Genomic DNA, 57,671 nt, shown 5'->3' with positions numbered 1-57,671 from the left:
GCTTCCAATCAACCAGGGCTCTCACCTGGGAACTTGTGCTCCATGGGCGGTGAACCGTGCACGGGTGCACACGCCTCTGCGGCCACTTCTTCACATGCTGCGCGGCATCGATCCACACTGACCCTTGCCACTCCCGCGCGGAATCGGACAGTCCCGGCCCATCGGCGCGCGGGGGGGCGCGCGACTGTGCAGATCCCCGGTCCGCGGTGACCTCGGTGAGCATGGGCTGTGCAGATTCCCTGAACCCGGGATTCCGCCGCCGCTCGTCGACGGAACGTCGTCGACCGGTCACTTTCCGTGCCGCCCTGGATGCGGCTGTCCTCCTCGGCGGCGCTGTCCGCTCTCTCCGGTTCCCCCGGCCTCGGCGGTCCCGCCTGTGCCGGTCCTGCCCGTCCCGCCGTCCTTCCAGTAGAGGAAATGCCCTGGTTGTCTCCGCAATCGACACCTTTGGCGAAGTCAACTCCCGCAATTTGCAATGGCAGTTGAACGCCCCGGGTGACACACGCGTATCAACGGGCAAGCAGGCGCCCCCTAGTCAGCTGCCGGACGCGGCATCGACCCCGTCCCCAGGAGGTCAAGAGTTGAGTCACAAACGGATACCCAAGCGCAAGGCCGCCATCGCGGTTGGCGGCGTCGCGGCGCTCGGAGCAGCGGCTCTGCTGCTGCCCAACGCCAACGCGTCGCAGTCGAACGGGGATGCCGCCACTCCCAGAACCTTCGCGGCGAACGACGTCTCGGACGTCGCGTCCATGCTGGCCTCCCAACTGGGTGACACGTTCGCCGGCTCGTACTACGACGCGCAGCAGAAGCAGCTCGTCATCAATGTCGTCGGTAACAACAGCAACGTCGTCAACCAGATCGAGAAGGCCGGCGCGGTGGCCCACCAGGTGCAGAACAGCACCGCCGCGCTGCAGACCGCCGCCAAGACCCTCAAGGCCGACGCGACGATCCCGGGCACGGCGTGGTCCGTCGACCCGAAGACCAACGAGATCCGGGTGACCGCGGACTCCACCGTCACGGGCGACAAGTGGAACACGGTCGAGTCGACCGTCAAGGGCCTCGGTTCCGGCGTCGCGACCCTCTCGAAGTCCGCGGGAACCCTGAAGACCTTCGTCGACGGCGGTGACGCCATCTTCGGCGGCAACGCGCGCTGTTCGCTGGGCTTCAACGTCACCGCGGGCGACGGAACCCCCGCCTTCCTCACCGCGGGCCACTGCGGTGTCGCCGCCGCCGAGTGGTCGGACGCGGCGAACGGTGCGCCCATCGCCACCGTCGACCAGGCCACCTTCCCCGGAGACGGCGACTTCTCCCTCGTCAAGTACGACGACCCGGCCACGCAGGCGAACAGCGCCGTCAACGTCGGCAACGGGCAGAGCGTCCAGATCAGCCAGGCCGTCGAGGCCGCCGTGGGCCAGCAGGTCTTCCGGATGGGCAGCACCACGGGTCTGCACGACGGCAACGTGACCGGTCTCAACGCCACCGTGAACTACCCGGAGGGCACCGTCACGGGCCTCATCCAGACCGATGTGTGCGCCGAGCCGGGCGACAGCGGCGGTTCCCTGTTCACCCAGGACGGCGGCGCGGTCGGCCTGACCTCCGGCGGCAGCGGTGACTGCACGGCCGGCGGCGAGACCTTCTTCCAGCCCGTCACCACCGCCCTGGCGGCGACCGGCGCGACACTGGGCGCCGGTGACGCGGGTGCGGGTGCGGGCGACGCGGGTGCCGGTGACGCCGGTGCCGGCGCGGTGGACCCGAGCGCGAGCGCGGCGGATCCGGGTGCAGCTGACGCGGGCGCCGGCGGTGACGCCGTGGACCCGAGTGCGAGTGCGGTGGACCCGGGTGCAGCTGACGCGGGTGCCGGTGGCGCGGTGGACCCGAGCGCGAGCGCCAGTGACGCGGCGGGCGCGGGTACCGGCCAGAACGGGACGCACCACCGGTCCCGCAAGCACCACTAGTCCGGTACCGCCACCCCAGTAGTCGGCCGCCGGTGACGGATCGGGCCTCGTGTCCGCCCCCGAAGCCGGTGAGTCCGGCGATCAAGAACCACTGACCGGCCAACGGAACAGGGAATTCCGGTCGACAGTGGACAGGTCCGGCCCTCCGGCGGGAGGGTCGGACCGCTCCTCATACGGCGCCGTTCCCACCATGCGGCCGTACCCGCAGCAGAAGCAGGGCGACGTCGTCGGGCCGCTCCTGCGTGCTCTCCTCGCCCTGCTGGAGCAGAGTGTCGGCCAGCTCGTCCAGGGGCTGGTGCCCGCTCGCGGCGAGCCGTCGCGCGAGGTCGGCGAGCGCGTCCTCGATGTCGACACCGGGGGATTCGATCAGACCGTCGGTGTACAGGGCGAGCACCGATCCCGGGACGAGCGGCACCGCGGTCGTCGGATAGACGGCGTGGGGGTCGATCCCCAGCAGCGGCCCGCCGGCCAGGTCGAGCACCTTCACCTTGCCGTCCGGCCGGAGCAGCAGCGGCGGCGGATGCCCCGCCCTGGCCATCACGGCGACCCCGCGCGCCGGGTCCAGGCGCAGATACAGACAACTGGCGAACAGCTCGGCGCCCAGGTCGATGAGCAGCCGGTTGGTGCTCCCCATCACCTCCTCCGGCGCCTGGCCGACCGCCGTGTACGCGCGGACCGCGGTACGGATCTGCCCCATCAGCCCCGCCGCCGTCACGTTGTGCCCCTGCACGTCCCCGATCACCGCCGCCGCCCGGCCGTGCGAGGACACCAGGTCGTAGAAGTCCCCGCCGATGTCCATGCCCTGGGTCGCCGGCAGATAGCGTGCCGCCGCCTCGACCGAGGCCAGCGGCGGGAGCGAGGACGGCAGCAGCGCGGCCTGAAGGCCCTGTGCGAGCTGGAGTTTCGCGTCGTAGAGCAGGGCACGCTCCAGCGCTTGGGCGATGAGACCGCTCAGACTGGTCAGCACCGCCCGCTCGTCGGGCGCGAAGTGGTGGGACTGCGCGTACCCGAGGACGCAGGTGCCCACCGGCCGTCCGGAGGCCACCAGCGGCAGATACGCCCACGCGCCCATGCCGTCGGGCGTGGCGTTCCGCGACGGATACAGCCGCTCCAGCTGCTCGCGCGAGTCGAAGAACGCGGGCACACCGGTGTTCAGCGCCTGGGTGCCCGGGGTCTGCTCGCTCAGCGGCAGCCCGTTGAAGCGCTCCACGATGTGCGCGTCCGGATAACCGCGATGCCCGAGGACGTGCATGCGCCCCGCCCGGCTGGCGAGGACGACCAGGGACTGGCTGCCGACGGCCGGCGAGATCTCGTCCGCCACCAGCTGCACCACGTCCTGCACGCCCGCCGCCTCCGTCAGCGCGCTCGCCAGGCTCAGCACATGGGAGATCGTCACCAGGCGGGGGCTGCCGTCGCGCCGCTGCGGGCCCGCCCGCGTCATCTCGGACACCGGGCGGGCCCGCGAGATCCGCACGCTCAGCCCGCTCGTACTCGGATACAGGCGGAAGGAGAGCCAGTCGCCCGGCGGACGCAGGGCGACGAAGGAGGTCACGTGCTGGCTGATCAGCGCCGCCCGGTAGCGGTCCTCGTAGACGGGGTCGTTCAGCCAGGGCACGGCCGCCCACAGCTGGGTGCCCAGGAGACGGCTGACGGGCACCCCGAGCAGCTCGGCCGTCGCCGCGTTGGCGAAGCCGACCCGCCCGTGCAGATCCAGCGAGCACAGCCCGTACGGCAGCCGCCCCACCATCCGCGTGGCCTCCACCGAACCGAGCGTGCCGCCGGGCGCCTCCGCCGACGGCGTGAGCAGGTCCGGCTCGGGGTGCAGCGGCCGGTTCTCCGCGGCGGCACGCTCCAGACGCAGCGCGAGCCGGTGGCAGGCCGCGGTGAGGCGATCACGCTCCCGGTCGGAGAGGTCCGGCGGATGCGAGCCGGGCCAGGTCACGTAGACGGCGCCGTACACCGTGGCGGGCGTCGCCACCGGAAGCGCGACGAGAGCGAAGGGATACGGGAGCACCACCGCGATCCGGGGGTACCTGCGGGCCATCTCGTGCTCGCCGCCCACCCAGATCAGCCGCCGCTCCCGTACCGCCTCGGCGACCGGGATCGGCGCGTTCAGCCCCACGCGTTCCCACGGCGCGGCGAAGGCCCGTGGCAGCCCGGCGGACACCGCCATCTCCAGCACCGGCTCGTGGGAGGACAGTAGATAGAGGGCTCCCGAGTGGGCGTCCACGTCGTCCAGCATCGCGGCCAGCGTCAGCGACAGCAGCGGACGTCCCACCGGGGCCGGCCGGCCCGCCGGCGCCTGCGCGGCCTCCTGCCCGTCGGACACGGCGACCACCTCCTCGCGGGGCCGTCCACGACTCCGCACCTCCAGGGGACAAGGCTCCTCCCTGGAGGTCGATCCCGCACGGCGAGCCGGCCCGCCCCCGCGGCCCGGCGAGCCGCTGTCCCGCCCGGCCGGGACGCGAACCGTCACCTTCGTCATGAGAGCACGGTGCGAACGACATGAACCACGACGGATCCGCTTTCGTCGGATCGGCCGTCCCGTATGGGCTCCGCCGCAGGCCCGGCGCGTTCGGAACGGTCACAGGGGCTGCGCCCGAGCCCGGGAAGCGCTGTAATGACGGCGTGGTCAGTGAGGGTGCTGCGGAACGCGGAACGAGAAGGTCGCGTGCCGAACTTGCCCTGAAGACGCTCACCGCGGATCTCGACCCACGCGAACGGCTGCACCGCCTGCTGGAACAGGCACTCGTCTTCACCGGTGCGACCGTGGCCGCCGTGTACTCACCGAGTGTGAGCGGCGGTGAACTGCAGCTGGCCGAGTCCGCGGGGGTGCCCAGGACGCTGTACGGGCTCCGCGACAGCTACCCCCTGTCCGGCGGCTCCCCGGCCGCCGAGGCCCTGCGCTCGGGACTGCCGTGCTGGCTCGGACCCGAGGAGCTCGGGCGCTGCGCCGACGCCCGGCGACTGGCCTCCCAGGACTTCTCACTGGCCGTGCTGCCCCTGGGGGACAACGGCTGCCTGGTCGCCGCCAGTGAGAGCCCCGACGGCTTCGGCCCCGAGGACCGGGCCTGCCTCGGGCTGCTCGCCGATGCCGTGGTCTGCCCGCCCGCGCCGCCGCCGGACAACGCGGCGGACCTGCCCGCCAACGCGTTCAGCCTCGCCATGGACACCGGGCACGTCGAGGTCGACCGCGAGGTGCTCGACCTGTTCGGACTGTCCCCCACCACCTTCGACGGCAAGGTCGAGACCCTGCTGTCCATGGCCGTGCCGGAGGACCTCCCGGCCCTGATGTCCGCGGTCGAACCGGACCACATGTCGATCGGTGAACGCGAGCTGGAGTTCCGCATCCACCAGCCGTCCGGCGGACACAAGTGGCTGCGGCTGCGCGCCCGGCTGCTGCCCTCCGCCGAGGGCCGCCCCGCACGGCTCGTGGGCATCGTCTCCGACGCCTCCAAGCTGCGTTCCGGCCTGAGCGACGTGGGCCGCGTCCAGCGTCTCGCGGCCGCGCTGGCCACCGCCGGCACCGTCCGCGATGTCGGCCAGGCCGTCGTCGCCGCCCTGCGCAAACCCCTCCAGGCCGACCGGATCGCCGTTGCCGAGCTGGAGGGCGACCGTCTCGTCGTCACGCTTCTGGACCCGCCTCAGCCGGAGTTCTGGCCGGAGCTGTGGCGCAGTGAATGGCGCTCGGAGTGGCCCGACGCGCCCGTCCGGGCCATGCCCACGCTCGCGGCGGCCCTCAACGAGGGGCGGCCCGCCATCTGGCCCGCGGGCGCGGACCTGGAATCCGCGCTCGCCGAGGTCGGCCCCGGCGGCCTCGCCGTCCTGCCGCTGCCCGCGGGCGGCCGCATGGCGGGCGCCTGCCTGATCGGCTGGGACGCCCCGCACGAGTTCGGCCCCGAGGAGCGGGCCCTGCTCACCGCGTCCGCGGGTCTCGCCGGGCAGGCCCTGGTACGCGCCCACGCCTTCGACGCCGAGCACGAACTGATCGGCATGCTCCAGCGGACCCTGCTCCCACGACGGCTGCCCCGGCTGCCCGGCGCGGTCGCCGTCGCCCGCTATCTGCCGACCACCTCCGGCCTGGACGTCGGCGGCGACTGGTACGACGTCATCCCGCTGCCCGACAACCACGTCGCCCTCGTCATTGGCGACGTCCAGGGACACAACGCCTCGGCCGCGACCCTCATGGGCCAGATGCGCACCGCCCTGCGCGCCTACGCCGTCGAGGGCCACCCGCCGGACGTGGTGGTCTCGCACGCCAACCGGCTCCTGCTCGATCTGGAGACCGACCTCTTCGCCACCTGCTGCTATGTCGACGTCGACATGGAGGAGGGGTCCGCCTGGTATGTGCGCGCCGGACACATCCCGCCCGTGCTGCGTCACCCGGACGGCCGTACCGAGGTCCCCGACTCGGAGACGGGACCGCCGCTCGGCGTCATCCGCCAGACCGACTTCCCCATGAGCCCGCTGCGGCTCCGGCCCGGCACCATCGTCGCGCTGACCACCGACGGTCTGGTCGAGTCCGTCGAGGTCGACATCGAGGACGGCCTCAAACGTCTCGCCGAGGGGCTGGCCGGCTCCGACCCCGCCCACCTCGGTCTGGTCGCCGACGAACTGCTCACGGGCGCCAACCGCAGCGACGACGTGGCCCTCCTGCTGATGCGGTACGACGGCATGGAGGTACTGCCGCTCCGCGAGAGCTGGACCGTCTGGCGGGTCCCCGAGGCGGTCCGGCACGCCCGCCGCTACACCCGGCGCGCCCTGCGGAGCTGGGGCGTCGGCAAGTACACGGACACCGCCCTGCTGATCGTCTCGGAGCTCGTCACCAACGCCCTGGTGCACACCGACGGCAAGGTCAGGCTCGACCTCACCCTCATCAACCACCGCCTGCGCATCGCGGTCGCCGACAACTCGCCCCGTACGCCGATCAAGCCCACCAGCATCGGCTGGGAGGCCACCGGAGGCCGTGGCATCCTGCTCGTCGAGGCGACGTCGGCGGCCTGGGGCACGGTGCCGGTGAGCGGCGGGAAGCAGGTCTGGAGCGAGATCTCGCTCGACTGAGGAGGTGAGGCCGTGCGTCTGCTGCTCATGTCCGACACCCACCTTCCGAAGCGGGCCAGGGAACTCCCCGCCGCGCTGCTCGCCGAACTCCCGTCGGCCGACGTCGTGATCCACGCGGGCGACTGGGTGGACACCGCCACCCTCGACCTGCTGGAGGCCCGTTCCCGGCGGGTCATCGGCGTGTACGGCAACAACGACGGCCCCGGTCTGCGGGCCCGCCTCCCCGAGACCGTCCGCGCCGAGCTCGGCGGCCTGCGCTTCGGTGTCGTCCACGAGACCGGCTCCGCGCAACAGCGCGAACAGCGCTGCGCGCGGCGTTTCCCCGACCTCGACGTGCTGGTCTTCGGCCACAGCCACATTCCCTGGGACAGCACCGCGCCCACCGGCCTGCGCCTGCTCAACCCCGGCTCACCGACCGACCGCCGCCGCGAGCCGTACTGCACGTACATGACCGCGACGGTGACTGACGACGGCCGGCTCACCGAGGTGACCCTGCACCGGCTGCCTCCGCGCAGCGGCTGATCCCGTGGCCACGGGCCACGGGCCACGGGCCACGGGCCACGGGCCACGGGCCACGGGCCACGGGCCACGGGCCACGGGCCACGGGCCGCTGGACGCGGGTCGCCCGGCGCGGCTCACCGCGGATGGATCGCCCCGCCCCTGGCTGTCAGGGGCAGCCCGCTGCCGCCCCAGCGCAGCGCGATGATCTCCGCGGCGACGGACACGGCCACCTCCTCCGGTGTACGGGCTCCGAGGTCGAGGCCGACGGGGGAGCGCAGCCGGGACAGCTCGTGCTCCGGCACGCCGGCCGCGCGCAGCCGTTCCAGGCGGTCGTCGTGGGTGCGACGGCTGCCCATCGCCCCGATGTACGCGGCCGGGCGGCGCAGCGCCTCCTCCAGCAGGGGCACGTCGAACTTGGGGTCGTGGGTCAGGACGCAGATCACCGTGCGCGCGTCGGTCGTCGTGCCGCTCAGGTAGTGGTGCGGCCAGTCCACGACGACCTCCACACCCGCCGGGAAGCGCTCGGGCGTGGCGAACACCGGACGGGCGTCGCACGCCGTGACCCGGTAGCCGAGGAAGGCTCCGATGCGGGCCACGGCGGCTGCGTAGTCGATCGCGCCGAAGACCAGCATGCGCGGAGGCGGTGCGAAGGAGTGCAGAAAAACGGTGACGGCGTCCTCGCGCCGCTCACCGTGCGGCCCGTAGTGCCGACGCCCCGTCGCCCCCTGGGCCAGCTCCCCCCGCGCGTCGGCGGCGACGGCGACATCCAGCCCCCCGGACCCGAGCGACCCGACGGTCCCGGTGTCCGGGTCCGTCGGCCCGGGTGGGGCGGAGGCGGCGCCGTCCGGGCCCACCGAGCCGGGCGCGCCGTCCGGGCCGGTGGAGGTCGTTGAGCCGGGGGTCCCGCTCCCGGCCGGGGTCTCGTCAGGCCGGACGGCCAGCGTCGCCCCCCGTGGCGCCGGGCCGTCCAGCACCGTCGCCAGCGTCACCGGGCGGCCCGCCGCCACCGACTCGGCCACCGCCGCGAAGGCCGGATCGTCGGCGGCCGACACCCGCCGGACCAGCAGGGTGATCTCTCCGCCGCAGGTGAGCCCCACGGCGAAGGCGTCCTCGTCGCTGTAGCCGAACGTCTCCAGGCGGGCCTCGCCCGAGGCGATCACCTCCCGGGCCAGCTCGAAGACCGCGCCCTCGACACAGCCGCCGGACACACTGCCCACGATCTCGTCACCCGGGCCGACCGCCATGGCCGCGCCCGGATCGCGGGGCGCGCTGCGGTCGACCGCCACCACCGTGGCCAGCCCGAAGGGCGATCCGGCCGCGTACCACTCGTACAGCGCGGGGAGGATGTCACGCATCGTCCGCTCCTCTCGCCGCGGGGCCGGGCCCGCCCGGGGATCCGGTCACCTCGAAGGACCAGGATCCGGTCACCTCCAAGGATCCGCCCCGCGACGAGGTTTCGTTGAGCGTTAATGCGTTGCCGTCGCGGGTGGCCACCTGCTGCACTGACGGGAACGTGTTCACCGGGACCGATGAGGAGCAGCACATGCGCGCACCGTTCATGTCCACCCAGGAAGGAATCACTCTCATCTCAAAGGACATGACACCCGGTGCATATGCTCAACCTGGGAATCCTGGCGCACGTAGACGCCGGTAAGACGAGCCTGACCGAGCGGCTGCTGCACACGGTCGGGGTCATCGACGAGATCGGCAGCGTCGACGACGGGAGCACCCGGACCGACTTCCTCGCGCTGGAGCGGCAGCGCGGCATCACGATCAAATCCGCCGTCGTCTCCTTCGCGATCGACGACCTCACCGTCAATCTGATCGACACCCCCGGTCACCCGGACTTCATCGCCGAGGTGGAACGGGTGCTCGGCGTGCTCGACGGCGTCGTCCTCGTCGTCTCGGCCGTGGAGGGCGTACAGGCGCAGACACGCGTGCTGATGCGGACGCTCCAGCGGCTGCGCATTCCCACGCTGATCTTCGTGAACAAGATCGACCGCCGCGGGGCCCGGTACGAGGAGATCCTGGACAGGATCTCCGAACGCCTCACCCCGGCGATCGTCCCGATGGGCGAGCCCGGCGGACTCGGCACGCGGGCCGCGTACTTCGCCCCCCACCCCGCCGACCGGCTGCGGCCGCGTCTCCTCGACCCGCTGGCCGGGCACGACGAGGAACTGCTGGCCGCGTACGTCGAGGACGGCCTGTCGGACGAGCGTCTGCGCGGGGCACTGGTCCGGCAGACGGGGCAGGCCCTGGTGCACCCCGTGTTCTTCGGATCGGCCATGACGGGCGCGGGCGTCACCGAACTGATCGCCGGGATCCGGGAGCTGCTGCCCACGGCGAAGGCGGACGCGGACGGGCCGCTGTCGGGCACCGTCTTCAAGGTCGAGCGGGGAGCGGCCGGGGAGAAGATCGCGTACGCGCGGATGTTCTCGGGCACCCTGCGGACCCGTGACCGGCTGACCCTGCGCGACGGTGAGGAGGGGAAGGTCACCGCGATCAGCGTCTTCGACCAGGGCTCGGCGGTCCGTGAGGCGAGCGTGACCGCGGGGCGCATCGGCAAGCTGTGGGGGCTCGGAGCGGTCCGGATCGGCGACACCATCGGTGAACCGCCACGCTCGCCGGCGGGCGAACACCACTTCGCTCCGCCGACCCTGGAGACCGTCGTCTCGCCCGGCCGTCCGGCCGACAGGGGCGCGCTGCACACGGCGCTCACCCAACTCGCCGAACAGGACCCGCTGATCGGTCTCCGGCACGACGAACTGCGCGGGGAGATCTCCGTGTCGCTCTACGGCGAGGTCCAGAAGGAGGTCCTCCAGGCGACCCTGGCCGACGAGTTCGGCATCGACGTCCTGTTCCGCGAGACGACCCCGCTCTGTGTCGAACGGCTCCTGGGCACCGGCGCGTCGGTCGAGTTCAACAAGAAGGACCCGAACCCCTTCCTCGCGACCGTCGGACTGCGGGTCGACCCGGCACCGGTCGGATCCGGTGTGGCGTTCCGGCTGGAGGTCGAGCTCGGATCGATGCCGTACGCGTTCTTCAAAGCGGTCGAGGACACCGTCGAGGAGACGCTGGGACAGGGGCTGCACGGCTGGCAGGTCACCGACTGCGCCGTCACGATGACGCACTCGGGCTATTCACCGCGTCAGAGCCATGCCCACCAGGGATTCGACAAGAGCATGTCCAGCACGGGTGCCGACTTCAGGGGCCTGACCCCGCTGGTGCTGACGGCCGCACTGCGCGCGGCCGGGACCCAGGTGTACGAGCCGATGAACGCGTTCCGTCTGGAGGTGCCCGCGGACACGCTCGGCGCCGTGCTGCCCCTGCTGGCCCGGCAGCGGGCGGTGCCCCGGACCACCCGGATCCAGGGGTCCTCGTGTGTGCTGGAGGGGGTCCTCCCGGTGGTGCGGGCGCATGAGCTGGAGCAGCAGCTCCCGGGGCCGACACGCGGAGAGGGCGAGCTGGAATGCTCCTTCGACCACTACGCGCCCGTGGCGCGGGGCGCGATCCCGGACCGTCCCCGGACCGATCTGAACCCGCTGGACCGCAAGGAGTATCTGCTGAACCTGACGCGCAGGATCGGAGGGTGAGCGGGCCGGCCGTGCTCTCGGCCCTGTGCGCCCAGGCGGGTGAAACGAGAAACTTACTCATGAGTCAGAGGTGTTGACGGCTCCTGGTGCCGGCGGGACTGTTGTGGACATGACGAAGTTACGTGCGCGTCTGCTCGGCGTCCTCGTACTCCTCACCGGTCTCCTCACGGCGGCGGGCACCGGGCCCGCCGCCGCGGACGGACTCCCCGACTCCCTCTGGTTCGACCAGTCGGCCGCCGCCACCCTCACGGTCGTGAACGGCCGCTTCACCGACGGCCTGGGCCGCGAGGTCGTCCTGCGCGGCTACAACGTCTCCGGCGAGACCAAGCTGGAGGAGAACGGCGGACTGCCCTTCGCCTCGGTCGCCGACGCGGCGAAGTCCGCCACGGCGCTGCGCGCCCTCGGCGGCGGCAACTCCGTGCGCTTCCTGCTCTCCTGGGCGCACGCCGAACCGGTCCGCGGCCAGGTCGACAACGCCTATCTCGCTGCGGTCACCGACCAGATGCGAGCCTTCCTCGACGCGGGAATCCGTGTCTTCCCCGACTTCCACCAGGACCTCTACTCCCGCCACCTCTTCAACCAGGGAAGCTGGTACTCGGGTGACGGCGCCCCCAAGTGGGCCGTGACCGCGGGCGGTTACCCGCAGGAGTCCTGCGGCCTCTGCCTCTTCTGGGGCCAGAACATCACCCAGAACAACGCCGTCAAGGCCGCACAGTACGACTTCTGGCACAACTCCTACGGACTCCAGGACGCCTTCCTCACCACGGCCCAGGCCACCATGACGTACGTCCGGCAGCACCTCACCACGGCCGAGTTCACGGGCGTCGCCGGCTTCGACCCGTACAACGAGCCCTACGCGGGCAGTTACGACTCGGGCCAGACCAGCCGCACCTGGGAACGCGACCTGCTCTGGCCGTTCTACGGGAAGTTCCGGGCCCGCATGGACGCGGCCGGCTGGCAGGACAAGCCCGCCTTCGTGGAACCCAACCTCTTCTGGAACGCCAACATCACCTCCCAGAAGCAGGAGGGCGGACTGCTCGACGCGGGCACCCTCGGCCCGCGCTATGTGTTCAACACCCACTTCTACGACCAGAAGGCCATCTCGGGCATCCTCATGTGGGGCAAGGCGGGAGACGGCCAGTACACCGGCGACTTCGGCACCGTACGGAACCGGGCCACCGCCGCCGGGACGGCCGCCCTCGTCTCCGAGTTCGGCCACCCGCTCTCCGGAACGGTCTCGGACAAGGCCCCGACCGTCGACAAGGCGATGTACCAGGCCCTCGACTCCCGGCTCTCCGGGTCCGGCTGGTGGTCGGGAGCGGCCTCGTCCGGACCGGTCCTGTCGGGTACCCAGTGGCAGTGGGACATCTACAGCGGCCGGCACCACGAGCTGATGAACGACAACCCCGACAAGGTCCTGACCTCGGCCGACGCCTGGAACGACGAGGACCTCTCCGCCGTGCGTCTCGACGACTCGGGCACGGCCGTGCTGCGCCAGGACGCCCGGCTCCTCGACCGCCTCTATCCCGGCGCCACCGCGGGTTCCGCCCTCGCCTTCACCTACGAGGACCGCTCCCGCGACGGCTCCACCACCCTGACCTGGAACCCGGTCCCCTCGACCCTTCCGCAGGTCTCCCAGCTGGTGGGAACGGGCCAGTACGGCCTGCTCGTCTGGCGCTCCGACGGCGGGTCCGCCCCGACGGAACTCCATCTGCCGGCCTCGTTCCCCTCCTCGGCCACGACGGTGGTGTCCGATCTCGGAGCGCTGGTCTCCCCGCCCGCCTACACCTCGGCCACGCCCGTCGCCGTGGCTCCCGAGCCGGGCGGCACCGGTAGTCGCCGTCTCCTGCTCACCGCGTCCGGCTCGGGAACCGTGCACTACGCGCTGGTCACGAACGGGGCGAGCGCCCCGTCCGCCGCCCTGCTGAACGGGGCCCGGACCGAACTCGCCGCCTGGGCCGCCGCGCGGTTCGGCTGAACGACCATCAGCTGCCGCCCTGGCCGGTCCAGTTCGCTTCCACATGGCCGAGCCGGACCCGCTGGGGGTGGTCGCCGACCGGTACCGACACCGTCTTCAGCCCGGTCTCGAAGTCGATGGCGGTGACCTGGTCGGCGCCGCTCTCGGAGACGACACAGTCCTTGCCGTCACCGCTCACGGTCGCCCAGTACGGCTTGGCGGCGGGGACCAGCGGTCCTTCCTGAAGGGTCGCGCGGTCGACGACCGTCGCGTAGTCGTCCATCGTCCCCGCGACGCACAGCCTGGTACCCGAGGGGTTCATCGAAATGCCGTGGTGGCGCGAGTCGTTGACCCAGGTCGTGCGGTCGCTGCTGGTGGCGGGGTTCTTCGGGAGGGTCTTCACCCGGGTGATCTTGTCGGTGGCCACGTCGTACTCCAGGAAGCCGTTGAAGAACGACACCTGGAAGTACAGCCTGGACTCGTCCGGCGAGAAGACGGCCGGGCGGACGGCGTCGGAGAAGTCCCTGAGGCCGATGGCGTCCAGGCGCTGGCGCATGTCGATCACCTTGACCTGCTTGAACGTGGCCGCGTCGACGACCGTGATCTTCCGGTCGCCCTTCGTCCAGTCCAGCCAGGGGTCGTCCAGTGCGGTGGTGACGTCACCGATGGCCATGTTCCAGATGTACTTGCCGTCGTGGGTGAAGATGTTCTCGTGCGGTTTGTCGCCGGTCGCGAACGAGCCGAGCTGCCTGCCGGTCGTGATGTCGAGCACGTGCACGGTGTTCGCGGTGGAGGCCGAGACCGCGACCCGGGTGCCGTCGGGCGACACGGCCATGTGGTCCGAGCGGTAACCCGACACGGCGAAACGCCAGTTGATCCGCCCGGTGGCGAGGTCGATCGAGACGACATCGGCGAAACTCGGGCGCGAGACCACCACCGACCGGCCGTCCGGCGTCGAGTACATGTCGTCGACGAACTGGTCGTGTCCCTCGCCGACGCCGTTCCGGATGCCCATGAAGTAGGCCCATTTGATGGGATCGGCGTTGATCGCCGCGAGCCGTTCGGCCTTGTCCGGGATGACGTTGATCCGGCCGATCTTCGCGAAGTCGCCGGAGGACTTGATGACGTCCGAGGTGCCTTCCCAGTTGTTGCCGACGAACATCACCTCCCGCAGATCGGTGGCGGAGGCCTGCGCGCCGACGGCGGAAGCGGCGGTCGCCGTGCCGCCGAGGGTGAGCGTGAGGGCCGCGGCGAGTGAACAGAGGTGTCTGGCTCTGAGGACGGACATGGAGGGTCCCTGTCTAGTGGGGGAGTGCGGGTGACGGCACGGTGGACCAGGAGCGTGCTGTGCGTGCGCGACGTGCGTGACAGGCGAGAATCTGAACATGCCTGCTTTCAAAGTTCACTTACTGGAAAGTAAGGACTGGGGGAGCCTCTTCACAAGGGTCGGTGCACGAGAAAATCGCGGAAGGGGGGGAACACCGGTTCGTGACGGGCGCTGGGGAGGAACACGTGGCGGGCAGGCTCAGACAGCCCACCGGCCGCTACGGCGGCAGGACGGCGGAGGAGCGGCAGGCGGAGCGCCGCCGTCGTTTTCTCGACGCCGGGCTCCAGCTCTTCGGCGCCGGGCCCGGGTACCGGTCCACGACCGTGGCGGCCCTCAGCGAGGCGGCGGGACTGTCCACGCGCCAGTTCTACGAGGCTTTCCGCAGCCTCGAAGACGTACTGGCGGCGCTGCATCTACAGGTCAACGACTGGGCCGAGCAGGCCGCTCTGGCCGCGCTCGCCGAAGCCGGTGACCTGCCGCTCGCCGAGCGTGCCACCGCTCTCTTCCGCGCCTACGCGGCGAACGTGACGAGCGATCCGCGCCGCATCCGTATCACCTTCGTGGAGATCATCGGCGTGAGCGCGCGGCTGGAGGAACAGCGGCTCGCCCGCCGGGCCCGCTGGGTGGAGTTCATCTGCGGCGAGGCGGCGGGTGCCATCGCCCGGGGGGAGGCGGCGCCGCGTGACTACCGGCTGGCCGCCACCGCCTTCATCGGCAGCGTGAACGGCCTGCTGCACGACTGGAACGCCGGCTGGGTGGACGCGACCCTGGATGAGGTGGTGGAGGAGCTGGTTCGCCAACTGCTCGGGATCCTGCGCCCTGCCGGCTGGGGCGCGGACGGGATCACGAGTACCTAGTGCCGCGACAGACAACGTTCGCCCCGTCGCGGCGCCCGGCACGCTCCCCCAAGCTCTTCGAGCAGGGGGGACCCCCACTCGCCGCACTGGCCGAAAGCCCGAGTACATCCAGTACGAGGACTTCCGGCCGGCACACCGAGAGCACGCTCCCCCAAACTCTCGGCTTCGCTCGAGCAGGGGGGACCCCCATGACGCCGCTCCTTGACGGGCAAACGTTGCCTGCCGCGGCACTAGCAGGACGCGGTCAAGGGCGGCAAAAGGGTTCGCCCTCGCTGGTGCCGTCGGCGAGCAGCCGGCGTTTCCGGAGCCGTGGGAGCCGTGGGAGCCGTGGGAGCCGTGGGAGCCGTGGGAGTTACCGGAGCTGCCGGAGCCAAGGAGCCGTCATGGGTGTCCGAAGTGTTCGAGCCGGGTCAGGGCCTCCGCGACCGGGGCCACCCCGTCCTCCGCGCGAAGGCGTTCCGCCAGGTTCCGCGCGCGTCGCCGGAACGCGGGATCCGTGGTCGCCCGGACCAGGGCCGGCGCCAGCCGCTCCGCGCGCAGCCCGCGTGGCGACAGGGTGCCGGGCGCGACCCCGAGCGCGACGAGCCGCGCCGCCCAGAAGCCCTCGTCGAACTGGACCGGCACGGGCACCGCAGGCACCCCGGCCCGCAGCCCCGCCGCGGTCGTGCCGGCCCCGGCGTGATGCACCACCGCCGCCGTCCGGGGAAACAGGATCGAGTGGGGCACCTCCCCGACGGTGAACATGTCGTCACCGGTGGCGCACAGCTCGCCCCACCCCCGCTGGATCACCCCGCGCAGCCCGGCGGCCCGCAGAGCACGTACGATCTCGCCGCTCAGCCGTCCGGGATCGGGGACGGTCGCGCTGCCCAGGCCCACGAAGACGGGAGCGGGGCCCGCGTCCAGGAAGTCCTCCAGCGCGGAGGGGAGCCGGGCGTCCTGGCCGTCGTAGGGCCACCAGTAGCCGCAGACGTCGAGCCCGCGTCTCCAGTCCCGTGGCCGGGGAACCACCAGAGGGCTGAACCCGTGGTGCACCGGCCAGGCCCGCCGTTCGCGGGCGCGACGGACGGCGAGGGGGCCCATGGGCGGCAGGCCGAATCCCTCGCGCAGGTTCCGCACAGTCTCCGCGTAGACCCGTTCGACGGCCAGGTTCACCCCGTACCCGGCCGCCCGGTTGACCGTGGGCCCCCAGGAGCCGGCGCCGGCCACCGGGGGCGCGAACTCCCTTGTCGGTGCCAGCGGCTGGAGATGCACTCCCATGCTGGGCAGGCCCAGCCCCTCCGCGACGGCGTACCCGAGCGGTCCCAGCGAACCGGACAGCAGGAGGACGTCGCTGGAGCGGGCGGCCGCGATCATGTCGTCGGTCAGCCGCCCGACGAGCGACCGGGCGATTCCCGCCAGCCTGATGATCTTCCCGGCGCCCGTGGCACTCCGGTGGAGCCGCCGCCCTGGCCCGGACTCCAGTTCGGCCCGCGGATCGACGGGCAGCGCGTGGAACCCCACCCCCGAACCCGGCACCAGGCCCGCGAAGCATCCGTGCGTCACCAGGGTCACGTCGTGCCCGGCCCGCACCAGTCCGCGTCCGAGTCCGGTGAACGGGGCCACGTCGCCCCGTGAACCCGCGGTCAGGATCGCTACTCGCACGAGATCCAGTATGGCGAGGTTCGTGGCCCCCGCCGCTTCACCGGCGGGAAGGGCTCTCAAGGAACCGGCCATGGCGGAAAGTTGCTCTGGCTCGCCATCATGGCGAATGATCGAATCAGCGCTCGAACAATTCAGTGGTGGGGGTGGACTGCGTGCGGGCGAAGTCGTACATGGATCTGCATCGGGAGATGTCCGCGGGCATCGAGGCGGAGCGCGCGTCCGCGCTCGACATGCTGGGACCGTCGGCCGTGTCCGTCCGGGCCGCGGTCGCCGAACTCCTGGAACACCGGACCTTCGCCTACCCCCTGTCCGTGCTGCCGGTGATCGTCCACGCCGTGGAGACGGGGGCGCCCGGACCGGCCGTTCCGCTGGCCGTCGTCCACGAACTGTGGTGGACCTCCGCGTGCTACCTGGACGACCTCGCCGACGGCCAGGCCGTCTTCGCCGCCGGCGGTCTCGGCGAGAGCGAGGCGCTGCTCGCCACGGTCATCAGCGGAATTCCGCTTCCCCTGCTCGTCGTTCAGTCGCCGCGGATCCCCGAGAAGGCGCGCGGGCCGCTGTCGGCCGAGGTCGTGAGGTGCTGGATCACCGCGACCGAGGGGCAGTTGAGGGACCTGCGCGCGGACGCGGACGCGGCCACCCGCGACGCCGTGGTCACGGCCTACCTCGGGAAGTCCGGCGCCCCGTTCAGCATGGTCACGGCCATGGCCGCGCTGCTGGCCGACCGCCCGGACGAACGAGTCGAGCTCTGGCGGGAGTTCGGCAACGTCCTCGGCGTTCTGTGGCAGCTCTTCAACGATCAGCAGGACATCCTGACCGGCCGCAACGAAGACCTCGCGAACGGCACGGTGACCTATCTGCTGGCGTGCGCGGTGGAGAGCGCCGGACGGGATCGCGCGGGCGACGTCCTGGAACTGCACGCAGCCGCACGCCACTCGACCGATGCCCGAGAGGCGCTCACCGGCCTCCTTCTCGCACCGGACGTGCTGCGCCGCTACGAGGAGGACATCGGCGTCTTCCGTGACCGGGCCCACCGCCTCCTGGGCGAACTCGGGGGCGACACGGCCTATTCGGACGTCCTGCACGACCTCGTGGACCGGGCCTCCCCGATGCTCCTGCGGGCGGTGGAGCCCGTCGCCCGAGCGGTCGCGCCCCAGCTCTGACGGCGGCTCGGTCCCGCTCGGAGCCGGCGCGCGGCGGCCGCGGCACTCACCGGGGCCGGATGCGAAGCCTTCGGGCGGTACGAGCCGCCGGGGGACGCGGATACGAACGCGCGGTCCGCAGGATCGAGTCCAGCAGGGAGGCGGACACCCGCAGACCCGCCGCTGAGACCGCGTGCCGCCGTCGAGACCGGTCCGGGTGTGAACTCCCCATCGCCGCGCCCGCGGAGAAGGTCCAGGTCAGACGAGATGTGACCTGGACCTTCGGCCAGTTCCTCCCTACTCGTCCCATGCCTGTACCAGTGTCTGCTCGATGATCTTGCCGTCGCGCAACGACATCATCGACGTGCTCATCACCCGTACCCCGTCCGCGTACACGCAGGTCTCGGTGTAGGCGACGTGGTCGCCCTGGAGGACGCACTGGTCCATCTTGTGCGTCATGTCCCGGCTGTAGACGTCGTTGAGCATCTCGGCGATCTCGGCGCGACCGTGTTTGACCATCGGGTGGCTGGGCTGGGTGTTGCGGTCGACGATGCGCAGTTCCGCGTCGTCGGCGTAGAGCGACAGCAGATCTGCCGCACTGTGTCCTTCAATGCCCCGGCGCAGCGCCTCGGTGTCGAAGGCGGGGGCTGCCGCTGTGCCCATGGGTGACCTCCTCAGGAAGGCGTGGACCGGCCACGAGCCGGCCGTGAAGCGCCTCAGTATCGAGCGTCCTCCGCCTCGGGGCCCACGGCAAACGCAAGGGACCCGATGCGCCTCTCGGGTGAGCGCGCACCCCGGGCCGTGTCCGCTCCGGGGCCGGCGCCGTTGCTGATTGCATGATCTCAACACGACGTATCGTCGCCGCCGTTGGTCTCGCCGTCGGCGTCACGGGACTTGCCGCGCCGATGGCGACGGCCGCGGGCTCCGAGGCTCACGACGCCGGGAAGGCGAACCCCATCGCCACGCTCGACTCGCTCGCGACGAGCGACATCCCCGCCGGGCAGCAGGACGGGCTTCCGCGGCCCTCCGCCCAGCTCGCGGGTCTGAACGACCTGAACCAGTTGCACCAGATCACCGACCTCGCCGCGCCCGTCACCGGACTGCTCCCGGGCATCAAGGGCTAGAGCCTGACAGGCCCTGACCGGCCCTGGCCGGCGTCGACAGCGGCGGCATCCCCTCCGCCCCGTGCCGAGGGGATGCCCGCGCCCTGTCCGCGTACCGCCGTACGGAACGCGATGGGAGCCTGCCCGGCACGCTGGTGGAAGTACTTGGCGAAGTTCGTGGCGCTGGAGAAGCCGAGCTGCGCGGCGATGCGGGCGGCGGCCAGGTCGGTGTGGGCGAGCAGCCGCTTGGCCTCCAGGATCACCCTGCGGTCGATGAACTCCTTGGCGCCGATGCCCGCCGATTCGAGGGCGGCCCGGGACAGCGTGCGGGCCGAGTAGCCGAGGGTGAGGGCGTAGTCGTCCACCCGCCGGGTGCGCGCGAAGTCCCGCTCGACGGTCGCACGGAAGCGAAGAAAGGTTTCGCCGGGTCCGGTGGGAGGCGTGTCCGATCCCTCCAGATGGGCCAGGCGCAGGATCAGCACGTCCAGCAGATGACGCAGTACGGCGCCTCGCGCGTCGCGCGGCAGCCGCCCGGGTGCCCGGAACTCGTGCACCAGATGCTCGGTCGCCACCCGCAACGAGGTGGCGACCTCGCCTTCGGGGGTACGCAGCACGCGGGCGTGCGGGTCGTCGAGCCGGGCCGCGCGGACGGTGGCCGCGCCCGGGAAGTCCCGCTCGAAGGCGATCAGCGTCCCCTCGACCCCCGTGAGATCCCCCCACTGCAGGACCTGCCCGGGGCGTGTCCACAGCCAGGTGTCCCGCTCGACGTCATGGGCGGTGAAGTCCACGCTCTGGCGCAGTGTGCCGGAGGTCAGCGTGAGCACCTGGTGGAAGGCGGGACGCTGCGGCGCGCCGAGATCGGTGCCGTGGGCACGGGTCCGGGCGCGCAGCGCGGCGAGCGAGATCACCTCCAGGCCGACGGGGGCCGCGAAGATGGTTCCGGGGGCGGCCTGCCCGGCCGGGTGTCGGTTGTTGACCATGATCAGTCGCCTGCGTATCCGGGTGGGACGTGCCTCGCCGCCCGGTCGGGGGTGGCGGCGTGCGGACGACCGCCCCGGGGCGGAAGGAAGGCATCACCATAGAGGAGAGCCGGGCCGTCGCCAAGGAACCGCCACGGGCTTCTTCGCCGGGCGCGGTGGAGGGGGTGCCGTCCGGACACCGGGGTGTGGTCACCGTGCCGGGGTCGTTCCGAGGCTGGGTGCCGGGGCGCGGTCCGGGCGCCGGGCTGTGGTTCGGCTGACGTGCCGGGGTCATCCCGTGGTCGCGAGGAACTGGGTGGCGGCCAGTTCGGCGTAGAGCTCATCCGCCGCGACGAGTTCGCGGTGGGTGCCCACGGCACGGACGCGGCCCGCGTCCATCACGACGATACGGTCGGCCGTCGTGACCGTGGACAGCCGGTGCGCGACCACCAGAACCGTGGTCGTACGGGCCACGTCGGCGACCGTGTCGCGCAGCGCGGCCTCGTTGACCGCGTCGAGCTGCGAGGTGGCCTCGTCGAGGAGCAGCAGCCGGGGGCGGCGCAACAGGGCCCGGGCGATGGCGACGCGCTGGCGCTCGCCGCCGGACAGCTTGGTGCCGCGATGCCCGACGAGGGTGTCCAGACCGTTCGGCAGCCGGGACACGAGGCCGTCGAGGCGGGTCGTCTTCAGCACCCGTGACAGCTCGCCCTCCTCGGCCTCCGGATTGCCGAGCAGGAGATTGTCGCGCAGCGAGCCGGACAGCACCGGCGCGTCCTGCTCGACGTAGCCGATGGCGGAACGGAGCCGGGGCAGCTCCCACTCCTCCAGCGCGCGGCCGTCCACACTGATGACGCCCGCCTCGGGCTCGTAGAACCGCTCGATGAGCGAGAACACGGTGGTCTTGCCGGCTCCGGAAGGGCCGACGAACGCGGTCAGGCCCCGGGCCGGGACGGTGAACGTCACGCCGTGGTGGACGTACGGCAGGTCGTCGCCGTACCGGAAGCGGACGTCCTCGAAGGCGAGCGTCGCCGGCTCCGCGTCCGGCGTCGGCAGGGGCGCGGGCGGGGCGGCAGGCTCGGCGGGCAGCCGCAGGGCCTCCTGGATGCGGGCGAGCGCGGCGGCACCCGTCTGGTACTGCGTGACCGCGCCGACCACCTGCTGGATCGGTGACATCAGGTAGAACACGTACAGCAGGAAGGCGACCAGTGTGCCGACGTCGATGGCGCCGGTCGCGACCCGGGCGCCGCCCACGGCGAGGACCGTGATGAAGGCGACCTGCATCGCCAGACCGGCCGTGTTGCCGGCGGCCGCCGACCATCTGGCCGCCCGCACGCTCTGCCGCCAGGACTCCTCGGCGGCCTCGTGGACGCTCCGCTCCTCGCGGTGCTCGGCGCCCGACGCCTTGATCGTCCGCAGCGCGCCGAGGGTCCGCTCCAGCGAGGCCCCCATCACCCCGACGGCGTCCTGCGCCCGTCTGCTCGCCCGGTTGATGCGCGGCACGATCAGGGCGAGCACCGAACCCGCGCACAGCACCACGCCCAGCGTGACGCCGAGGAGCACCACGTCGACCAGGCCCATCATCACCACCGTCGCGACGAGGGTGAGGCCGCCGGTGCCGAGGCCGACCAGCGAATCCGTCGTGACCTCGCGCAGCAGGGTCGTGTCGGAGGTGATGCGTGCCATCAGGTCGCCGGGCTCGCTGCGGTCCACGGCGGGTATGCGCAGCCGCAGCAGATACGACGACAGGGCGCGGCGCGCGCCGAGCACCACCGACTCCGCGGTGCGCCGCAGAACGTACGAACCCAGCGCTCCCACCGCCGCGTTGGTCACCACGAGGGCCGCCATGCCGAACAGGGCCCGTCCGATGGGCCGGTCGTGCGACAGGTCGTCGATGAGCCCGCGCGCCACCAGCGGCAGCAGCAGACCGGTGGCCCCGGTCGCGAGCGCCAGCAGCGCGCCCCCGAACAGCGCCCGGCGGTGCGGTCGTACGTACCCGGACAGCAGACGCCACGCGGGCACCTCGGGCTCGGCCTCGGTCAGGCTCACGGCGCTCCTCGCGGGGATGTGGACGGAGCACTCAGGCTACGTCGGCGGCCCGGGCGGACCGGCCCCGACTGCCCCGGATCCGCGCGGACTTCAGGACACGCGCTCCCCGAGGGCCGCGAGGGTGGCGTCGAGGTCCGCCGGGCGGGGCCGGTTGTGCGGGAGTCTCGAGAGCAGCGCGGCCATGCCGCAGGTGTTCGTGAGCGCCGAGAGGACCAGACCGCCCGCGACACCTGCGGAGAGCAACTGCCAGGCTGGGTGCAGGAGTCCGAGGCCAAGGCCGGTGAGGACGACGGTGCCGGCGGTGAACCGGACCTGGCGTTCCATGGACCAGGCGGCCCGCGTCGCGGTGGCCGGGCGGTGCAGCTCATGGCCGCGCTCCGCCCAGGCACTGGTGCCGCCGGTGAGGGTGGCCGCCGGCACGCCGTGCTCGGCCAGCAGGGTGCAGGCGTTCGCCGAGCGGTTGCCGGAGGCGCAGACCACGAGCAGTTCGGTCCGGGCGTTCCCGAGCACGGGCAGCGCACGGCGGAGCCGGTCCAGGGGGACGTTCAGGGCGCCCGGCAGATGGCCGGAGGCGTATTCGCCGGGGGTGCGGACGTCGATGACGGTCAGCTCGCCGAGGCGTCCGTGGGCCTGGTCGACGTCGAGGGAGACGGGGGTGTTCATGCGGAGTGTCATCCTTGCTCTTCGTAGGTGCCCCGCAGGGCGGAGTACCATACCCCTAGGGGTATGGATGGAGGAGTGTTCGTGGAACTGGAACTCGCGGGTGACGAGCTGAAGTCGGTGCTGAACCGGCTGCGCCGGGCGCAGGGACAGATCTCCGGAGTGATCCGGATGATCGAGGAGGGACGCGACTGCGAGGACGTGGTCACCCAGCTCGCCGCGGCCTCCCGCGCCCTGGACCGGGCCGGCTTCGCGATCATCGCCACCGGGCTCCAGCAGTGTCTGACCGACGTCGAGAAGGGCGCGAAGAACGGTGAGACCGGTGACCGGATGAGGGCCCGGCTGGAGAAGCTCTTCCTGTCGCTGGCCTGAGCCTCACAGCGTCCCCGGCCTGAGCCTCACAGTGCGACGTCCAGGAGCATCAGCGCGGCCACGGTCAGCAGGGCCCAGGCGAAGATCCGCCGAAGCGTGCCGCCGGACACCCGGGCCGCCAGTCGCTTCCCGTCCCACGCGCCGAGGACGGCGGCCCCGGCGAACGGGGCGACGACCGCCCAGTCGAGGCTCTGCGCCGTGCCCGCGCGGGCGAGCAGCGCCGCGAGCGAGTTCGCCGTGATCACCAGCAGACTGGTGCCGACGGCGGCCCGCATCCGCAGACCCACGACGTTCACGAGGGCCGGTACGGCGAGAAAGCCGCCGCCCACCCCCAGTACCCCGGTCACCACGCCGAGGCCGGCGCCCGTCCCGGTGATCCGGCCGGTCCCCGCGGGCACGGCCCCCGCCCCACCGGCCGGAGGCCGGAGCATCCGCAACGCCGCGAAGCCCGCGATCAGTGAGAACGCGCCGGTCAGCACGGTGGGCGGAAGCTGTCCGGAGAGCGCCCCGCCCAGTGCCGCGGGGATCAGCCCGGCCGCCGCGAACAGCGCTCCGGTACGCCAGCGGACGGTGCCCTCCCGGGCGTGCGCCGACAGCGCGGTCACCGAGGTGAGGGTGACGATGACCAGACTCGCGGTGGTGGCCGCCGAGGGAGTGAATCCGAGCAGGTAGATCAGGGCGGGCACGGTCAGCACGCTGCCACCGCCGCCCAGCGCGCCGAGCGCGAGCCCGGTCACGGCTCCGGCGGCGAGGGCGAGGATCAGGACGCTCACGCCGCGGGGTCCTCGGACGCGCGACAGGCCGTGCCGAAGGCGGAGGGGGCGGAGGTCGAGGTGAAGGGAGTGGAGGGGGCGCTCGGCGTCATGGGCAGGCCGGAGGCGGCCGCGGCGGCGAAGGAGTCGTCGACGGCCACGACGTCCCGGCCCGCCGCGTCGAGCAGCGAGGCGGCCACGGCGGCCCGCATGCCTCCGGCGCAGTGCACCCAGACGGTCCCGGCGGGTATCTCCCCGAGCCGGTCGCGTACCTGGTGCACCGGGACGTGCACCGACCCCGCGACATGCCCCCCGGCGCGTTCGGAGTCGCGCCGGACGTCCAGGATCACGGGCCGTCCGGGGGAGGCGTACGCCTCGGCCAGTTCGGCGAAGCCGGCGCGCCGGAAGGTGCGCGGTCGTTCCCCCTCGCGCAGCCAGTCGGCCGGCGAGCCGATCGCCGCCGCAGCCGGACGGTCCACGCCGACCTGTGCCAATTCGCGCTGTGCGTGGGCGAGTTGTTCCGGGGAGTCGGCGAGCAGGGTGACCGGCCTGCCCCAGGGCAGCAGCCAGGCCAGATAGACGGCCAGCTGGCCGTCCGCCTCGAAGTTGACCGCTCCGGCGACATGCCCTGCGGCGAACGCGAGCCGGCCGCGCAGGTCCACGACCCATTCGCCGGCCGCGAGCCGCGCGGAGATCTCCGCGGCGTCCGCGAGCGCGGGCGGGGTCAGATCGACGGGGGCCGGGCCCCCGGCGTTGGCGGGGCCCATGTGGGCGTAGTACGCGGGCACGTCGTCGAGTCCGGCCAGCAGATCCGCGACGAACGAGTCGACGTCCTTGACCAGGGCCTCGTTGTCGGCGCGCTCGCGCCCGATCGTGGTCGCGTCGCCATCGGCGGTTCCGGCGGAACAGAAGCTGCCGAAGCCGTGGGTGGGCAGGACGGCGGTGTCGTCGGGCAGTGCGGCCGCGAGCCGGTGCGCCGAGGCGTGCTGGGCGCGGGCCAGCTCCCCGGTCAGCCGCGGCTCCACCAGATCGGGCCGGCCGACCGTGCCGATGAGCAGCGATCCGCCGGTGAAGGCCGCGACGGCCTGCCCGTTCTCCTGGAGCACGTACGAGGTGTGGTGCGGGGTGTGCCCGGGCGTGGCCAGCGCCTCCAGTGTCAGCCCGGTGTCCACCCGCACGGTGTCGCCGTCGGCCACGGGGACCCGCTCGAACGCGACCCGGGCACCGGCCGGGACCAGGTAGGCGGCCCCGGTGAGCCGGGCCAGCTCCAGGCCGCCGCTCACGTAGTCGTTGTGCAGATGCGTCTCGACGACGTGGGTGATCCGCACGCCCCGCCGGGCCGCCGCCGTGATCACCCGCTCGATGTCCCTGGGCGGATCGACGGCGACGGCGGTGCGCGGGCCGCCGGCCAGATAGCTCCGGTTGCCCAGGCCCGCCACCTCGATGGTGTCGACGAAGAACACGGCAGCACTCCTCTCCCGCGTGAAGCCCGACAGGCTTCGCGGCTCTGCGAAAATTACCCCCGGGGGTATGTCTCCACGGTAGCAGAGGTACCCCCGGGGGTATCTGGGAGTGCTGGTGACGCGCCTCTCCCCGCCCTCGTCCGTGGTCCCGGCCGTGTTCTCCGCCTCCGGCACGGCGGGGCGCGGGGCGCCGCCGTCCGCCAGGGGTCGGCCGTTCGCCGCACCGGGACCGTGGCCGCGGCGGCCACCTGGCCTTCTACCGGCCCGTCACCCCGTAGGGTCGGTTGACGGAACGTCGACTCAGGGAAGGGCTCACTCACATGGCGCAGGAAGTACGGGGCGTGATCGCACCGGGCAAGAACGAGCCGGTGCGCGTCGAGACCATCGTCGTGCCGGATCCGGGGCCGGGCGAGGCCGTGGTGAAGATCCAGGCCTGCGGGGTCTGCCACACGGACCTGCACTACAAGCAGGGCGGTATCAACGACGACTTCCCGTTCCTGCTCGGCCACGAGGCGGCCGGAATCGTGGAGTCGGTCGGCGCCGGTGTCACGGACGTGGCACCCGGCGACTTCGTCGTCCTCAACTGGCGCGCGGTGTGCGGACAGTGCCGTGCCTGTCTGCGCGGACGCCCCTGGTACTGCTTCGACACCCACAACGCGAAGCAGAAGATGACGCTGAAGGACGGCACCGAGCTGTCCCCGGCGCTCGGAATCGGCGCCTTCGCAGAGAAGACGCTGGTCGCGTCCGGACAGTGCACCAAGGTCGACCCGGCCGTCTCCCCGGCGGTCGCCGGACTGCTCGGCTGCGGAGTCATGGCCGGCATCGGGGCCGCCATCAACACGGGCAACGTCGGACGGGGCGACACCGTCGCCGTGATCGGCTGCGGCGGCGTCGGCGACGCGGCGATCGCGGGATCCCGGCTCGCGGGCGCGGCGAAGATCATCGCCGTGGACATCGACGACCGCAAGCTCACGACCGCCGAGAAGCTCGGCGCGACGCACACCGTCAACTCCCAGACGACCGACCCCGTCGAGGCGATCCGTGAACTCACCGGCGGGTTCGGCGCCGACGTCGTCATCGAGGCCGTGGGCCGCCCCGAGACGTACAAGCAGGCGTTCTACGCCCGCGACCTCGCCGGTACCGTCGTCCTCGTCGGCGTGCCCACCCCCGACATGAAGCTCGAACTCCCCCTGATCGACGTCTTCGGCCGCGGCGGCGCCCTCAAGTCGTCCTGGTACGGCGACTGTCTGCCCTCCCGCGACTTCCCGATGCTGATCGACCTGCACCTCCAAGGACGCCTGGACCTGGGCGCGTTCGTGAGCGAGACGATCGCCCTGGACGGCATCGAGGCCGCCTTCGAGCGGATGCACCACGGCGACGTGCTGCGCTCGGTGGTGACCTTCTGATGGCCGCGCGCATCGAACACCTCGTCACCTCGGGCACGTTCGAACTCGACGGCGGCACCTGGGAGGTCGACAACAACGTCTGGATCGTGGGCGACGACCACGAGGCCGTCGTGATCGACGCCGCCCACGACGCCGACGCCATCGCGAAGGCGGTGGGCGACCGCCGCCTGCGCGGGATCGTGTGCACCCACGCCCACAACGACCACATCGACGCCGCTCCCGCCCTGGCGGAGCGCACCGGAGCCACCATCTGGCTCCACCCCGACGACCTGCCGCTGTGGAAGCTCACCCACCCGGACCGCCTGCCCGACGCCTGGCTCCAGGACGGGCAGGTGATCGAGGCCGCGGGCACCGATCTGACCGTGCTCCACACCCCGGGCCACGCCCCCGGCGCGGTCTGCCTCTACGACCCGGGCCTTCGCACGCTGTTCTCCGGCGACACCCTCTTCCAGGGCGGCCCGGGGGCGACCGGCCGGTCCTACTCCCACTTCCCGACGATCGTCGAATCCATCCGCGACCGGCTGCTCACCCTGCCCGCCGACACGGTCGTACGGACGGGCCACGGCGAGTCGACCACGATCGGAGCGGAGGCTCCGCACCTGGAGGCCTGGATCGCACGCGGCCACTGACGCCCCGCCGCCGCGCGGGCCGGACGTCCGTCTCCGCCGCGCGGCGACACGGCGAAGCCGCCACACGGATACCTGACAGAAGATGTCCGGCTTCCGAGAGACGCTCGTAGGGACACACGGGTGAGCGCCCGTGGAGGCCACGAGCACGGAGGTCGGACATGTCAGGGCCGTTGGAAGGCACGCTGCGGGACAAGGTCGCGCTGGTGGCGGGCGCGACCCGGGGTGCGGGCCGCGGAATCGCCGTCGAACTGGGCGCGGCCGGTGCCACCGTCTACGTGACCGGCCGCAGCACACGTGAACAGCGTTCGGAGTACGACCGCCCGGAGACCATCGAGGACACCGCGGACCTGGTCACCGCGGCGGGCGGACGCGGCATCGCGGTCCCCACCGACCACCTCGTCCCGGCCGAGGTGGCCGAGCTCGTCACCCGGATCGCGGACGAACAGGACCGTCTCGACATCCTGGTCAACGACATCTGGGGCGCCGAGAAGCTCTTCGAGTGGGACGCGCCCGTCTGGGAGCACGACCTCGACAACGGACGCAGGATGCTCCGGCTCGCCATCGAGACCCACGCGATCACCAGCCACCACGCGCTGCCCCTGCTGCTGCGCACCCCGGGCGGCCTGGTCGTCGAGATGACCGACGGCACCGCGGAGTACAACCGGGACACCTACCGGGTCTCCTTCTTCTACGACATCGCCAAGTCCGCCGTCCTGCGCATGGCGTTCGCCCTCGGGCACGAACTGGGCCCGCGCGGCGCCACCGCCGTGGCGCTCACCCCCGGCTGGCTGCGCTCGGAGATGATGCTCGAAGCCTTCGGCGTGACCGAGGAGAACTGGCACGACGCCGAGGTGAACGTGCCGCACTTCGCCATCTCCGAGACGCCCTGCTACGTGGGGCGCGCGGTCGCCGCCCTGGCCGCCGATCCCGAACGGGCGCGCTGGAACGGGCAGTCCCTCTCCAGCGGGCAGCTCGCCCGGGTGTACGGCTTCACCGACCGGGACGGCAGCCGACCGGACGCCTGGCGCTACATGGTCGAAGTGCAGGACAAGGGGAAACCGGCGGACGCGACGGGCTACCGCTGACGGACGGCGGGTCCGGACCGTCCTCTGTCGCTGTCACGATCATGGAGGTACCTTCCCAGCCATGACTGCGATGAGGCGCTTCGAGGGACACGGGGTTCTGATCACGGGCGCGGCCCGCGGCATCGGCGCGGCGACCGCCCACCGCCTGGCCGCGGAGGGCGCTCAGGTCCTCGTCACCGACGTGGACCCGGCCGAGGCCGAGAAGACCGCCGCCGCACTGCGTGAACTCGGCTCGCGGGCCGAGGCGTTCACCTGCGACGTGGGGCAGCGGGCCCAGGTCGAGGCCGCCGTGGCGTACGCCGTGGACGCCTTCGGCTCGCTCGACGTCCTGGTCAACAACGCCTACCGGTGCAGCCCCGACGCCCCGCTCTTCGAGGACGAGAGCGACGAGTCATGGGCCCGTGATCTCGACATCACCCTCACCGGCGCCTACCGCTGCGCCCGCGCGGCGCTCCCGCACCTGGTCGCCTCCGGCCGCGGGGCCATCGTCACCATCGGCTCCGTCAACGGCATCCAGGACTTCGGCAACCACGCCTACAGCGCGGCCAAGGCGGGACTGATGTCGCTCACCCGCACGCTGGCCGGCCACGCCGCCGACCGGGGTGTCCGCGTCAACCTGGTGGCGCCGGGAACGGTCCGTACCACGGCCTGGGAAGGCCGCGAGGACGCTCTGGCCTCGGCGGCCCGGCAGTTGTACCCGCTCGGCCGGGTCGGCGAACCGGAGGACATCGCGGCCGCCGTCGCCTTCCTCGCCTCCCGCGACGCGTCCTGGATCACCGGGACGACCCTGTGTGTCGACGGCGGCCTGCTGGGAGTCAACAAGAGGTTCCGGCAGGCGATCGGGGGCGAGGGCGAGGGCGAAGAGGCAAGCTGAAGCCGGCTCCAGGTGTGGTGCCGGTCCGTCCGGGGCCCCTGCTGACAGGATGGCCCCATGGAACGTGTGCTTGGAATCGGCGGATACTTCCTGCGCGCCGGCGACCCGGCGGCCCTGAGCGCGTGGTACCGCGACTGCCTGGGCCTGGACGCCGACGAGAACGGCCTGTGGCGCCCGGAAGCCGGGCCGACCGTGTTCGCGACCTTCGAGTCCGGAACCGCCTACTTCGGGTCCCCCGGCCAGCGGACCATGCTCAACTTCCGCGTCCGCGACCTGGACGCGATGCTCGCGCAACTGCGTGCCCGGGGAGCGGACGTGGCGGAGGAGACCCAGGACATGGACGGCGTCGGCCGGTTCGGCTGGGTCACCGACCCGGAAGGGAACCGCGTCGAGCTGTGGCAGCCCGCCTGACGCGAGGACCGACGACCGCCCGGTGGCCATGTGCCGTCGGCCGTCAAAGGCGTGGTTCCGTGCGATGACGCGCGACGGCCGCGAACACCCGGTCCGTGTCCGCCTCGGACGTACGCCAGTTGCTGAACGCGGCCCTCAGCCCGTGGGTGCCGTCGTAGCACGTCGGTGTCACGAACGCCTCGCCCGAGGCGGCGACGGTGTCGGCCAGCGCGCGCACCCGCCGCTCGGTCGGGTCGTCGGCGAGGGTGAAGCACACGACGTTCAGCCGCACCGGCGCGAGCAGCCGCAGTCCCGGAGTACGGGCGATCCGCTCGCCCAGCCGCCGGGCGAGCGCGACGTTCCGCTCGACGATCTCGCGATGCCCCTCGCGCCCGTAGGCCGCCAGCGAGAACCAGGCCGGGAGCGCGCGCAGCCGGCGCGAGTTCTCCGGCGTCAGGTGCAGGAAGTCCGGGTCGGCGCCGGGGAGTCCCAGATAGGGCGAGGCGTTGTGGAAGACCCGGACCTGGAGGTCCTGACGACGGGTGAACTGGACGGCCGCGTCGTAGGGGACGTTGAGCCACTTGTGCAGGTCGACACAGACGGAATCGGCGTCGTCCAGGCCCGCCACCAGCGAGGAGTACGCGGGCGACAGCGCGGCGAATCCGCCGAACGCCGCGTCGACGTGCAGCCAGAAGTCATGGCGTTCCCTGAGCGCGGCGATGGCCCGCAGATCGTCGAAGTCGACCGTGTCGACGGTCCCGGCGTTCGCCACGACGACGGCCGGACGCCCGTCGAGCGCGGTGAGCGCGGCATCGAGGCGCTCGACGTCCACGGCCTCGCGGTTGCCGGGCAGCACCGGCACCCGACGCAGGCTGTTCCGGCCGAGGCCGAGGATCGACAGGGCCTTGGTGACGCTTGAATGGGGGCGGCCCGACAGCACGTCCACCGGACCGAGCGCGCCGGCTCCGTCGTGCGCGACCGACACGCCCCGGCGCTCGCCGAGCCACTCCCGCGCGATCGCGAGCCCGACCGTGTTCGAGACCGTCGCGCCGCTCACGAACGCCCCGTGGTGCTCCTCGCCGAGCCCGAACAGCTCACGCAGCCATCCCAGCGTCTCGTGCTCCAGCGCGCTCGCGAAGGATCCGGCGGCTCCCGAGACGTTCTGGTCGTAGGCGCTGGTCAGCCAGTCCCCGGTGAGCGAGGCGGGCGTCGCGCCGCCGGTGACGAATCCGAGGTAACGCGGGCCCGCCGAGCCGGAGAACCCGGGTGCCCAGCGTCCGGCGAACCGGGCCAGGGCGCCCTCGGCACCGGCGCCACGGCCCGGAAGGGGGTCGGGGGCGGGCGCCTTGCCGAGCCGGGCGACGGGACGGCCGTCGAGGCCGTTCACCTCATGGACGGCGAAGTCCCGGGCGGCCTGCAGGAGTTCGGGGAGACGGTCGAGGTCGTCGGAGAGCGCGGGGTGCATGACGGCAGCCTAGAAGCAACGCCCGTCGAACAAGCGGTCCACTTCGCGGAAAGCGGACCGGTCCGGAGCGGACGCGCAGCCGGGCCCGGCGGGCGGCGTCCGGCGGACCCGGGGCGATGGCGCGCCGCCGGGGGACCGGAGCCGTCACAGCGAGGAATGTCACTGTTTCGTGCCTGTCTTACCGGCCGTACAACGCAATACCCTCTAGGGCGGTCTAGCAGGCAGACAACACGATGGACACAACAGGAAGGTCCGCCATGGGGGACACACGCAGGCGGGGAGCTGTCGCGCTCGGACTCACCGGACTGGTGGCACCGCTCACCCTCGCGCTGGGCGCGACGCCAGCCCAGGCCGCGAGCTGCACGACGGCCGCCGGCCCGTACCAGAAGCAGGTGGAGAAGTTCCTCGGCCGGCCCGTCGACGGCCGGCAGTCCACCACCGACTGCAAGGCGATCCAGGCCTTCCAGAACAAGCACGGCATCACCCCGAACATCGGGTACGCGGGTCCTGTCACCTGGGGCGTGATGGACCTCATGAACAAGCAGAAGGCCGTGGGGAGCAATCCCAACCGGGACGGCAAGTGTCCGGTGAACAAGGGCCGAATCGCCTGCGTCAACCTCACGCTCCAGCTCAGCTGGATCCAGGACGGCAGCCGCCTGGTCTACGGACCGGTCCCGGTCCGCACGGGCAGGGACGGCTACGAGACCCGCACCGGCCTGAAGAAGGTCTACTGGCGTGACATCGACCACGTCTCGAGCATCTACAACGTGGCCATGCCCTACAGCCAGTTCTTCGACGGCGGTCAGGCCTTCCACTCGGTGGGCCTCAGCATGTGGAACCCGCCCGGCTCGCACGGCTGCGTCAACATGACCCCGACGACGGCCAAGAAGTACTGGTCACTGCTCAAGAACGGTGACGACGTCTACGTGTACGGCCGCAAGCCCGGCACGTGAGTGACGAGCTTCACGGTCCGGTATGTCGCCCCGTGGGTCTTTACTCACATCATCTTCACGTCAAGGGCCGTATGCTTCACGCCATGTGCACCACTCTTGACAACGACACTCAGCGATCCGCTGCCGAAGTCAACGAGGAGATCCGGGCTCTCTGGTTCCGGGCGGGTGGGTCGCTGAACATGGACGAGCGGCGCGAGTACCAGCGCCTCGTCCTGGAGTGGGCGAAGGCCGCTCCGTCGTCCTCGGCCACCCGGGCCGCCTGACCCTCCACGTCCGGCAGGGCTCCCCGTTCCCGGGGAGCCCTCACCTCGAATCCTCGGCAGCGGCCTCCGTCGGCCCGCTCAGCCCCAGCTCTGTGAATACTGCCGCCGGTAGGCGTTGCGGTCCTGCTCGGTGCGGATGAACCGGGTCGCCACGAACGCGATGACGCTTCCCCCGATGACGAGCAGACCAGGCCCGACATTGTTCGGGTCGGTGAGCTCGGAGACGAACGTCTCGGCCGTCCCCGTCTCACCCACCGCCTCGACCGCGCCCGGAGCCGCCGCGCCCGGCGCCCCTCCCTGCGAGGCCATCGCCGAAGCCGACGGGGCGAGGGACGGCTGGGCCGCGCCACCGGCGCCCTGCGCGGGCAGACCCGCGAGCGTCACTCCCAGCGCCGTCAGCGCCTTGGTGACGGGCTGGAAGAACGTCGTACCGCCGGTCTTGCAGTCCCCGTTGCCGCCCGAGGTCACCCCGAGCGCGATGCCTTCGGAGAACAACGGGCCGCCGCTGTCGCCGGGTTCGGCGCACACCGTCGTCTCGACCAGCCCGGTGACCGTGCCCTCGGGGTAGTTGACCGTCGCGTTGAGCGCGGTCACCTTGCCGTCGCGCAGCCCGCTGGTGCTGCCGCTGCGGAAGACCCGCTGGCCCACCGCCGGATCGGCGGCGCCGGTGATCCGTACGCCGTTGCCGCCGCCGATGGACACGACGTTGTTCCCGGCCGAGGTCTGCTGCCCGTTGTCGTACTGGATCAGTGAGAAGTCACTGCCGGGGAACGCCGTGGTGACCGTGCTGCCCACCTGCTGCTTGCCCGTGTTGTCGGAGAACCAGACCGATCCGGCGGGGCCGCAGTGTCCGGCCGTGAGGATGAACTCGCTCTGCCCGTTGGTCACGTTGAACCCCGCCGAGCAGCGCCCGCCGGTCGAGAAGATCGCCTGCGCGCCGTTCACCCGCGTGGTGAACGTGCCCTGGGTCCGCTGCATCCGCACCGAGTCGCCGATGCCGTCGGCCAGTTTCGTCATGCGCGACCAGTCGGTGGCGGAGACCGTACTGTCGGCCTGCACCACCACCTCGTTCTTCGTGTAGTCCACCGCCCACGCCGTGCCCGGCACGCGGGGTGCCGAACCGAGCGTCTGTGTCGCGGACTTGAGGTCCTGCATGCTGTGCGTCACGACCTTCGGTCGAGCACCCGCCCGCTTCACCGCGTCCGCGGCGTCCGCGTCGGTGACCGCGACGACGGGACGCCCGTCGGCGGCTATCCAGTTGCCGGCCGTCCGCGAGGTACCCAGCCGGGACACGAGTCCGGCACCCGTGTCCGCCGCGACCTGCGCCGAACTCGCCGTGGTGCCCGACGCGCCGGAGGGTTCGCTGGCCATGGCGCGTGTCACCATGAACCCCCCGCAGAGCAGCCCGCCGACGGCCGCCAGGCGCGCCCCCCGTTGGACGATCCGTCGTCGTGCGTGCCTCATGCGTGGGCTCCCGAAACCGTACGGAGCGGCGGCCCCGCCGCCGAGGGCCCCGGTCGAGGGCCCTCCCCTCATACGTGCGCCCCGGCCCGCGCGTTCACCGCCTTTCGGAGCTCTCGCACAGGTGGCCGGTTCGTGTCGGGAACGGGCCGGCGTCAGAAGCGCGCGGGGGCGCTCCTGACGCCGGCCCGGGCTTCGAGCCGCCGAAGTCGCCGCACTCCGAGGGGTGCTGGGACGACCGGAGCGCGACGCCGTCCGACGGGAGGAACGGGCCCTGTCCGAGGAGAGGGCCGGACCCTGTCCGACAGCAGGACGGGCGTCGGGGTCCTAGGGTCTGCCGTTTGGATCAAGTGGCGCCGAGGCGCGGTGCCCCTGCCCCGCGTCCCGCCGCATGGCCCAAACGGCAGACCCTAGACGCCCGTGCGGGTCCGGGCGGCCACCTCGGCCCGGCTCAGATACACATCCGTCCGTTCGAAGTCCCGCAGGGTTCCCTTGCGGTCCGCGAGGAAGCCGGTGCGGACGAAGTCGTCTCCCGCGACGGCGTTGAGCAGCCAGTTGGCACCCGTACGGAACCGGGCGGCGCCCGTGCGCAGGGCGTACAGGTGGTATCCGCGGGCCACGAGCTGCGCGGGCGCGCCCTTGAGGCCGATGCCGAGCGGTTTGGACACGGCGTCGTGGCCGCCGAGGTCGACGACCAGACCGAGGTCCTTGTGCCGGTACGGCAGGGTGGGCTCGCCGCGCAGCTTCGCCGCGAGGACCTTGGCCGCGTGCCGGCCCTGCCGGGCCGCGTGCTGGGCGGTCGGCGGGCAGGCGGAGCCGTCGCCCTTGGCCAGGTCGGGCACCGCCGCCGCGTCGCCCAGCGCGAACACCCCGTCGATTCCCGGCACCCTGAAGTCGGGCTCGGTGACGAGCCGTCCGCGCACCGTCTCCGCGCCCAGTGAGTCGACCAGCGGACTCGCCGCGACGCCCGCGGTCCACACCAGCGTCCGCGAGGGCAGCACCCGCCCGTCGGTGAGGGTGATCTCGTCCTTGGTGACGGAGGCGACGGAGGTGCCCAGCGAGATCCGTACGCCGCGTTCGCTGAGCATCCGCAGCGCGCTCGCGCCCAGTTTGTCCCCCAGTTCGGGCAGCAGCTTCGGGGCGACGTCGATCAGATGCCACTTGATGAGACCGGGGTCGATACGGGGGTGGTAGCGCCGTGCCGCCGCGGTGGTCAGGCGCTGGAGACAGGCCGCCGTCTCGGTGCCCGCGTACCCGCCGCCGACCACCACGAACTGGAGCCGCGCGGCCTGCTCGTCGTAGTCCGACGTGGCCGCCGCCAGGTCGAGCTGCGCGATCACGTGATCGCGCAGATACACGGCCTGGGCGAGCGTCTTCATCCCGCGCGCCTCCTCCGCCAGCCCGGGGATGTCGAAGGTGCGGGTCACGCTTCCCGGAGTGAGCACCAGGTAGTCGTAGCGCAGATCGACGAGGTCTCCGGTGATCTTCCGGACCACGCACACCTTGGCTTCCGGGTCGACACCGATCACTCCGCCCGGCACCAGCGCGGTGCGGTGCAGGATCCGGCGCAGCGAGGGCGCGACGGACTGAGGTGTGACGACACCGGCGGCGACATGGGGCAGCAGCGGCAGATAGAGCTGATAGTCGGTGGGGCTGATCAGGGTGACCCTGGCCTCGCCGGGGGTGAGCGTCCGTTCCAGGCTTCTGGCGGCCTCGACTCCGGCGAAACCCGCGCCGACGATGACGATGTTCGGTCCTTGCATCAGAGCAGCCTCTTTCCACTGGTGCCAGCCGCGAGCCCAGGCTCACACGGGTCGCGGACGCGTGCCACTGCACGGCGGGTACCCCGAAGAGCGCGAAGCACGATCTCTACCGATCGGTAACTACCTCTTCCCCCTCCGTACACGGGCTGCCAGGATCATTTCCGCCACGGCGACGGTCGCAGGCACCGTCGCCGTCTCGATGCGTGGGTTCGACCAACTCACGCACTCCGACGGACAGATGCGAAAAGGGGACAGGCATGACGGGACGCGGTGTGGTGCGCAGGATGGGCGTGGTGTCGGCGGTCGTGGCGCTCGGGATCGGGGGGACGGCCACCGCGGCCGGGTCCGCCGTCGCGGCCCCGGCCCGGACGGTCGCCAGTGCCTCCGCGGCGGCCGGTGTCGACTACGCCACCTGGCAGAACGACGTCCAGGCCGTCATCGACCAGGCGGTGCCGTACGTCGAGCAGCGCACCGCGAACGCCGGCGGCCGGAAGCTCGCGGTCGTCTTCGACATCGACAACACCGCGCTGGAGACCGACTTCCACCCCTGGTACGAGCTGCCCACCCCGGCGGTCGAGGCCTCGCTCGCACTCGCCCGCTACGCGCACTCCCGGGGCGTGGCCGTGTTCTTCGTGACCGCGCGTCCGGGCATCATCGCCAGTGAGACGAAGTGGAACCTGAAGTGCGTCGGCTACCCGGTGGACGGACTCTACGTGCGGGATCTGCCGGACCTGTTCGGTGAGGTCGGCGCCTACAAGACCGGCAAGCGCGCGGAGATCGAGTCCCGCGGCTACACGATCATCGCCAACATCGGCAACAACACCACCGACCTGGCCGGCGGCCACGCGGAGCGCACGTTCAAGCTGCCGGACTACGACGGCGAGCTGTCCTGACCCGGACGGCTCCGGCGCCGAGGGGGCCGTGGACCGTCCCGCATACACTTCCGCCATGGACGAGGCCTCGCTGGACGCGCTGGGATCGGGCAAGTACCTGCTGATCACCAGCTATCGCAAGAACGGCACGGGGGTCGCCACACCCGTGTGGGTGGTGCGGGACGGGACGGCGCTGGGCGCCTGGACCGTCGCGGACAGCTGGAAGGTGAAGCGCATCCGCAACCGTGCCGATGTCCTGGTCGGTCCGTGCGACGTGCGCGGCAGGCCGACGGGGGAGCCGGTCCCCGGCACGGCCGAGATCGTCGACGCGGCGGAGACGGCCCGCTACCGGAAGCTCATCGCCCGCAAGTACGGCGTGACGGGCCGTCTCACCCTGTTCGGCAGCCGCCTGCGCCGCGGCGAGAGCGGCACGGTCGGCATCCGTATCACCCTGTCCCAGTGACGTAGTCCGTCGTGAGGACGGCTTTCGAGCCGTGTGCCGTATCCCGGGAGGGCGCCGAGGGCGCCCTCCCTTTCGCATGCCCGCCCCACCTTCCACAGTGGCGTGGGTTCGCGGCTGTTACGGGAGTTGGCCGGATGAGTGCTGCCGGAAGCGTTGACTAGAAAGCGCTTACCGTTTACGTTCCCGTTCAGCAGCGTGGCCCGTGTGTGACATCTCGTATACGAGACATCAGATCTCCGAGCCGCACCACCAGGGCAAGTCGTCTTATCCAGCTCGCTTCGGGTCCATGAACGTCATGTCACACACTCTGCGCTGTTCAGATACAGGTACGGCATCCGTGTACATGTCCAGAGTCGCCTCTGAAGGGACACACCCGCATGCGTACGCTCCCCCCACGCAAGCGCCCCCGCCTGGCCCTGCTGACGGCCGGGGCCGCCACCCTGGCGGTCGCCACGGCACTCGTACTGCCGCAGCCGGCCGGAGCCGCCGAGACCGCGCCGGTCGGCTTCGGTGCCGGGACCACCGGTGGCGGCGGCGCGACCGCCGTCACCGTCACGACACTCGCCGCCTTCAAGACCGCCGTCACCGGTGACACGGCCAAGGTCGTGAAGGTCAGCGGCCTGATCTCGCTCAGCGGTCAGGTCGACATCGGCTCCAACACCACGGTCCTGGGCGTCGGTTCGGCGTCCGGGTTCACCGGCGGCGGACTGCGCCTGAAGAAGGTCACCAACGTCGTCGTCCGCAACCTGAACATCAGCAAGCCGGTCGCGCCCGCCGACGGGATCACCGTGCAGGCCTCGACGAAGGTGTGGATCGACCACAACGCCTTCTCGTCCGACCGCGACCACGACAAGGACTACTACGACGGCCTGCTCGACATCACCCACGCCTCCGACTACGTCACCGTCTCCTGGAACACCTTCAAGGACCACTACAAGGGCTCGCTCGTCGGCCACAGTGACAGCAACGCCAGTGAAGACACCGGGCACTTGCGGGTGACGTACCACCACAACTGGTTCAACAACGTCAACTCCCGTATCCCCAGCCTGCGCTTCGGCACCGGGCACGTCTACGACAACTACGTCGTCGGCGCCGACACCGCGGTGCACTCCCGCATGGGCGCCCAGATGCTCGTGGAGAACAACGTGTTCCGGAGCACGGCCGTCGCCGTCACCACGAACCGCGACAGCGACGTGGACGGCTACGCCAACCTCACCGGCAACGATCTCGGCGGAGCCGCGACCGAGATCTCGCAGGTCGGCACGTTCACGAAGCCGCCCTACAGCTACACCGCCGAGCCGGCCTCGACCGTCGTCGCCTCGGTGACGTCCGGCGCGGGCACCGGAAAGCTCTGACGAACTCCACCACCCCCACAGGAAGAAGGCATCCGGACATGACGTCATCAGCACGTCCGCGCGCCAGGCGGCGCGCCCTCACCGGCACCCTCGCCGCGCTCGGCCTCTCGGCCGCCATGGTGATGGCCGACGGCGCCCTGACACCGGCGAGCGCCGCCACCTGGCCCACCGCGACCGGCAGCCAGGCCGTCTCCTCCACCATCTCGGTCTCCGGTACCAAGGACTACGGGATGAAGCGTCTCTACGGCACCGGTGACCTGGGCTCGGACAGCCAGGACGAGGACCAGGGGCCGATCCTGGAACTGGCGGCGGGCACTGTCCTGAAGAACGTCATCATCGGCGCGCCCGCCGCCGACGGCATCCACTGCCTGGGCAGTTGCACACTCCAGAACGTCTGGTGGGAGGACGTCGGCGAGGACGCGGCGACGTTCCTCGGCTCCTCGTCGTCCAACGTCTACACCGTCAGCGGCGGTGGCGCGAAGGCGGCCAGCGACAAGGTGTTCCAGTTCAACGGCGCCGGAACGCTGAACGTGTCGAACTTCGCGGTGCAGACCTTCGGCACGTTCGTCCGGTCCTGCGGCAACTGCAAGACGCAGTACAAACGGACGATCAATCTCAACGGCATCGAGGCGACCTACAAGGGAAGCAAGCTCGTCGGCATCAACACCAACTACGGCGACAGTGCGACCCTGAAGTCCATCAAGATCGTCGGGGACAGCAGCAAGAAGATCGTCCCCTGCCAGAAGTACATAGGCAACAACACCGGGGCGGAGCCGACCACGAACGGCAGCGGCCCCGACAGCACCTACTGCAAGTACGCGACGTCCGACATCACTTACAGCTGACGGCCGTCGCCCGGCGGCTGAACGAACCGGCCTCGTACGCCGGTTCGTTCAGCCGCGTCGACAACCCCGCGGGTCGGTACACCTGGAACCCGGGCGCCGTGTGCGCCGGCCCGGTCCTGCGGGCGTGCAGCACGCTGCCGTCCAGGGCAGCGGCGTCCGGCCCACCAGGGTGAGGCCCGCGTCGGCGAAGAGCCGGGCGTAGTGGTCGGCGCGCCGTTCGCGACCGCCGACGTTGCACATCATGTGCAGGTCCCAGGCCGTGGCCGGCGAGGCCGAGCCGTCGGCGGGCAGGACCCGTTCGACGACGAGCAGATCGGCGCTCTCGTGCATCGCGCGGGCGCAGTGGCGCAGGATCTCGCGGCAGCGGTCGTCGTCCCAGTCGTGCAGGACGCGGGACAGGACGTAGACGTCGCCGCCCGCGGGTACGTCCGCGAAGTCGCCCGCCCGGAAGGCGCAGCGCGCAGCAGCCCGCCGGTGTCCGTGAGCCGGAAACCGTCGCGGTCCTCGCGCACCACGCCGAGCATGGTGAGGTAGCGCAGCAGGGTGGCCAGGTTCGGCTCGAGGGCGCCGACGGCCCGCGCCGGTTCCGCCACGCCGACGCCCCGCTCCTCGTCCATCGCGTCGGCCACCTCCAGCCGTGCGAACGCGGCCAGGGCCTGCGTCGTCCACGCCCCGGTCGGCAGACGCAGCAGGGTCTCGGCGGATTGGCGCTCACGGCATGCGTCGAGGTGAGCGGCGAGGACGTCGCGGTGGTCGCCGGGGACGTACAGCTCCACGCGGCGGTACCCGGCCTTGGCCTCGGCGGGCGCGCCGAAGTGGAACACCGCTGGGGGCAGGCTCCGGGTCCTGCCGTCGCTGGGTGGGTTCTTCAGCTCCAGGCGCTGTACGGGCCGTCGATGAGCTGGAACACCGGCTGCCGGCGCACCGGGTCCTGGGCGGTGGAGAGCTGGACCCGGTCGCCGCTGTGGATGGTGGCGGGCGAACCCATGACCCGGCCCCGGACCGTGAAGCCCTCCGCCATCTCGATCAGGGAGACATTGCGGGCGGCCGGGGTGTTGCGGTGGATCACCGTGGAGTGGCGCACGACGCCCGTGCCCGCGCTCGCCTCCGTCCGCAGGTCGCTGCCCGCACACACGGGACAGAGAAGGCGGTTGTACATGGCGGTGGCGCACCAGTGGCACCGCTGGAAGAGCAGCACGTCCCCGGCGCGTTGCGCCGAAGCGGTGTCGAGGCGCTCCACGGATCCCGCGTCGAGCACGTCCGTCGAGGCGTTCAGGCCCGGGTGAAGGGCGATTCCTGGGTAATACACGCTGTCATCTCCCTGCGCTCGGCCGGAATCTGATGTGCGCGGATCGCCGTGCACGACCACAGGCTATGGCACTGAGTGCCACCTCGTAAAGTACTCCGTACCTTTCAAATGAAACTCCGTACCTTTCGTGAAGAAGGGTGTCGGCGGCCGGTCCGCGCTCGGTCTCGCGCGAAGGCCGACTCGATCTCCTGGACCGCGCGCCAGGGAGCCGGCATCGAAGTCGAGGTGGTGGCACTCGGTGCCCTCAGGGCAAGGGGCTGAGTTCCCTGACCGTCCCGGCCGGGATTTCCTGAGCGTCCCGGCCGGAAACGCGCACGGGATCCGCTCCGGGATCCGCACCCGGAATCAGCTCCGGGATCGGTGCGGATCGCTCCTGGGAGTGCGGGGTTCCTCATGCGGCTGTTGCGCGCTCACAGGTGAACTCCGCGCGCAGAGAGTGAAGTTGACAGTGCATAAGTGGTGATCGACTATGTGGTCGAGCCGTGGCCCTCCTGACCGAGGGGTCCGGTGTTCTTCGACCACTCACTCCCGGGACGGCCTCGGGCGGCCGTGCGCCGCCCGCCGTAGGCGTGCGACGGGCGCCCGCCCCCGGCCCGCCGCGTCATCGCCCCCGGACGACGCGGTGAGAAGAGCCTCGGCACTCGTTCCCGCACGAGTGCCGAGGCTCGCTGTCCTCCTGTCGGCGCCGCGGTCAGCGGTCGTTGCAGGCCGTCGAGAATATGTCGTCGCCCGCCATGTGCCCGTTCCGATGGGCCTGCAGGGCGACGCTCACCAGGGTCAGCAGGAGATCGATGTCCGAGTCGACTTCGAGATGGATGGTCACCCAGCGGGAACCGGGCACCATGCGGATCGCCGTCGAGGTCCTGAGCTGGTCCTCGAAGCGCCGGATGGCCCGGTCGGTGAGATGCAGGTCGACATCGTGTTCGGAATGGAAGTGGACGATCTCGCACTGCGCGGCGCACAGTGCGCGTCCCGTGCCGCAGCTCGGCAGGGACTCCGCGAGGTCCGGCCAGCCGGCCAGTCGCGTCATGGCTCTGGAGGCCAAGGTCATGCGCCCATCATGACGAGCACACTTCCCGGCCACCAGAACTTGGCGCGGATGTAATCCCTCTGTCGTCGAAGAATGTCTGGTTTTCGCCTGGTAATTGACGAGGGGCTGTCCTGGTCACGCCATCCAGAAGAAGACGGCGGTCATCCGCTTGTCCTCCATGGTGGTCCCGCAGTAGCCGGTGGCGCTGTGCATCAGGTTGGCGTTGTAGAGGAGCAGCCGGTTGTAGCGGTGCGGGACGCGGATGTCCTCGACGAAGGAGTCCGGCGGGACGAACCGCGTGCCGAGGGCCTCGACCAGATTGTTGTGCGGCGCGACGACGACGTTGCCGCCGAGCCGACCCCCGGGCAGGGACTGCCGGAAGAAGGCCGTTCCGCAGTCCTTGGGGGCGTTCGGGTTCAGATAGAGCACCGCCGCGTAACGGCACAGGGCGCGGGAATCCGTGTGCGGGCGGGGCTCGCCCTCGTCCTTGCCGACGACCTGGACGCAGTTGTGGTTGAGCGTGGCGCCCGACGGGGTCGACTGCTGCCACAGCTCCCGGGCGCCGGTGGCCTTCCTCACCAGCCGCTCCACACCCGCCAGTTCGTCCTGCTCCAGCCCCGGCATCGTCCGCAGGCCCGGCCAGCTCTCCGAGGTGTACGGATGGCCCTTGGCCCAGTCGTCCCTTCCGACGCACCGGGCTCGTACGGCATCAGGATCGGGCAGCACGTCGTCGAAGACCCAGTAGTCCCGGTCGCGCGTGGGCTTCCGGTACGGCAGGACCGGCAACGCCGGAGGGATGGGAGGTTGTGGGGGCATGCGGCCGACCCTATGGACGCGTCCGTCAGTGATCTCCAGGGAACTGGTCAACCTTCCGCCAACTCGGTTCATGGATTGGCCAAGGCAGGGAGTCCGGCGTCCGCGCGAGGAAGCGTGCGCTACCCGCGACGTCAACGGCGTCCGAGAGCAGCCGAGTTCACCCGTCCATGGCAAGGGTGACCCGTTGGTGATCACCGAGGAGCGGGGGCGGTGAACGTCCCGGCCCGCGCTCGCGTATCACTGCACAGGGACGGCGGGAGACCGCGTGGACGGAAGGAGAGCAGTGTGCCGACACGGCCCGAACGCGGGAGGTCCACCGGGCGCTCCGTGATCGAACCCACGCACGTCGAGCGCAGCCGCCGCTCGGAGTCCCTGGCGGAGCTGCTCCGGCAGGTGCGCGAGAAGGAGGGGATGACCGACGCGGACGACGACTTCGGTCCGGTCTACGAGCCGACACCCCCCGTACGGCTCCTGCCCGTCCTGGTGGAGGAGGACGAGACCGAGGAACTGCCCCCGGTCCCGGGAGGCGAGGACTACACGGCCGACACTCCGCAGGTGTACGGGGCCGACCCGGCCGAGGGGACATCTCCCGGGGGCGGACGCCCGCACGAGAAGAGGCCCGGAGGCGCCCACGGCCCGGCCCGTGGCGCGGGCCTGCGCCGGGCCGCGATCACGCTCGCCATCACGGCGGCGGGCCTGACCGGCTTCGCCCTCGCCCTCCTGGTGCCGGGCGGGGCCCCGGGTGACGCGTCCGGGGCGACAGGAGAACACTCCTCGACCGCACCGGCCGACCGGGCAGCGGACGGGGCCTCCGATCCGGACGGTGCCGGCACGCTCCGGGAGGGTGACAGCGGCCCCGAGGTGACCGCTCTTCAGCAACGCCTGCTCCGTGTCCCGAACGTGTACGACCACGGCAGCGCCAGCGGCACCTACGACGCCGCGCTCACGGCCGCCGTCGCCCGCTTCCAGCTCTGGTACGGCATCCGGGGCGACGAGTCCGGCGTCTACGGCAACGACACCCGGGCCGACCTGGAATCCAGGACGGCGGCCCCCTGAGACGGCCGGGGCGGCCGGCGCGGTGACGCTCGCTCCCTCCGCCCCGGCCCCCTATACCTGCCGTTCCCGTGCACGGCCGACAGCCGTCCCGCCGAGGGCAGTCCCGACGACCGCCGGTCCGACGACGAGGTCGGCGCGGTCCCGGGTCGCGGCGACCAGCTCGGCGTTACGCTGATCCGTTCCGAGCACCCACGCCACCGCCGTGTCGTGGTCCTTCCCGAACTCCTCGTGGCGCGCGACCAGCCGCCGGATACGGTCGGCCTCGTCGAGCTCGCAGAACCACACCTCGTCCAGCTGCGCCCGGGCCCGCGCCCACGCTTCCTCGCGCAGCAGCAGGTAGTTCCCCTCGGTGACGATCAGACGCGCGGCCCGGGGAACCGCGAGGGCTCCCGCCAGGGGCTGTTCGAGGACCCGCTCGAAACCCGGCGCGTAGACGAGCTCCTCCTCGTCCTCGCGCAGTCTGCGCAGCAGCGCCGCGTACCCCGCCGCGTCGAACGTGTCCGGAGCCCCCTTCCGGTCCCTGCGCCCCAGCCGGTCCAGCTCGGCGTCCGCGAGATGGAACCCGTCCATCGGCACGTGCGCGACACGGAAGGGCCCGACCTCGTCGAGCCGCCTGACCAGTCGCTCGGCTAGCGTCGTCTTGCCCGCCCCCGGACTGCCGGCGATCCCGAGAAGGGCGCGCCGGCCGGGCCGTACGAGCGCGGCGGCCCGTTCCACCAGGTCGTCGAAGGACGGACACACCTCGGTCATACGAGTCCGGACAAGGACGCGGGGGCAGCGGTCTCCATGCCCTCCAGTATCGGCGACGCGGGGCGCGGGGGAAGTCCCGTACCGGACGGGCCGAAGGCCGGGAAGGGCGGGGAAGGGCCGGGAACGGCGGCGACGGTTCCTGAGCCAGGGCGGTGATGTGGCGCTCGCCACCCGGTGGAGACGGTTCCCGGGGGCAGACTCCTCGTATGACTGAGCTCGGCCTGCCGAAACAGATCCTGGCCTGCCTCTTCGACCTCGACGGGGTCATCACCAGAACCGCGGTGGTCCACGCGGCCGCCTGGAAGCGGACGTTCGACGACTTCCTGAGAGGACGCGACGGCGACGGATTCCGTCCCTTCGACGACGCCGACTACGCCGCGTACGTGGACGGCCTGCCCCGAGCCGACGGCGTACGGTCCTTCCTCGCCTCACGCGGCGTCGAACTCCCCGACGGAACCCCCGACGACCCGCCGGACCGGGCCACCGTCCACGGACTCGGCAACCGCAAGAACGACCTGCTTCTCGACATGATCCGCAACGACGGGGTCGAGGCCTACGACGGCACGCTGCGCTACATCGAGGCGGTCCGGGCGCACGGCCTGCGGACCGCGGTCGTCTCCTCCAGCGCCAACTGCCGGGACGTCCTGCGCTCGGTGGGGGCGGAGGCACTCTTCGACGTACGCATCGACGGCGTCGTCGCCGCCGAACGGCGGCTCCCGGGCAAGCCGCGCCCCGACACCTTCCTCGCCGCGGCCAAGGACCTCGGCGTCGAGCCGTCCGAGGCGGCCGTCTTCGAGGACGCGCTGGCCGGCATGGACGCGGGCCGCTCGGGCCACTTCGGGTACGTCGTCGGCGTGGACCGCGTGGGCCAGAGCGCCGCCCTGCGCGCCCACGGCGCCGACATCGTCGTACAGGATCTCGACGAACTGGGGGAGCGCGCGTGATCACTCATTCCTCGTACGGAGTCGAACCCTGGAGCCTGCGCGAGAGCGAGCTGCACCTCGGGCTGCTGCCGCAGAGCGAGTCCGTGTTCGCCCTCGCCAACGGCCACATCGGCTGGCGCGGCAACCTCGACGAGGGCGAACCCCACGGCCTTCCCGGCACCTACCTGGGCGGCGTCCACGAAACACACCCTCTGCCCTACGCCGAGGCGGGCTACGGCTATCCGGAGTCCGGGCAGACCGTCATCAACGTCACCAACGGCAAGCTCATCCGGCTGCTCGTCGACGACGAACCGTTCGACCTGCGTTATGGACGGCTGCGCTCCCACGAACGCGTCCTCGACCTGCGCACCGGGCTCCTCACCCGCACCTGCGAGTGGACCTCACCGGCCGGCTCCACGGTCCGGGTGCGCTCCACCCGGCTCGTCTCCTTCACCCAGCGGGCGATCGCGGCCGTCGCCTACGAGGTGGAGCCCGTCGACAGCCGGATCAGAGTGGTCGTCCAGTCGGAGCTCGTCGCCAACGAGCAACTGCCCGGACGCGAAGGCGATCCGCGCGCGGCGATCGCCCTGGAGTCGCCGCTGGAGCCGGAGGAACACTTCGCGGCGGGAGGCCGGCTGCGGCTCGTGCACCGAACCCGGCACAGCGCCCTGCGGGTCGCGGCGGCCGCGGACCACGCGGTCAGCGGCCCCGACAGGACCACCCTGAGCGGCGAGAGCAGCGACGACCTCGCCCGCCTCACCGTCACCTCCGTGCTGGAGCCGGGCCACACCCTGCGCCTGGAGAAGGTCGTCTCCTACGGCTGGTCCGGCAACCGCTCCCTGCCCGCCCTGCGCGACCAGGTCGACGCGGCCCTCGCCGCCGCCCGGCACAGCGGCTGGCGCCGGCTCGTCGACGAACAGCGCGCCTACCTCGACGACTTCTGGGCACGCGCCGACGTCGAGGTGGACGGCGACGAGGAGATCCAGCAGGCCGTCCGCTTCGCCCTCTTCCACGTGCTCCAGGCGGGCGCCCGCGCCGAACAGCGCGCCATCCCCGCCAAGGGCCTGACCGGCTCCGGATACGACGGCCACGCCTTCTGGGACACCGAGACCTTCGTCCTGCCGCTGCTCACCTACACCGCCCCGGGCGCCGTCGCCGAGGCGCTGCGCTGGCGCCAGAACACCCTCCCCGCGGCGCGCGAACGGGCCGCCCAACTCGGCCTGCGGGGAGCCGCGTTCCCGTGGCGGACCATAGCGGGATCGGAGGGCTCGGCGTACTGGCCGGCGGGCACCGCCGCGTTCCATGTGAACGCCGACATCGCCGACGCCGTCGTGCGCTACACCGCCGCCACGGGCGACACGCGTTTCGAACGCGACACCGGCGTCGAGCTGCTGACCGAGACGGCGCGGCTGTGGCGCTCCCTGGGACACCACGACCACCAGGGGAGGTTCCACATCGACGGGGTGACGGGGCCCGACGAGTACAGCGCCGTCGCCGACGACAACACGTACACCAACCTGATGGCCCGCGCGAACCTGCTGGCCGCCGCCGACGCGGTCGAGCGGCACGCCCGGCGGGCCGCGGAGCTCGGCGTCGACGAGGAGGAGAGCGCGGCCTGGCGCGACGCGGCCGACGCGATGCACATCCCCTACAACGACGAGCTCGGGGTCCACGAGCAGCACGCCGGATTCACCCGCTATCAGCGCTGGGACTTCACCTCCACCCGTCCCGACCAGTACCCGCTGATGCTGCACTTCCCCTATTTCGACATCTACCGCAAGCAGGTCGTCAAGCAGGCCGACCTGGTGCTCGCCCTCTACAAGTGCAGCCCGTTCTTCGACGAGGAGCACAAGGCCCGCAACTTCGCCTACTACGAACCCCTCACCGTCCGCGACTCCTCCCTGTCGGCCTGCTGCCAGGCCGTGATCGCCGCCGAGACCGGTCATCCGGGCCTCGCCTACGACTATCTGGTCGAGGCCGCGCTGATGGATCTGCAGGACCTGGAGCACAACACCCGGGACGGCCTGCACATCGCCTCGCTCGCCGGGACCTGGACGGCTCTGGTCGCCGGTTTCGGCGGGCTGCGCCACCACGGGGACACCCTGGAGTTCGCACCCCGGCTGCCGGAACGGCTCAGCCGCCTCGCCTTCTCCCTCCAGGTCCTCGGACACCGGCTGCGCGTGGAGATCGGGCAGGACGTCGCCACCTACACGCTCGCGTCCGGCGGCCCGCTGGAGATCCGCCACCATCACGAGACCCTCACCGTCGACGCCGACAAGCCCCGCAGTCTGCCCATCCCGGCACCGAGGCTGCGCCCCGCCCCTGACCAGCCGCGGCACCGGCGGCCGAACTCCCGGGGGTGAGACGCGGCGCGGGCCCCCGGCGGGTCAGTCGCGGCGGACGGAGGGCGCGATGTCCTCGTGCCGCTCCATGGGCGCCACGCCGGGTGCGGCGGCCCGAGCGGCGGCCCTGGTCGTGGGCTTGCCGCAGAACGCGGGCTCCAGGGCGCGGTACATGGTGTTGAGCACGGCGGTGTTGTTGGAGGTGTTGGCCAGGGCGGTGAGGCTGCGCTTGCCGTCCTTCGTGGTGAAGGCGTACGTGTAGTAGCCCTGCACGGTGCCGGTGTGCCCGTAGACCGAGATCCCGCACGACAGCTCGCGGCGGCGGAGCCCGAGGCCGTAGGACGTGGTGCTGTTGACCCGCGTCCACTTCGTCATCTGGGTGAGCTGGGCGGCGGACATGAGCTTGCCGCGCAGCAGCGCGGAGAAGAAGGTGTCCAGGTCGTGCGGCGTGGAGATGACGGCGCCTGCGCTCTGCGCCCAGGAGGCCGTCTGCTTGGTGGAGTCCACCAGCGCCGCCCCCGCCGTGTCGGGTGTGAGGTAGCCGTTGGCGTGGCGGCCCGGGATCGCGGTGTCGGGGTGGACGTAGAAGGTGCCGGTCAGGTTCAGCGGGGTGAAGATGCGCTTCCGGTACTCGGTGGCGACGGTGTGCCCGGTCAGCTTCTCGATCAGCATGCCCGCGACGACGAAGTTGGTGTTCGAGTACGAGTAGGCGGCCCCCGGTGCGTTGGTGCGCGGTTTGGCCAGCGACAGCTTCACCAGGTCGCGGTAGCCGAACACCTTGTTGCGGACCGTTTCGAAGCCGGAGACGGACCGGGCGAACATGTCGTTGGTGTAGTCGTACAGACCGCTGCGATGGCTCAGCAGGTGCCGCACGGTGATCCTGTCGTCGGGCAGCAGGCCCGGCAGATAGGTGTTGACCGGCTTGTCGAGTTTCAGTCTGCCCTCGTCGACGAGCTGGAGCAGCACCACGGCGGAGAAGGACTTGGTGACGCTGCCGACGCGGAACCGGTCGTTCGTGCTGATGGTCCGTCCGGTGGCGCGGTCGTCGACCCCCTCGACGAGCCGGTGCACCGTGCCGTTGTCGTCGATTCTCGCCATCGCGCCGGGTGCTCCCTGACCGCGTGCCGTACGCAGGATCGCCCGCAGGCCCGCCTCGTCGGGCGCCGCGGCGGCGGCCACCGCGGTCCGTCCGCTGCCGGAGAGGTGCGTGCCCGCCGGCGTCACGGCCTGTGCCGGGCCCGCCAGCAGGGATGCCACGACCGCGCCCAGCGCCGTCCCCGTAACCGCCGTTGCTGAGACCATCTGCTTCTCCCGAGTGCCATCTGCCGGTTCGACGTCCCGGCCCCGACCGCGCCGCGGATGCGGGCGACGGCACCATCTGTACGCGCTGATGGGGCGCGAGGGTTGCAACGCCATGGGGATGCAGCGGAAACGGGCCGACGGAATCGGCGAATTGGCGGAAAGCCGCGCGCCGGGCCCGCCCGGTCCGTACGGCGGACGGGAAGTGCCGGACGAGCCCGGAGGGCTGACGCCGGTTCAGCCGCCGAAGAGCTGGGTCCAGTACGTGCCGGCCCTGCTGCCGCCGGCCAGGCCGATGCCTATGTGGGTGAAGTCCCGCTTGAGGATGTTGGCGCGATGGCCGGGACTGTCCATCCAGCCCCGGACCACCTCGGCGGGGGAGCGCTGTCCGCAGGCGATGTTCTCGCCGACGGCGCGGTGGGCGGAGCCCGCCGCGGCGGCGCGGTCCCACGGCCTGCTCCCCTCGGGGGAGGTATGGGCGTAGAAGTCGCGGGCCACCATGTCGGCGCTGTGGGCCTGGGCCGCGGCGGTGAGCGTCGCGTCGGCGGCGAGGGGCGGCAGTCCGGCCGAGGCCCTTTCGGTATTGGTGAGCGCGATGACCTCGCGTGTCGTCCGGTCCAGGCCCGCCGGGCTGAACGGCCGGGCCCACAGCGCCGTCCAGTACAGGTCGCCCGTGCGGGCGTCGGGGACGCCGGCCAGTCCCGCCTGGTCGAAGGCGGGATCGCACAGCGTGCGCCGTGACGGCTCGGCGGAGAGGCAGTACTCGACGAATTCGTGCGGGGTGCGCGGGCCGGAGACCAGATGCTCGCCGATGGTCAGGTACGGGTAACCGGCCGCGACGACGCGCTGGTAGACAGAGACGCCGTCCGGGGTCTCCGAGGCGAGCGTGCCGCGGGCCGCCATGGCGGCGGAGTGGCCGCGCGCGGCGGCGGTCAGCCGGGTGTCGAGACGGACGGGCGGGGAACCGGCGGCGGCGCGCGCGGAGTTCACCGGTCCCAGGAATCCGTCGGGGTCGGGGCCGCCTCCCGGCGCCCCCGGCGATCCGCCCCGGGCAGCCGCGCCCGGCCGCCGGGCGCCCGGCGCGACGTGCGGCGTGACGCCCGGCGCGGAGCCCCGCGCGAAGGCCGGCCCCGGATTCGGCACCCTCATGGGCCGCCTACCGCCCACCCCGTAGGGGCCGTCGGGCGCCGCCGCGCCGCCCGACGGCGCGCTGTCCTCGGTGACATCGACCCCGAAATCCCGTGCGACGCCCGCCAGTCCGTCGGCGTACCCCTGCCCGAGGGCACGGAGTTTCCAGGCCGTACCGCGCCGGTACAGCTCGGCGAGCAGCAGCACCGTCTCCCGCTCCGGCCGGGGCGGGGTGAACCGGGCGAGGACGCGGCCGTCCGCCGAGGTGACCTGAATCGTGGGGGAGGGCAGCCGTCCCAGGGGAGTCGTGAGGTCGGTGGGGCTGACGACGACGGTGACGCGGGAGGCTCCGGTCCTCAGCCGCGGCGGATCGACGGTGAGCCGGCCGCCGTCGAGACGGACACCGGGTGCGACCGGCTGGTTGTAGAACACGAAGTCGCCGTCGCCGCGCACCTTGCCGCTGTCGTCGGTGATGAGCGCGGACACGTCGAAGGGGCCGGGCACCCTGAGGGTCAGGGTCCCGTCCGGCAGGGGCGTGTTGCCCCCGGGAACCAGCTCGCTCATGCCGCCGCCCGTCGAGGTCGTGATCCACGCCCCCCGCCAGGGATGCGGAGCACGGGCCGTCGACCGCTCAACGGACCGCCTGTGGCCTACGGTTCCCGCGACCGGCGCGGGACCGGGCCGGGGTCGCCCTTGGCGGGGGAGAGGGGTGGGCGGAGCGACCCGGAGGGTACCGCCGAGCGCAGCGAGCGCAGGGCGAGCAGCATGACGCCGATGTCGTCCAGGTAGACGGGGTCGGGCAGCAGGTCGGTCGGCAGCACGAGATAGGCGACGGCGCCCCAGAACACCCAGCGGGATCCGGTCGGCAGTCCGGCCCGCCGCAGGTCACGGCGGGCGCGTACGAGCCGGAGCAGGAGCACCAGCGCCACCGCGAGCGCGGCGGCCGCGAGTACGGCGACGATGACGAGGACCACGGTCCACGAGGTCGAATCCATGTGTCCGTCCAGAGATGTCGTCGGGTGCGCTTCCTTCCCGTGTGCCCGCTCGTGCCCAGGCTAGCTCCCCTGGCAGTGCTGTCCGGGCACGCGTTCTCTCACCGCAGGGTGTCGCGGCGGCAGATGACGAAGTCGTCGAAGACATGCCGGCCGGGACGTGAGCCGACGGACTCGACGGCCCTGCGGACGTCCATGAGCTGATCCGTGGTCATCTGGAGCGGCGGCTCGTCGGGCTGGTAGGTGGTGCGCACGGGGTAGTCCCGTCCCGGTTCCCGGGTCATCTCGATGTGGCAGCCCAGTACGTGGGTGACCGGGCGGCGCCCGCAGAAGTCGATCAGCCGGTCGACGGTGCGGGTGAAGGCCGGCCAGTCCTCGACGTACAGGCGTCCGGGATAGACCGTGTCGCCGGTGAGCAGGACCCCGGTCCAGGGGTCGAAGTACGTCACCGCGGCCTCGTGGTGCCCGGGGGTGGCCAGGCATTCCAGCACCCGGCCGCCGAGGTCGACACGCGCCACGGCGTCGGGATCGTCGTGGAACCCGAAGAAGTCCCAGGCGCTGTCGAGGGCGGCGTCCACGACCTCGGTGCCGGGACGGCCGGTGAACTGGCCGTCCCCGGCGATGTGGTCGCCGTGCGGATGGGTGTGCAGCACGAGCAGCCCGTAGTCGTCACGGGGGTGCGCGGCCAGCCAGGAGTCCATCACCTCGTCGACGACCCGGCGCAGCGGGAAGTGGTCCGCCGAGGCCGTGGCGCCCGTGTCGATCAGGACGGCTCGCGCGGTCCCGAACAACAGGAACATGAAGGGCGCTTCGTAGTCGATCGCCATGTTCTGGCGAAGGATCACCGTGTGCTCGTCGTAGGCGTGGACCTGGATGTCGGGGTCCGTGTTGTGCTTGGCCGAGGGCGAGCCGTGGATCCACCGCACGTCGAGCGGTGCGGCCGCCGCGGAATCGTCGCCTCCTGGGGCGCCGTCGGTCTGCTGCCCGGCACTGTCCACGCTGTCTCCCTCGGACTCGGTCCTGCCGGGCCACGGCAGGGCCCGGGACCTCAGTTTCGCGGGTGGGCGTGGTCGAGGAGCGCCTGGGACACCGCACGGATGCTCCGGGCGATGTGCTGGAGCTGCATCACCTCGGCGGCGTACATCTTGATGGAGTGCTCGATCACACCCTCCTGGAGGCCCAGGCCGGGCAGCTCGGAGCGGGCGGTCTGCAGCGCCGTACGGGCGACCCGTATCTCCTGCTGCACCTGAAGGTGGGCGTGGCGGGCGAGCAGGACGGGGTGCTTGTGCAGGACGGGGTAGGTCGCGTAGCGGCTCGGCACCAGCTCGCGCAGCCATTTCACCGCCGATCGCTCCCAGTCGAAACTGCCGGGGGTCTTGACCTGGCACGGCCAGTCCGAGGTGATCGGTGAATACGTCAGGGCCATGTTCATCGCTTCCGGATTACGTCGGCGGGGGACTCTGGGGGCGGCCCCGGCATAGGGGGACCGGGGCCGCCACCACGGGTCTCGCAGGCGAGACCCGCTCGAACACCCGGGACCCGATGCGGGTAGGAGCGGACGGCCCCCGGTGCTCATGGGTCGTGACCTGGAATCCTCCGGGGCACGATCCGAAAGAAGTATTTATATATGCCGCCAGAAGCGCAAGGACATGAAAACATTCATGCACGCTTTGTTGTGAATGATCCCGTGATGCCGTGGTGAGAGCGGGTACGGGAGAGGCCGCCATGCAAGCCGGAGCGCTCCTCGCGACAGCGGAGGCTCCCTCCGTCGATGCCGGGGCCGATGCCGGGCCGACACCCGGGGTCGGGGGCCGGCTCGAGCCCCGAGGTCAGTCCCGCAGGAAGAACTGGTGCTGCTCGGCGACCTGCTCGTACTCCTCCAGGCGCGCCTGGGTGCGCTCGGGATCGGCGTCGGTCATGGCCTGGAGCAGGGCCGCCGACAGCACCACGGGCGCCGCGTAGGAGTCGAAGACGAGCCGGGAACCGGTCCCGGTGGCGAAGGTCACGTCGGCCTCGTCGGCCAGCGGGCCCAGCCCGAGGTCGGTGACCAGGGCCACCTGCAGGCCCGCGCTGCGCGCGACCCGCATGGCCGTGAGCGTCTCCTGGGCGTGCCGGGGCATCCCGAAGGCCAGGACCCACGTGCCGCCCGCCTCTCGCGACTGGAGCAGCGCGTCGTAGGCGACCGAGCCGCCGTGGGTCACCACCCGCACGTCCGGGTGGATGCGGCGGGCCGCGTAGGCGAAGTACTCGGCCAGCGAGCCGGAGATCCGCAGTCCGAGGACCGTCAGCGGCGCCGACTCCGACAGGGCCCGGCCGACGCGGATGATCTGGTCGGGATCGGTGAAGTCCCGCCGCAGGTTCTCCAGGTTCTCGATCTCGGCGTCCACCGCGGCCTGGAGCTCGTTGCTGGTGACCTCGGCGGGGGTTCCCGGTGTGCTGCTGCCCAGGGTGCTGAGCGCGATGGCCTGGAGGCTCTCGCGCAGGGCGGGGTAACCGCTGAAGCCCACGGCCGCCGCGAAACGCGTCACGGAGGGCTGGCTCACCCCCACCCGCTCGGCGAGGTCGGTGATCGACAGGAACGCGGCCTCGGTGAGGTGCTCGATCAGGTATTGGGCGATGCGCCGCTGGCCAGGGGAGAGCCGGGGTCCGTCGAAGAGCTCCCTGAGCTGGGACGTGGGCGCCACGCCCGCCTCGGGCGCCGTCTTTCCCGAGGTGATCGCGGATGCCTGGGCGCGTGCCTGCTGCGGCGATGGCACCGGTGCGCCTCCTTCATGTCCCACGAGAACTCAACATAGCTCACGGACCTTTCTGACCTGGGCCGGTATGCGCGCAACCAATGCGTGCGTTCCCCGTTTCGCGCGGGACTGCGGGGTACTCGCACAACTGTCACGACGTGCTCGTCCGCGGGCGCGCGTGCCTGTTCGCCGACGCGAGGGAGAGGGTTTTCATGAGCGTGCAACAACTGCCCGCGTCAACGGTTCACGTGATGCTCGGGGACTGTTCCGCGGCCGACGCCAAAAGTGTGCTCGGTGTCCTGTGCGGCCGCTTCGCCGCGGACCGGGAAGGGGCGGACCAGCCCCACGAGTCCGAGAGCGGCAGGCCGACGGTGTGGACCGTGCTGTTCGACACCGCCGGAGATCCCAGCGGCAGAGCCGGGCCTGTCGTCGAACTTTCGGGGCAGCCGATCGTGGAGGCACAGGGTGGCCCCCAGGCGACACAGCGTCTGCGGGAGGTCCTCGGTGCCGCCTTCTCCGTGCACGAGCTGGGCACGGAGGCCGGTGACCAGGAGGTTCAGATGAGGCTGCGACTGGATTCGAGTACGGCGCACGAGACGCGGTCCGTGTGAACGCCGGGTCGGTGGCCCGCGACGGAGAGATCGGCGCCCGCCGTGCGGCGACCGGCTCAGCGCGTGAGGGCGCGGCCCGCGCGGGGCTGACCGCCCGGGGGGTGATCTACGTCCTGGTCGGCGTGCTGGCCCTGCGTATCGCCTTCGGCGACAGCGGCGGGCGGCAGGCGGACCGGGGCGGTGCCCTTCAGGAGATCGCCACGAAGCCGTTCGGCGCGGCCCTGCTGTGGGCTCTGGGCGCCGGGCTCGTGGGCATGGCGCTGTGGCGGCTGTCCGAGGCGTCGTTCGGCGCCGCCGGACAGGACGGCGGCAAGGCGGGCAAGCGCCTGATGGCGGCCGGGCGGTGCGTGTTCTACGGGTTCGTCGCCTACTCCGTGCTGGCCTTCGCGGCCGGCTCGCGCGGCAGCGGTTCGGGCGACCGGCAGTCCCAGGACGTCACGGCCAAGGCGCTGGGCATGCCCGGTGGCCAGTGGATCGTCGGTGCCGCCGGGGCGGGTCTGGTCGTCGCGGGCGTCTGGATCGCCGTACGGGCCGTGATGCGCAAGTACCACAAGCACCTCAAGCTCGGTGAGATGTCGCGGCGGGTCCGCGGGGCTGTCGACACGACGGGAGTCGGCGGCGGGGCCGCGCGCGGTGTGGTGTTCGCGGCGGCGGGTGCCTTCGCGGTCCGGGCCGCCGTGGAGTACCGGCCCGACCAGGCCAAGGGGATGGACGGCACGCTGCGGTCCTTCGCCGGAACGCCGATGGGCCCGTGGCTGCTGGCCTGCGTCGCCGCCGGCCTCGTCCTGTTCGGGCTGTTCTCGTTCGCGATGGCACGGTGGCGCAGGGTGTGAGGCACCGGACGGGCCGGGGTCGCGTGTCCGGCCGGTGCCGCGAGGGTGCCTCCGCCGCCGCGCGACGGAGGCACCCGACGTGGACCGGTCAGGGCTGCGCGGTGAGTGCGAAGCTCTGGGCGGCCGATCCGTCACAGCCGCGCTGGGTGAGCTGCACGCTGTTCGCGGCGGATGCCGCCGCGCTCAGGCACTTGCCGCTGTGCCGGGCGACGAAGTGGTAGCGCCCGCTGCTCTCCTTCACCGGCTGCCACTGCTGGTTCTGACCGCTCGACCAACTCCACAGCTGCAGCGGCGCGTTGTCGGCCGTCGAGCGGTCGGTGACATCGACGACCTGCTGAGGATCCAGCCGCAGCGCGATCCGCGTGTAGCCGCTGTCCGTCGAGCGGAACTGGAACTGCTGCGCCTGCGTGCCGTTGCAGGCGTACTGCTGGACCGCGGTCCCGTTCGCCGTGCCGGCCGAACGGGCGTCCACACAGGTGCCGTTGCCCGAACCGGCCAGGGAGTACCAGGCGGTCTCCGAGATCGGGTCCGTCGGTGGCACCGAGGTGTCCGCCCCGCCGAGCCACTTGAGCCCGTCCAGCAGGAACCGGTTCTGGGCCGTACTGGCGAACGTCGACGACAGCGTGGTGTTCGTCGCGTAGTCCATCGCGTTGTGACCGAAGTTCGCGTACAGCATCCGGTACTTCGTGTTGGTCCACAGAACCGGGTAATAGCCGCTGTACCAGGTCTGGTTCGGGTCGGTGCCCAGCGGGAAACTGCTCGGGTCGACCGAGGCGAGGACACGGATGTCCGGGTTCTGCCGCAGGTCGTTCGACCAGCTGTACCACTCGCTGACCGACGAGGTGAACGTGGCCGGCAGGTTCACGGTGGAGGGATGCGTCCGGTCCTCGACCTTCAGGACGGCGGTCGTCGGCCCCCAGGTGTTGGACTTGAAGTTCCCGCTGCCCAGGAACTGGTTGTGGTACCAGGACCAGCTCGGCGCGTCGGTGGTGAAGGCGGAGACATGGAAGCCCATCCAGCCGCCGCCGGCACGCATGTACTGCTCGAAACCGGCGCGTTGGGCCGCGGTCTGCGGCAGGTCGTCGAGGAACAGGACGACTTGGTACGCGTTCACGCCCCCGTTGCTGAGCAGGTCCCAGTTGTTGCTGGCCGTGTAGGTGAAGCCGTTCGCCGCGGCCTGCTTCGGGAACCAGTCGTTGGCCTCGTGGACGAAACTGATGTGGGCCGCGTCCCAGGTGCCGTTGTAGAGGGCGAGCACCTTGAACGGGGCCGCCGTGGCGCTCGCGTGCGCGGCCGGCGGCGAGGCGAGGCCGAGCAGGGTCGCCAGCAGGACGAGGACCCGCAGGACACCGCGCGCCGGTGGGGACTGGCTGATGCGCATCCGGTTCTCCTTCCCGTACGTGTCAGGGGTGGTGGTCACGGGTAGCTGACGAGGTCGGCGACGTTGGTGGAGGAGTTGGAAGGGCCGCCCCGGTCGTTGACGACGTGCCGGATGGTGCCCGTACCGCCGAGGGAGACGGTCACCATGTCCTTGAAACGCACGTTGGCGTTGACGGGCGCCTCGATGGCGTGCTCCGCGGCGACGGCGGGGTTGACGTTGAAGTAGCAGTAGCTGCCGAAGCCGTACACCTCATGGCTGGTCACGGAGGGCGCGACCTTGTAGGCGGCGTAGCCCTGCGTCGAACCGTTCATCCACGCCGCCTGGCTGGGCGGGTCGTAGGGCATCTCGTTCTGGTAGAAGTACGTGCGGCCGCCGTTGCCGTTCCAGACGGTCTGGTACTTCTGGTAGTGCTCGACGAACAGGCCGTACATGGTCACGTCGTCGCCGTTCACGACCAGGCCGGTGTCGGCCGTGTTGCTGGTCCAGCCGACCCCGCTGCCGTGGTCCGCGCGCCACAGCCACAGGTGGTCGCCGATGACGTCGTCGCTGTTGACGGTCAGGCTGGTGGTGGCCTTGCCGACGCCCGCGCCGCCGACGCGGAAGAACACGTCGTGCAGGGAGCTCGGGTCCGCGCTGTGGTCCGCGGAGGAGCCGCTCGGTCCCATCTCCAGCAGTTGCGCGGAGTTGGTCGTGCCCGCGTCGATCAGCAGCCCGGCGAGCCGGACGCCGTTCACGTCGGCGACCGTCATGGCGGTGATGCCGTTGTCGGGGACGAGGGTGGCCAGACCGAGGCCCAGGACCACGGTGTCGGCCCTGGTGACCCTGAGCGTCTGGTCGAGGTGGTAGACGCCCGGCGTCACCAGCAGGTTCTTGCCCTGGGCCAGCGCGTCGTTCAGCTGGGCCGCCGTCGCGCCCGGCTTCACCACGAAGAAGTCGGACAGCGGCAGGGACGAGCCCGCAGGAGTTCCCGAACTCCATGTCGTGCCGGTGGAGTTGGTGCGTACGGACGGGACGAACACCTTCCAGGCGCCCGCCGTGTCGACGTACAGGAAGGGCTTCTCGCGGGAGACCGGTGTCTGGCCCACCGTCGTGTACGGAGGGCTCGGGAAACTGTTCGCGGGGGCGTTCTTCGCGCCCACGAACACCATGTTCCAGTTGGAGCCGGTCCAGTTCGACCATTCGGTGTTGCGCGACAGCCACTGCTGCTGCGAACCGGAGTCGACCTGGCCGTCGATCTTCGTGTCGGCCATGTA

The 57,671-nt window shown here is 71.5% G+C and carries 50 protein-coding genes and 2 pseudogenes (1 of these 52 only partly in view); 25 read left to right on the top strand and 27 right to left on the bottom strand.

Annotated features, from left to right (window positions below; translation table 11 throughout):
* The first annotated feature begins 581 nt into the window (after positions 1-581).
* Positions 582-1,955: a S1 family peptidase gene (locus OG780_RS05100; RefSeq protein ID WP_328445110.1), complete on the top strand. Its 1,374-nt coding sequence runs from the start codon at positions 582-584 to the stop codon at positions 1,953-1,955.
* A 169-nt stretch (positions 1,956-2,124) separates the two neighbouring features.
* On the opposite strand, the gene OG780_RS05095 is transcribed toward OG780_RS05100, so the two are convergent.
* Positions 2,125-4,293, bottom strand: a complete 2,169-nt coding sequence (locus OG780_RS05095) for a SpoIIE family protein phosphatase (protein ID WP_328445108.1) — start codon at positions 4,291-4,293, stop codon at positions 2,125-2,127.
* A gap of 290 nt (positions 4,294-4,583) precedes the next feature.
* On the opposite strand from OG780_RS05095, the gene OG780_RS05090 reads away from it, so the two are divergent.
* Positions 4,584-7,016 carry a SpoIIE family protein phosphatase gene (locus OG780_RS05090; RefSeq protein ID WP_328445107.1) on the top strand — a complete coding sequence of 811 codons (2,433 nt, stop codon included), beginning with the start codon at positions 4,584-4,586 and terminating at the stop codon, positions 7,014-7,016.
* A gap of 12 nt (positions 7,017-7,028) precedes the next feature.
* A complete protein-coding gene (locus OG780_RS05085; RefSeq protein WP_328445105.1) occupies positions 7,029-7,538 on the top strand; it encodes a metallophosphoesterase family protein in 510 nt (169 codons plus the stop codon).
* 113 nt (positions 7,539-7,651) lie between these two features.
* Here the strand turns inward: OG780_RS05085 and OG780_RS05080 are convergent, their stop codons facing one another.
* Complete coding sequence (locus OG780_RS05080; protein ID WP_328445103.1) at positions 7,652-8,872, bottom strand: XdhC/CoxI family protein; 1,221 nt, start codon at positions 8,870-8,872, stop codon at positions 7,652-7,654.
* Positions 8,873-9,124: 252 nt separating this feature from the next.
* Here OG780_RS05080 and OG780_RS05075 point away from each other — a divergent pair, with 252 nt between their 5' ends.
* Together OG780_RS05075 and OG780_RS05070 are read left to right on the top strand one after the other, a co-directional pair.
* Entirely contained in the window at positions 9,125-11,110 is a 1,986-nt protein-coding gene (locus OG780_RS05075; protein ID WP_328445101.1) for a translation factor GTPase family protein, read from the top strand.
* 109 nt (positions 11,111-11,219) lie between these two features.
* On the top strand, positions 11,220-13,088 hold the full coding sequence (locus tag OG780_RS05070) for a cellulase family glycosylhydrolase (RefSeq protein WP_328445099.1): 1,869 nt from the start codon (positions 11,220-11,222) through the stop codon (positions 13,086-13,088).
* Positions 13,089-13,095: 7 nt separating this feature from the next.
* On the opposite strand, the gene OG780_RS05065 is transcribed toward OG780_RS05070, so the two are convergent.
* Positions 13,096-14,355: a YncE family protein gene (locus OG780_RS05065; RefSeq protein WP_328445097.1), complete on the bottom strand. Its 1,260-nt coding sequence runs from the start codon at positions 14,353-14,355 to the stop codon at positions 13,096-13,098.
* Positions 14,356-14,579: 224 nt separating this feature from the next.
* Between OG780_RS05065 and OG780_RS05060 the strand changes: the two genes are divergently transcribed.
* Positions 14,580-15,251, top strand: coding sequence for a TetR/AcrR family transcriptional regulator (locus OG780_RS05060; protein ID WP_328445095.1), 672 nt, complete (start codon positions 14,580-14,582; stop codon positions 15,249-15,251).
* A gap of 381 nt (positions 15,252-15,632) precedes the next feature.
* Here the strand turns inward: OG780_RS05060 and OG780_RS05055 are convergent, their stop codons facing one another.
* The gene (locus tag OG780_RS05055; RefSeq protein WP_328457903.1) at positions 15,633-16,877 is read right to left on the bottom strand and encodes a glycosyltransferase; all 1,245 of its coding nucleotides are present in this window, start codon (positions 16,875-16,877) and stop codon (positions 15,633-15,635) included.
* A gap of 152 nt (positions 16,878-17,029) precedes the next feature.
* Between OG780_RS05055 and OG780_RS05050 the strand changes: the two genes are divergently transcribed.
* Positions 17,030-18,055: a polyprenyl synthetase family protein gene (locus OG780_RS05050; RefSeq protein ID WP_328445093.1), complete on the top strand. Its 1,026-nt coding sequence runs from the start codon at positions 17,030-17,032 to the stop codon at positions 18,053-18,055.
* A 276-nt stretch (positions 18,056-18,331) separates the two neighbouring features.
* On the opposite strand, the gene OG780_RS05045 is transcribed toward OG780_RS05050, so the two are convergent.
* Positions 18,332-18,697 (bottom strand): nuclear transport factor 2 family protein, encoded by a 366-nt coding sequence (locus OG780_RS05045; protein ID WP_328445091.1) that lies wholly within the window; start codon positions 18,695-18,697, stop codon positions 18,332-18,334.
* 173 nt (positions 18,698-18,870) lie between these two features.
* On the opposite strand from OG780_RS05045, the gene OG780_RS05040 reads away from it, so the two are divergent.
* Positions 18,871-19,158 (top strand): hypothetical protein, encoded by a 288-nt coding sequence (locus OG780_RS05040; protein ID WP_328445089.1) that lies wholly within the window; start codon positions 18,871-18,873, stop codon positions 19,156-19,158.
* Here OG780_RS05040 and OG780_RS05035 read toward each other — a convergent pair.
* From OG780_RS05035 to OG780_RS05025, 3 genes are all read right to left on the bottom strand, one after another.
* Positions 19,155-20,117, bottom strand: a complete 963-nt coding sequence (locus OG780_RS05035; protein ID WP_328445087.1) for a helix-turn-helix transcriptional regulator — start codon at positions 20,115-20,117, stop codon at positions 19,155-19,157. The genes OG780_RS05040 and OG780_RS05035 overlap by 4 nt on opposite strands.
* Before the next feature lie 270 nt (positions 20,118-20,387).
* Positions 20,388-22,142, bottom strand: coding sequence for an ABC transporter ATP-binding protein (locus tag OG780_RS05030; RefSeq protein WP_328445085.1), 1,755 nt, complete (start codon positions 22,140-22,142; stop codon positions 20,388-20,390).
* Between the two features lie 90 nt (positions 22,143-22,232).
* Complete coding sequence (locus OG780_RS05025) at positions 22,233-22,805, bottom strand: rhodanese-like domain-containing protein (protein WP_328445082.1); 573 nt, start codon at positions 22,803-22,805, stop codon at positions 22,233-22,235.
* Between the two features lie 81 nt (positions 22,806-22,886).
* Here OG780_RS05025 and OG780_RS05020 point away from each other — a divergent pair, with 81 nt between their 5' ends.
* The gene (locus OG780_RS05020; RefSeq protein WP_326783923.1) at positions 22,887-23,174 is read left to right on the top strand and encodes a metal-sensitive transcriptional regulator; all 288 of its coding nucleotides are present in this window, start codon (positions 22,887-22,889) and stop codon (positions 23,172-23,174) included.
* A 26-nt stretch (positions 23,175-23,200) separates the two neighbouring features.
* Here OG780_RS05020 and OG780_RS05015 read toward each other — a convergent pair whose 3' ends face one another.
* Both OG780_RS05015 and OG780_RS05010 read right to left on the bottom strand, forming a co-directional pair.
* Positions 23,201-23,947 carry a sulfite exporter TauE/SafE family protein gene (locus OG780_RS05015; protein ID WP_328445080.1) on the bottom strand — a complete coding sequence of 249 codons (747 nt, stop codon included), beginning with the start codon at positions 23,945-23,947 and terminating at the stop codon, positions 23,201-23,203.
* Complete coding sequence (locus OG780_RS05010) at positions 23,944-25,389, bottom strand: MBL fold metallo-hydrolase (protein ID WP_328445078.1); 1,446 nt, start codon at positions 25,387-25,389, stop codon at positions 23,944-23,946. Before OG780_RS05010 ends, OG780_RS05015 begins: the two co-directional genes overlap by 4 nt.
* A gap of 320 nt (positions 25,390-25,709) precedes the next feature.
* Here OG780_RS05010 and OG780_RS05005 point away from each other — a divergent pair, with 320 nt between their 5' ends.
* The 5 genes from OG780_RS05005 (at position 25,710) to OG780_RS04985 (ending at position 29,794) form a co-directional block, all read left to right on the top strand.
* Complete coding sequence (locus tag OG780_RS05005; protein ID WP_328445076.1) at positions 25,710-26,795, top strand: S-(hydroxymethyl)mycothiol dehydrogenase; 1,086 nt, start codon at positions 25,710-25,712, stop codon at positions 26,793-26,795.
* Complete coding sequence (locus tag OG780_RS05000) at positions 26,795-27,424, top strand: MBL fold metallo-hydrolase (RefSeq protein ID WP_328445074.1); 630 nt, start codon at positions 26,795-26,797, stop codon at positions 27,422-27,424. The genes OG780_RS05005 and OG780_RS05000 overlap by 1 nt, the downstream gene beginning before the upstream one ends.
* 158 nt (positions 27,425-27,582) lie before the next feature.
* Complete coding sequence (locus OG780_RS04995; protein WP_328445072.1) at positions 27,583-28,509, top strand: SDR family oxidoreductase; 927 nt, start codon at positions 27,583-27,585, stop codon at positions 28,507-28,509.
* Positions 28,510-28,570: 61 nt separating this feature from the next.
* Positions 28,571-29,383 carry an SDR family NAD(P)-dependent oxidoreductase gene (locus tag OG780_RS04990; protein WP_328445070.1) on the top strand — a complete coding sequence of 271 codons (813 nt, stop codon included), beginning with the start codon at positions 28,571-28,573 and terminating at the stop codon, positions 29,381-29,383.
* Positions 29,384-29,440: 57 nt separating this feature from the next.
* Positions 29,441-29,794, top strand: a complete 354-nt coding sequence (locus OG780_RS04985; RefSeq protein ID WP_328445068.1) for a VOC family protein — start codon at positions 29,441-29,443, stop codon at positions 29,792-29,794.
* Positions 29,795-29,837: 43 nt separating this feature from the next.
* Here OG780_RS04985 and OG780_RS04980 read toward each other — a convergent pair whose 3' ends face one another.
* On the bottom strand, positions 29,838-31,238 hold the full coding sequence (locus OG780_RS04980; RefSeq protein WP_328445066.1) for a pyridoxal phosphate-dependent decarboxylase family protein: 1,401 nt from the start codon (positions 31,236-31,238) through the stop codon (positions 29,838-29,840).
* A 257-nt stretch (positions 31,239-31,495) separates the two neighbouring features.
* Here OG780_RS04980 and OG780_RS04975 point away from each other — a divergent pair, with 257 nt between their 5' ends.
* Both OG780_RS04975 and OG780_RS04970 read left to right on the top strand, forming a co-directional pair.
* Complete coding sequence (locus OG780_RS04975; RefSeq protein WP_328445064.1) at positions 31,496-32,191, top strand: L,D-transpeptidase family protein; 696 nt, start codon at positions 31,496-31,498, stop codon at positions 32,189-32,191.
* Between the two features lie 71 nt (positions 32,192-32,262).
* Positions 32,263-32,454 (top strand): hypothetical protein, encoded by a 192-nt coding sequence (locus OG780_RS04970; protein ID WP_326783913.1) that lies wholly within the window; start codon positions 32,263-32,265, stop codon positions 32,452-32,454.
* Between the two features lie 78 nt (positions 32,455-32,532).
* Here the strand turns inward: OG780_RS04970 and OG780_RS04965 are convergent, their stop codons facing one another.
* The gene (locus OG780_RS04965) at positions 32,533-33,918 is read right to left on the bottom strand and encodes a S1 family peptidase (protein ID WP_328445061.1); all 1,386 of its coding nucleotides are present in this window, start codon (positions 33,916-33,918) and stop codon (positions 32,533-32,535) included.
* A gap of 407 nt (positions 33,919-34,325) precedes the next feature.
* Positions 34,326-35,678 (bottom strand): NAD(P)/FAD-dependent oxidoreductase, encoded by a 1,353-nt coding sequence (locus OG780_RS04960; protein WP_328445059.1) that lies wholly within the window; start codon positions 35,676-35,678, stop codon positions 34,326-34,328.
* Between the two features lie 257 nt (positions 35,679-35,935).
* Between OG780_RS04960 and OG780_RS04955 the strand changes: the two genes are divergently transcribed.
* From OG780_RS04955 to OG780_RS04940, 4 genes are all read left to right on the top strand, one after another.
* Entirely contained in the window at positions 35,936-36,571 is a 636-nt protein-coding gene (locus OG780_RS04955) for an HAD family acid phosphatase (RefSeq protein ID WP_328445057.1), read from the top strand.
* Positions 36,572-36,626: 55 nt separating this feature from the next.
* Positions 36,627-37,013 (top strand): PPOX class F420-dependent oxidoreductase, encoded by a 387-nt coding sequence (locus tag OG780_RS04950; RefSeq protein WP_328445055.1) that lies wholly within the window; start codon positions 36,627-36,629, stop codon positions 37,011-37,013.
* Positions 37,014-37,390: 377 nt separating this feature from the next.
* Positions 37,391-38,368, top strand: coding sequence for a pectate lyase family protein (locus tag OG780_RS04945; RefSeq protein WP_328445053.1), 978 nt, complete (start codon positions 37,391-37,393; stop codon positions 38,366-38,368).
* A gap of 38 nt (positions 38,369-38,406) precedes the next feature.
* A complete protein-coding gene (locus tag OG780_RS04940) occupies positions 38,407-39,213 on the top strand; it encodes a pectate lyase (RefSeq protein ID WP_328445051.1) in 807 nt (268 codons plus the stop codon).
* A gap of 48 nt (positions 39,214-39,261) precedes the next feature.
* Here OG780_RS04940 and OG780_RS44560 read toward each other — a convergent pair.
* The 5 genes and pseudogenes from OG780_RS44560 to OG780_RS04920 form a co-directional block, all read right to left on the bottom strand.
* A pseudogene (locus OG780_RS44560) lies at positions 39,262-39,627 on the bottom strand (methyltransferase); the annotation flags it as partial.
* A 110-nt stretch (positions 39,628-39,737) separates the two neighbouring features.
* Positions 39,738-39,989: pseudogene (locus OG780_RS44555) on the bottom strand (methyltransferase); the annotation flags it as partial.
* Positions 39,990-40,081: 92 nt separating this feature from the next.
* Positions 40,082-40,453, bottom strand: a complete 372-nt coding sequence (locus OG780_RS04930; protein ID WP_392973043.1) for a Zn-ribbon domain-containing OB-fold protein — start codon at positions 40,451-40,453, stop codon at positions 40,082-40,084.
* A gap of 760 nt (positions 40,454-41,213) precedes the next feature.
* On the bottom strand, positions 41,214-41,573 hold the full coding sequence (locus tag OG780_RS04925; RefSeq protein ID WP_328445047.1) for a luciferase domain-containing protein: 360 nt from the start codon (positions 41,571-41,573) through the stop codon (positions 41,214-41,216).
* A gap of 114 nt (positions 41,574-41,687) precedes the next feature.
* Complete coding sequence (locus OG780_RS04920) at positions 41,688-42,368, bottom strand: DUF6445 family protein (protein ID WP_328445045.1); 681 nt, start codon at positions 42,366-42,368, stop codon at positions 41,688-41,690.
* 285 nt (positions 42,369-42,653) lie between these two features.
* On the opposite strand from OG780_RS04920, the gene OG780_RS04915 reads away from it, so the two are divergent.
* Positions 42,654-43,424, top strand: a complete 771-nt coding sequence (locus OG780_RS04915) for a peptidoglycan-binding domain-containing protein (protein WP_328445043.1) — start codon at positions 42,654-42,656, stop codon at positions 43,422-43,424.
* Between the two features lie 51 nt (positions 43,425-43,475).
* Here the strand turns inward: OG780_RS04915 and OG780_RS04910 are convergent, their stop codons facing one another.
* On the bottom strand, positions 43,476-44,174 hold the full coding sequence (locus OG780_RS04910) for a nucleoside/nucleotide kinase family protein (protein WP_443062109.1): 699 nt from the start codon (positions 44,172-44,174) through the stop codon (positions 43,476-43,478).
* Positions 44,175-44,380: 206 nt separating this feature from the next.
* On the opposite strand from OG780_RS04910, the gene OG780_RS04905 reads away from it, so the two are divergent.
* Both OG780_RS04905 and OG780_RS04900 read left to right on the top strand, forming a co-directional pair.
* On the top strand, positions 44,381-45,118 hold the full coding sequence (locus OG780_RS04905) for a beta-phosphoglucomutase family hydrolase (RefSeq protein ID WP_326783902.1): 738 nt from the start codon (positions 44,381-44,383) through the stop codon (positions 45,116-45,118).
* Positions 45,115-47,460 carry a glycoside hydrolase family 65 protein gene (locus tag OG780_RS04900; RefSeq protein WP_328445042.1) on the top strand — a complete coding sequence of 782 codons (2,346 nt, stop codon included), beginning with the start codon at positions 45,115-45,117 and terminating at the stop codon, positions 47,458-47,460. The genes OG780_RS04905 and OG780_RS04900 overlap by 4 nt, the downstream gene beginning before the upstream one ends.
* A gap of 24 nt (positions 47,461-47,484) precedes the next feature.
* Here OG780_RS04900 and OG780_RS04895 read toward each other — a convergent pair whose 3' ends face one another.
* From OG780_RS04895 to OG780_RS04870, 6 genes are all read right to left on the bottom strand, one after another.
* Positions 47,485-48,741, bottom strand: coding sequence for a serine hydrolase domain-containing protein (locus tag OG780_RS04895; RefSeq protein WP_328445040.1), 1,257 nt, complete (start codon positions 48,739-48,741; stop codon positions 47,485-47,487).
* Positions 48,742-48,975: 234 nt separating this feature from the next.
* The gene (locus tag OG780_RS04890) at positions 48,976-50,430 is read right to left on the bottom strand and encodes a CAP domain-containing protein (protein WP_328445038.1); all 1,455 of its coding nucleotides are present in this window, start codon (positions 50,428-50,430) and stop codon (positions 48,976-48,978) included.
* Between the two features lie 86 nt (positions 50,431-50,516).
* Positions 50,517-50,861 carry a YkvA family protein gene (locus OG780_RS04885; RefSeq protein ID WP_328445036.1) on the bottom strand — a complete coding sequence of 115 codons (345 nt, stop codon included), beginning with the start codon at positions 50,859-50,861 and terminating at the stop codon, positions 50,517-50,519.
* Between the two features lie 98 nt (positions 50,862-50,959).
* Complete coding sequence (locus OG780_RS04880) at positions 50,960-51,856, bottom strand: MBL fold metallo-hydrolase (protein ID WP_328445034.1); 897 nt, start codon at positions 51,854-51,856, stop codon at positions 50,960-50,962.
* A 50-nt stretch (positions 51,857-51,906) separates the two neighbouring features.
* Complete coding sequence (locus tag OG780_RS04875) at positions 51,907-52,284, bottom strand: hypothetical protein (RefSeq protein WP_328445032.1); 378 nt, start codon at positions 52,282-52,284, stop codon at positions 51,907-51,909.
* Between the two features lie 403 nt (positions 52,285-52,687).
* The gene (locus OG780_RS04870) at positions 52,688-53,614 is read right to left on the bottom strand and encodes a MurR/RpiR family transcriptional regulator (RefSeq protein WP_328445030.1); all 927 of its coding nucleotides are present in this window, start codon (positions 53,612-53,614) and stop codon (positions 52,688-52,690) included.
* Positions 53,615-53,805: 191 nt separating this feature from the next.
* Here OG780_RS04870 and OG780_RS04865 point away from each other — a divergent pair, with 191 nt between their 5' ends.
* A complete protein-coding gene (locus tag OG780_RS04865) occupies positions 53,806-54,204 on the top strand; it encodes a hypothetical protein (protein WP_326783895.1) in 399 nt (132 codons plus the stop codon).
* Positions 54,205-54,215: 11 nt separating this feature from the next.
* Positions 54,216-55,037, top strand: a complete 822-nt coding sequence (locus tag OG780_RS04860; protein ID WP_443062108.1) for a DUF1206 domain-containing protein — start codon at positions 54,216-54,218, stop codon at positions 55,035-55,037.
* An 88-nt stretch (positions 55,038-55,125) separates the two neighbouring features.
* On the opposite strand, the gene OG780_RS04855 is transcribed toward OG780_RS04860, so the two are convergent.
* Together OG780_RS04855 and OG780_RS04850 are read right to left on the bottom strand one after the other, a co-directional pair.
* Complete coding sequence (locus OG780_RS04855; RefSeq protein ID WP_328445026.1) at positions 55,126-56,418, bottom strand: ThuA domain-containing protein; 1,293 nt, start codon at positions 56,416-56,418, stop codon at positions 55,126-55,128.
* Positions 56,419-56,453: 35 nt separating this feature from the next.
* Positions 56,454-57,671: the 3' portion of an RICIN domain-containing protein gene (locus OG780_RS04850; RefSeq protein WP_328445023.1), read on the bottom strand. Its footprint extends 1,029 nt past the window's final position; the window shows 1,218 of its 2,247 coding nt (coding positions 1,030-2,247); the start codon falls outside the window, past its right edge; it ends in the stop codon at positions 56,454-56,456.

Origin of the sequence: Streptomyces sp. NBC_00386, assembly GCF_036063235.1 — a bacterium.
In the GTDB taxonomy this organism is placed as follows: Bacteria; Actinomycetota; Actinomycetes; order Streptomycetales; family Streptomycetaceae; genus Streptomyces.
This window is presented reverse-complemented; position numbering and strand designations above follow the sequence as displayed.

Coding starts and splice junctions, on each gene's coding strand:
- OG780_RS05040 (WP_328445089.1), top strand. CDS start 18,871: ATGATCTCAACACGACGTATCGTCGCCGCCGTTGGTCTCGCCGTCGGC.
- OG780_RS04920 (WP_328445045.1), bottom strand. CDS start 42,368: ATGCCCCCACAACCTCCCATCCCTCCGGCGTTGCCGGTCCTGCCGTAC.
- OG780_RS04865 (WP_326783895.1), top strand. CDS start 53,806: ATGAGCGTGCAACAACTGCCCGCGTCAACGGTTCACGTGATGCTCGGG.
- OG780_RS04980 (WP_328445066.1), bottom strand. CDS start 31,238: ATGCACCCCGCGCTCTCCGACGACCTCGACCGTCTCCCCGAACTCCTG.
- OG780_RS04895 (WP_328445040.1), bottom strand. CDS start 48,741: ATGGTCTCAGCAACGGCGGTTACGGGGACGGCGCTGGGCGCGGTCGTG.
- OG780_RS04945 (WP_328445053.1), top strand. CDS start 37,391: ATGCGTACGCTCCCCCCACGCAAGCGCCCCCGCCTGGCCCTGCTGACG.
- OG780_RS04940 (WP_328445051.1), top strand. CDS start 38,407: ATGACGTCATCAGCACGTCCGCGCGCCAGGCGGCGCGCCCTCACCGGC.
- OG780_RS04990 (WP_328445070.1), top strand. CDS start 28,571: ATGACTGCGATGAGGCGCTTCGAGGGACACGGGGTTCTGATCACGGGC.
- OG780_RS04925 (WP_328445047.1), bottom strand. CDS start 41,573: ATGACCTTGGCCTCCAGAGCCATGACGCGACTGGCCGGCTGGCCGGAC.
- OG780_RS04905 (WP_326783902.1), top strand. CDS start 44,381: ATGACTGAGCTCGGCCTGCCGAAACAGATCCTGGCCTGCCTCTTCGAC.
- OG780_RS05065 (WP_328445097.1), bottom strand. CDS start 14,355: ATGTCCGTCCTCAGAGCCAGACACCTCTGTTCACTCGCCGCGGCCCTC.
- OG780_RS04975 (WP_328445064.1), top strand. CDS start 31,496: ATGGGGGACACACGCAGGCGGGGAGCTGTCGCGCTCGGACTCACCGGA.
- OG780_RS04890 (WP_328445038.1), bottom strand. CDS start 50,430: ATGAGCGAGCTGGTTCCCGGGGGCAACACGCCCCTGCCGGACGGGACC.
- OG780_RS05070 (WP_328445099.1), top strand. CDS start 11,220: ATGACGAAGTTACGTGCGCGTCTGCTCGGCGTCCTCGTACTCCTCACC.
- OG780_RS05035 (WP_328445087.1), bottom strand. CDS start 20,117: ATGGTCAACAACCGACACCCGGCCGGGCAGGCCGCCCCCGGAACCATC.
- OG780_RS04995 (WP_328445072.1), top strand. CDS start 27,583: ATGTCAGGGCCGTTGGAAGGCACGCTGCGGGACAAGGTCGCGCTGGTG.
- OG780_RS04960 (WP_328445059.1), bottom strand. CDS start 35,678: ATGCAAGGACCGAACATCGTCATCGTCGGCGCGGGTTTCGCCGGAGTC.
- OG780_RS04985 (WP_328445068.1), top strand. CDS start 29,441: ATGGAACGTGTGCTTGGAATCGGCGGATACTTCCTGCGCGCCGGCGAC.
- OG780_RS05025 (WP_328445082.1), bottom strand. CDS start 22,805: ATGAACACCCCCGTCTCCCTCGACGTCGACCAGGCCCACGGACGCCTC.
- OG780_RS05080 (WP_328445103.1), bottom strand. CDS start 8,872: ATGCGTGACATCCTCCCCGCGCTGTACGAGTGGTACGCGGCCGGATCG.
- OG780_RS05045 (WP_328445091.1), bottom strand. CDS start 18,697: ATGGGCACAGCGGCAGCCCCCGCCTTCGACACCGAGGCGCTGCGCCGG.
- OG780_RS04955 (WP_328445057.1), top strand. CDS start 35,936: ATGACGGGACGCGGTGTGGTGCGCAGGATGGGCGTGGTGTCGGCGGTC.
- OG780_RS04965 (WP_328445061.1), bottom strand. CDS start 33,918: ATGAGGCACGCACGACGACGGATCGTCCAACGGGGGGCGCGCCTGGCG.
- OG780_RS04950 (WP_328445055.1), top strand. CDS start 36,627: ATGGACGAGGCCTCGCTGGACGCGCTGGGATCGGGCAAGTACCTGCTG.
- OG780_RS05000 (WP_328445074.1), top strand. CDS start 26,795: ATGGCCGCGCGCATCGAACACCTCGTCACCTCGGGCACGTTCGAACTC.
- OG780_RS04910 (WP_443062109.1), bottom strand. CDS start 44,174: ATGACCGAGGTGTGTCCGTCCTTCGACGACCTGGTGGAACGGGCCGCC.
- OG780_RS04875 (WP_328445032.1), bottom strand. CDS start 52,284: ATGGCCCTGACGTATTCACCGATCACCTCGGACTGGCCGTGCCAGGTC.
- OG780_RS04970 (WP_326783913.1), top strand. CDS start 32,263: ATGCTTCACGCCATGTGCACCACTCTTGACAACGACACTCAGCGATCC.
- OG780_RS05005 (WP_328445076.1), top strand. CDS start 25,710: ATGGCGCAGGAAGTACGGGGCGTGATCGCACCGGGCAAGAACGAGCCG.
- OG780_RS04885 (WP_328445036.1), bottom strand. CDS start 50,861: ATGGATTCGACCTCGTGGACCGTGGTCCTCGTCATCGTCGCCGTACTC.
- OG780_RS04855 (WP_328445026.1), bottom strand. CDS start 56,418: ATGCGCATCAGCCAGTCCCCACCGGCGCGCGGTGTCCTGCGGGTCCTC.